This window comes from Pseudarthrobacter sp. J1738, from assembly GCF_050490315.1.
Lineage (GTDB): Bacteria > Actinomycetota > Actinomycetes > Actinomycetales > Micrococcaceae > JBNPEO01.
This window is the reverse complement of record NZ_JBNPEO010000009.1, coordinates 57,672-104,188: the sequence shown is the minus strand read 5'-3', so window position 1 is coordinate 104,188 and position 46,517 is coordinate 57,672. Positions and strand designations below refer to the sequence as shown.

At 57.7% G+C, this 46,517-nt stretch carries 38 protein-coding genes and 1 pseudogene (1 of these 39 only partly in view); 20 read left to right on the top strand and 19 right to left on the bottom strand.

Annotated features, from left to right (window positions below):
* A pseudogene (locus tag ACQR35_RS11855) lies at nucleotides 1-215 on the top strand (hypothetical protein); the annotation flags it as partial.
* Nucleotides 216-257: 42 nt separating this feature from the next.
* Here the strand turns inward: ACQR35_RS11855 and ACQR35_RS11850 are convergent.
* From ACQR35_RS11850 to glnA, 4 genes are all read right to left on the bottom strand, one after another.
* Nucleotides 258-539 (bottom strand): integrase core domain-containing protein, encoded by a 282-nt coding sequence (locus ACQR35_RS11850; protein ID WP_430270138.1) that lies wholly within the window; start codon nucleotides 537-539, stop codon nucleotides 258-260.
* Nucleotides 540-1,142: an IS3 family transposase gene (locus ACQR35_RS11845; RefSeq protein ID WP_430270137.1), complete on the bottom strand. Its 603-nt coding sequence runs from the start codon at nucleotides 1,140-1,142 to the stop codon at nucleotides 540-542.
* Nucleotides 1,143-1,147: 5 nt separating this feature from the next.
* Complete coding sequence (locus ACQR35_RS11840; RefSeq protein WP_430270136.1) at nucleotides 1,148-1,438, bottom strand: transposase; 291 nt, start codon at nucleotides 1,436-1,438, stop codon at nucleotides 1,148-1,150.
* A 290-nt stretch (nucleotides 1,439-1,728) separates the two neighbouring features.
* A complete protein-coding gene (gene glnA, locus ACQR35_RS11835) occupies nucleotides 1,729-3,153 on the bottom strand; it encodes a type I glutamate--ammonia ligase (protein WP_430268246.1) in 1,425 nt (474 codons plus the stop codon).
* Nucleotides 3,154-3,409: 256 nt separating this feature from the next.
* On the opposite strand from glnA, the gene ACQR35_RS11830 reads away from it, so the two are divergent.
* Entirely contained in the window at nucleotides 3,410-3,847 is a 438-nt protein-coding gene (locus tag ACQR35_RS11830) for an RDD family protein (protein ID WP_430268247.1), read from the top strand.
* A gap of 84 nt (nucleotides 3,848-3,931) precedes the next feature.
* Here ACQR35_RS11830 and ACQR35_RS11825 read toward each other — a convergent pair whose 3' ends face one another.
* The 3 genes from ACQR35_RS11825 to lipB form a co-directional block, all read right to left on the bottom strand.
* A complete protein-coding gene (locus tag ACQR35_RS11825; protein WP_430268248.1) occupies nucleotides 3,932-4,684 on the bottom strand; it encodes a DUF4191 domain-containing protein in 753 nt (250 codons plus the stop codon).
* Nucleotides 4,685-4,803: 119 nt separating this feature from the next.
* Entirely contained in the window at nucleotides 4,804-5,811 is a 1,008-nt protein-coding gene (gene lipA / locus ACQR35_RS11820) for a lipoyl synthase (protein WP_430270135.1), read from the bottom strand.
* Nucleotides 5,808-6,476, bottom strand: a complete 669-nt coding sequence (gene lipB, locus ACQR35_RS11815) for a lipoyl(octanoyl) transferase LipB (protein ID WP_430268250.1) — start codon at nucleotides 6,474-6,476, stop codon at nucleotides 5,808-5,810. Before lipB ends, lipA begins: the two co-directional genes overlap by 4 nt.
* A gap of 124 nt (nucleotides 6,477-6,600) precedes the next feature.
* Between lipB and ACQR35_RS11810 the strand changes: the two genes are divergently transcribed.
* Nucleotides 6,601-8,352: a serine/threonine protein kinase gene (locus ACQR35_RS11810; RefSeq protein ID WP_430270134.1), complete on the top strand. Its 1,752-nt coding sequence runs from the start codon at nucleotides 6,601-6,603 to the stop codon at nucleotides 8,350-8,352.
* A 77-nt stretch (nucleotides 8,353-8,429) separates the two neighbouring features.
* Nucleotides 8,430-12,059, top strand: coding sequence for a S41 family peptidase (locus ACQR35_RS11805; protein WP_430270133.1), 3,630 nt, complete (start codon nucleotides 8,430-8,432; stop codon nucleotides 12,057-12,059).
* A gap of 77 nt (nucleotides 12,060-12,136) precedes the next feature.
* On the opposite strand, the gene ACQR35_RS11800 is transcribed toward ACQR35_RS11805, so the two are convergent.
* The 5 genes from ACQR35_RS11800 to ACQR35_RS11780 form a co-directional block, all read right to left on the bottom strand.
* On the bottom strand, nucleotides 12,137-12,568 hold the full coding sequence (locus ACQR35_RS11800; RefSeq protein ID WP_430268253.1) for an OsmC family protein: 432 nt from the start codon (nucleotides 12,566-12,568) through the stop codon (nucleotides 12,137-12,139).
* A gap of 74 nt (nucleotides 12,569-12,642) precedes the next feature.
* A complete protein-coding gene (locus tag ACQR35_RS11795) occupies nucleotides 12,643-12,996 on the bottom strand; it encodes a hypothetical protein (protein ID WP_430268254.1) in 354 nt (117 codons plus the stop codon).
* Nucleotides 12,997-13,181: 185 nt separating this feature from the next.
* A complete protein-coding gene (gene sucB, locus ACQR35_RS11790; RefSeq protein ID WP_430270132.1) occupies nucleotides 13,182-14,933 on the bottom strand; it encodes a 2-oxoglutarate dehydrogenase, E2 component, dihydrolipoamide succinyltransferase in 1,752 nt (583 codons plus the stop codon).
* Between the two features lie 109 nt (nucleotides 14,934-15,042).
* Nucleotides 15,043-16,425, bottom strand: a complete 1,383-nt coding sequence (gene lpdA, locus ACQR35_RS11785; protein ID WP_430270131.1) for a dihydrolipoyl dehydrogenase — start codon at nucleotides 16,423-16,425, stop codon at nucleotides 15,043-15,045.
* Nucleotides 16,426-16,774: 349 nt separating this feature from the next.
* Nucleotides 16,775-18,298, bottom strand: a complete 1,524-nt coding sequence (locus ACQR35_RS11780) for a leucyl aminopeptidase (protein WP_430268257.1) — start codon at nucleotides 18,296-18,298, stop codon at nucleotides 16,775-16,777.
* A gap of 250 nt (nucleotides 18,299-18,548) precedes the next feature.
* On the opposite strand from ACQR35_RS11780, the gene ACQR35_RS11775 reads away from it, so the two are divergent.
* The 3 genes from ACQR35_RS11775 to ACQR35_RS11765 all read left to right on the top strand — a co-directional run bounded on the left by ACQR35_RS11775 (nucleotide 18,549) and on the right by ACQR35_RS11765 (nucleotide 22,334).
* A complete protein-coding gene (locus ACQR35_RS11775) occupies nucleotides 18,549-19,487 on the top strand; it encodes a proteasome assembly chaperone family protein (RefSeq protein WP_430268258.1) in 939 nt (312 codons plus the stop codon).
* 98 nt (nucleotides 19,488-19,585) lie between these two features.
* Nucleotides 19,586-20,791 (top strand): DUF4192 domain-containing protein, encoded by a 1,206-nt coding sequence (locus ACQR35_RS11770; protein ID WP_430270130.1) that lies wholly within the window; start codon nucleotides 19,586-19,588, stop codon nucleotides 20,789-20,791.
* 235 nt (nucleotides 20,792-21,026) lie between these two features.
* Entirely contained in the window at nucleotides 21,027-22,334 is a 1,308-nt protein-coding gene (locus ACQR35_RS11765; RefSeq protein ID WP_430268260.1) for an RNA polymerase sigma factor, read from the top strand.
* 167 nt (nucleotides 22,335-22,501) lie between these two features.
* Here ACQR35_RS11765 and ACQR35_RS11760 read toward each other — a convergent pair whose 3' ends face one another.
* Nucleotides 22,502-22,723 (bottom strand): DUF7455 domain-containing protein, encoded by a 222-nt coding sequence (locus ACQR35_RS11760; protein ID WP_430268261.1) that lies wholly within the window; start codon nucleotides 22,721-22,723, stop codon nucleotides 22,502-22,504.
* A gap of 244 nt (nucleotides 22,724-22,967) precedes the next feature.
* On the opposite strand from ACQR35_RS11760, the gene ACQR35_RS11755 reads away from it, so the two are divergent.
* Entirely contained in the window at nucleotides 22,968-25,076 is a 2,109-nt protein-coding gene (locus ACQR35_RS11755; protein WP_430268262.1) for a DNA gyrase/topoisomerase IV subunit B, read from the top strand.
* Between the two features lie 10 nt (nucleotides 25,077-25,086).
* On the opposite strand, the gene ACQR35_RS11750 is transcribed toward ACQR35_RS11755, so the two are convergent.
* Together ACQR35_RS11750 and ACQR35_RS11745 are read right to left on the bottom strand one after the other, a co-directional pair.
* The gene (locus ACQR35_RS11750; protein WP_430268263.1) at nucleotides 25,087-26,085 is read right to left on the bottom strand and encodes a M56 family metallopeptidase; all 999 of its coding nucleotides are present in this window, start codon (nucleotides 26,083-26,085) and stop codon (nucleotides 25,087-25,089) included.
* 6 nt (nucleotides 26,086-26,091) lie between these two features.
* Nucleotides 26,092-26,472, bottom strand: a complete 381-nt coding sequence (locus tag ACQR35_RS11745; protein WP_430268264.1) for a BlaI/MecI/CopY family transcriptional regulator — start codon at nucleotides 26,470-26,472, stop codon at nucleotides 26,092-26,094.
* Between the two features lie 244 nt (nucleotides 26,473-26,716).
* On the opposite strand from ACQR35_RS11745, the gene ACQR35_RS11740 reads away from it, so the two are divergent.
* Genes ACQR35_RS11740 through ACQR35_RS11725 form a run of 4 tightly spaced genes read left to right on the top strand, consistent with a single transcriptional unit; the run spans nucleotide 26,717 to nucleotide 34,092 of the window.
* The gene (locus ACQR35_RS11740; RefSeq protein WP_430270129.1) at nucleotides 26,717-28,318 is read left to right on the top strand and encodes a cytochrome ubiquinol oxidase subunit I; all 1,602 of its coding nucleotides are present in this window, start codon (nucleotides 26,717-26,719) and stop codon (nucleotides 28,316-28,318) included.
* Nucleotides 28,319-28,327: 9 nt separating this feature from the next.
* Complete coding sequence (cydB, locus tag ACQR35_RS11735) at nucleotides 28,328-29,377, top strand: cytochrome d ubiquinol oxidase subunit II (RefSeq protein ID WP_430270128.1); 1,050 nt, start codon at nucleotides 28,328-28,330, stop codon at nucleotides 29,375-29,377.
* A gap of 38 nt (nucleotides 29,378-29,415) precedes the next feature.
* Nucleotides 29,416-33,036, top strand: a complete 3,621-nt coding sequence (gene cydD, locus ACQR35_RS11730) for a thiol reductant ABC exporter subunit CydD (protein ID WP_430270127.1) — start codon at nucleotides 29,416-29,418, stop codon at nucleotides 33,034-33,036.
* A gap of 9 nt (nucleotides 33,037-33,045) precedes the next feature.
* The gene (locus ACQR35_RS11725; protein ID WP_430268268.1) at nucleotides 33,046-34,092 is read left to right on the top strand and encodes a GNAT family N-acetyltransferase; all 1,047 of its coding nucleotides are present in this window, start codon (nucleotides 33,046-33,048) and stop codon (nucleotides 34,090-34,092) included.
* A 38-nt stretch (nucleotides 34,093-34,130) separates the two neighbouring features.
* Here the strand turns inward: ACQR35_RS11725 and ACQR35_RS11720 are convergent, their stop codons facing one another.
* Nucleotides 34,131-34,649, bottom strand: a complete 519-nt coding sequence (locus tag ACQR35_RS11720) for a DinB family protein (RefSeq protein WP_430270126.1) — start codon at nucleotides 34,647-34,649, stop codon at nucleotides 34,131-34,133.
* Nucleotides 34,650-34,652: 3 nt separating this feature from the next.
* Nucleotides 34,653-37,199, bottom strand: coding sequence for a DNA gyrase/topoisomerase IV subunit A (locus ACQR35_RS11715; protein ID WP_430270125.1), 2,547 nt, complete (start codon nucleotides 37,197-37,199; stop codon nucleotides 34,653-34,655).
* A 62-nt stretch (nucleotides 37,200-37,261) separates the two neighbouring features.
* Between ACQR35_RS11715 and ACQR35_RS11710 the strand changes: the two genes are divergently transcribed.
* The 3 genes from ACQR35_RS11710 to ACQR35_RS11700 are packed head-to-tail and all read left to right on the top strand — an operon-like array spanning nucleotide 37,262 to nucleotide 42,021.
* On the top strand, nucleotides 37,262-39,964 hold the full coding sequence (locus ACQR35_RS11710; RefSeq protein WP_430270124.1) for a GNAT family N-acetyltransferase: 2,703 nt from the start codon (nucleotides 37,262-37,264) through the stop codon (nucleotides 39,962-39,964).
* 49 nt (nucleotides 39,965-40,013) lie between these two features.
* Nucleotides 40,014-40,799 (top strand): DUF5998 family protein, encoded by a 786-nt coding sequence (locus ACQR35_RS11705; protein WP_430268272.1) that lies wholly within the window; start codon nucleotides 40,014-40,016, stop codon nucleotides 40,797-40,799.
* Between the two features lies 1 nt (nucleotide 40,800).
* Nucleotides 40,801-42,021: an alkaline phosphatase family protein gene (locus tag ACQR35_RS11700; protein ID WP_430270123.1), complete on the top strand. Its 1,221-nt coding sequence runs from the start codon at nucleotides 40,801-40,803 to the stop codon at nucleotides 42,019-42,021.
* Between the two features lie 76 nt (nucleotides 42,022-42,097).
* Here the strand turns inward: ACQR35_RS11700 and sepH are convergent, their stop codons facing one another.
* Nucleotides 42,098-43,456, bottom strand: coding sequence for a septation protein SepH (sepH, locus tag ACQR35_RS11695; protein ID WP_430270122.1), 1,359 nt, complete (start codon nucleotides 43,454-43,456; stop codon nucleotides 42,098-42,100).
* A gap of 239 nt (nucleotides 43,457-43,695) precedes the next feature.
* Between sepH and ACQR35_RS11690 the strand changes: the two genes are divergently transcribed.
* Nucleotides 43,696-43,995, top strand: a complete 300-nt coding sequence (locus tag ACQR35_RS11690; protein ID WP_430268275.1) for a DUF4193 domain-containing protein — start codon at nucleotides 43,696-43,698, stop codon at nucleotides 43,993-43,995.
* Between the two features lie 115 nt (nucleotides 43,996-44,110).
* Here ACQR35_RS11690 and ACQR35_RS11685 read toward each other — a convergent pair whose 3' ends face one another.
* The gene (locus ACQR35_RS11685) at nucleotides 44,111-44,581 is read right to left on the bottom strand and encodes a DUF3093 domain-containing protein (protein WP_430268276.1); all 471 of its coding nucleotides are present in this window, start codon (nucleotides 44,579-44,581) and stop codon (nucleotides 44,111-44,113) included.
* Nucleotides 44,582-44,663: 82 nt separating this feature from the next.
* On the opposite strand from ACQR35_RS11685, the gene dut reads away from it, so the two are divergent.
* The 4 genes from dut to ACQR35_RS11665 form a co-directional block, all read left to right on the top strand.
* On the top strand, nucleotides 44,664-45,137 hold the full coding sequence (gene dut, locus ACQR35_RS11680; RefSeq protein WP_430268277.1) for a dUTP diphosphatase: 474 nt from the start codon (nucleotides 44,664-44,666) through the stop codon (nucleotides 45,135-45,137).
* A 22-nt stretch (nucleotides 45,138-45,159) separates the two neighbouring features.
* Entirely contained in the window at nucleotides 45,160-45,894 is a 735-nt protein-coding gene (locus ACQR35_RS11675; protein WP_430268278.1) for a DUF3710 domain-containing protein, read from the top strand.
* Nucleotides 45,887-46,240 carry a hypothetical protein gene (locus ACQR35_RS11670; RefSeq protein WP_430268279.1) on the top strand — a complete coding sequence of 118 codons (354 nt, stop codon included), beginning with the start codon at nucleotides 45,887-45,889 and terminating at the stop codon, nucleotides 46,238-46,240. The genes ACQR35_RS11675 and ACQR35_RS11670 overlap by 8 nt, the downstream gene beginning before the upstream one ends.
* A gap of 93 nt (nucleotides 46,241-46,333) precedes the next feature.
* A protein-coding gene (locus ACQR35_RS11665; protein WP_430268328.1) for a DUF3159 domain-containing protein crosses the window boundary here: on the top strand, nucleotides 46,334-46,517 show its 5' portion. It continues 449 nt past the right edge of the window; only the first 184 of its 633 coding nucleotides appear in the window; the start codon lies at nucleotides 46,334-46,336; its stop codon lies beyond the right edge, outside the window.

The following is a 46,517-nucleotide window of genomic DNA, read 5'->3' as shown; positions in this document are numbered from 1 at the left end:
AAAAAAGTTTCAGCGTTCTTCGCCAAAGAGCAACGGTAGAAGACTTCTACCGCCTTGTTCAGCAGGAGGAGAACGCTGGAGAGAAGATCGCGTTCATGTGCCGGAAACTCGGTGTTCCACGGTCCTCCTATTACCGCTGGAGGGATGCTATCGATACGCCCACAACGATTCGGCACCGGGAGCTGACCGGGCAGGTAAAGACTGTGTTCGATTGAGGTGTGTCAGGGATGTGAGACAGTCGGGTAGTTTCTTTTCGGTTAGGCAGCAGTGGGAAGCGGCTGGTTTTCTGTTGTGAAGTTGGCCATTGCTGTCGCTGGCGGCAGAGCTTCGTTGTTGGTGTGGGGCCTCCAGCGGTTGTAGAACACTTCGATGTAGCGCATGGTCGCTCGTCTCGCGTCCTGCCGGGTGGCGAAGCTGTGGTGATGGTAGAACTCGTTCTTCAGGGACGAGAACAGCGATTCGGCCACGGCATTATCCCAGCACACCCCGGTGGCGCCCATCGATTGGCGGATCCTGTTCCTGGCGCACCAGGCGCCCATTTAGCGGGAGGTGTATGGCGTCCCGTGATCGCTGTGGAAAATGGCGTTGCGGGTCAGATGGCCGCGGTCCCTGGCCATGGTCAGGGCTCCGGTCACCAGGGACGCTCGCATGTGGTCAGTCATGGCCCAGCCGATGACCATGCGGGTGCACAGGTCGATGACAGTGGCCAGATACAGCCAGCCCTCGTCGGTGCGCAGGTAGGTAATATCGCCCACCAGGCGTGTTCCAGGTGCTTCTGCGGTGAAGTCCCGGCCGATGAGGTCCGCGAAGGCCTTGTCCGGATCCGAGGGGATCGTGGTGCGCTTGAAGGCGCGCATCCGCTTGGCGGCCCACTCGTTCTCGGCCATGATCCCCGCCACGGTGCCCACCGATACCTCGATGCCAGCGGCAGTGAGTTTGGTGTGCACCATGCGGTGGCCGAAGATCCCGTCGGAGGAATCGAAGACGGTCTTCACCTGATCCGTCAGTTCTCGGCGGCGGAGCGCGGGCGGGGTCTCCTTAGCGTCCAGCCACCGGTAATACGTGGCCCGCGGAAGCTGTAACTGCCGGCACATCCAGGCCACGGGAAAGTCGGCGTTCTTCTCCTGAACAACGCGGTACAAGTCCTCTACCGTTGTTCTTTGGCGAAGAACGTCGAAACTTTTTTCAGGAAGTCGTTCTCCCTCTCCAGCTCACGCAGCCGTGCTTCCAAAGCCTTGTATTTCGCAGGATCCACCGGGTCATCCGGTTTGCCGCCGCCCTCCGGTTGCCCTTCACGGGACAGACGCACCCAGCGTTTCAACGCGGTAACGGAAATGTCGAGCTCCGGGGCGACAGAGGCGGGCGAACGCCCAGATGAAACCACGAGCTCAACGGCATCAGCCTTGAACTCATCGCAATAGGTAGGTCGAGCAGACATGAGCACAATCCTTTCAAAGACTGTCTCAGATCAGTAGTACACCTCAGAGATAGAAGAACCGCTCCAGATGGTTCTGCGAAGGTTCTCCCACGAACCGCCCGAACGCGGCGGCCTGCGCATCACTCAAGAATGCAACTGGCACAACCTACAGACTACCGACAGCCACGTAGCAGAGGGCTAAACGCGCAATCCTGTTCCATCACTACTCAGAACCCAACACTACAAAAAAGAGGGCCTGTGCTCCGCACCAATGGGTGCGGAGCACAGTCCCTCTGAGTTTTAGCTACGGATTAGACGCCGTAGTAGAGCTCGAATTCATACGGGTTCGGACGCAGTGAGAGCGGCTTGATCTCGTTCTCGTACTTGTAATCGATCCAGGTGTCGATCAGGTCCTGGGTGAAGACGCCACCGGCCTGCAAGAATTCGTTGTCCTCGCGCAGAGCCTGGAGAGCTTCCTCGAGGGAACCCGGAGCCTTGGGGATGTCCTTGGCTTCTTCAGCGGGGAGCTCGTAGAGGTCCTTGTCGATCGGAGCCGGCGGTTCGATCCGGTTGCGGATACCGTCGATGCCAGCCATCAACTGGGCAGCGAATGCCAAGTATGGGTTGGAGGACGGGTCCGGTGCGCGGAATTCGATGCGCTTTGCCTTCGGGTTGGAACCGGTGATCGGGATACGGATACCAGCGGAGCGGTTGCCCTGCGAGTAGACCATGTTGACCGGAGCTTCGAAGCCCTTGACCAAGCGGCGGTATGAGTTCACCGTCGGGTTGGTGAAAGCCAAAACAGCGCTGGAGTGCTTGAGCAGACCACCGATGTACCAGCGGGCGGTGTCAGAGAGGCCGGCGTAGCCCTTCTCGTCGTAGAAGAGCGGCTCGCCGCCGGTCCACAGCGACTGGTGGCAGTGCATACCGGAACCGTTGTCACCAAAGACCGGCTTCGGCATAAAGGTAACCGACTTGCCCCAAGCATCAGCGGTGTTCTTGATGATGTACTTGAACTTCTGCAGGTCATCTGCAGCGTGAGTCAAAGTGGTGAACTTGTAGTTGATTTCGGCCTGACCAGCAGATCCAACCTCGTGGTGGCTGCGCTCAACCTCAAGGCCAGCTTCGTCCAAAGCGATGCACATGGCGTCACGGAGGTCAGCCTGCTTGTCAGTCGGGGATACCGGGAAGTAACCGCCCTTGACGGGGGTCTTGTAACCGAGGTTACCGCCCTCTTCCTTGCGGCCTGTGTTCCAGTGAGCTTCTTCAGAGTCGATCTTGTAGAAGCTGCCCTGCGGGGAGGACTCGTACTGAACGTTGTCGAAGACGAAGAACTCAGCTTCGGGCGCAAAGAATGCGGTGTCTGCAATACCGGTGGAAGCCAAGTACGCTTCAGCCTTCTCGGCTACACCACGAGGGTCACGGTGGTACGGGTCACCGGTGCGCGGGTTCACGATCGAGAAGTTCAACGCGAGGGTCTTCTCGATACGGAAAGTGTCAACGAACGCAGTGGTCACGTCCGGGATGAGCTGCATGTCAGACTCGGCGATGCCCTGGAAGCCACGGATGGAAGAACCATCAAACAACTGACCGTTGACAAAGAAGTCCTGGTCTACGCTCTTGGCGGGGACATTGAAGTGCTGCTGAACTCCCGGCAGATCCGTGAAACGGATATCGACGAACTTAATATCTTCGTCTTTGATGAACTGGAGGACTTCGTCCGCGTTCTTGAACATCTATGCTCCTTATGCATATTTACAGTCAGGCTGCTGAGCCTGGTGATCAAGCTAGGGTACGTCTCTATAACCCAACGGGTCATCGGTGCTGATCTTGGAACTGGTACTAGCCTAGGCAGGTGGCATTTCCCGGCCGTGTCCGTATTGTTTCGAGCAGGTTACAGAAGGCTCCCTCGTGTAAACGCTAGTCGAATGTCCACAGTGTGAGCCACTCGAGTCCGATCTGTGGAACGTTGAGAGGAACTAAACTTGGATAGTGGTAAACCGTAGAGACTTAGGTTCGTGGCTTGAAGGCCCGGACACATCCGCAATTTCCAAGTACCCAGGCGCGCGGTTAGGACTGCCCGAATCCGGGCCAGGTTCCATGGCTCGCGCCGGGCGACGCATCCTAGCGATCGTTATTGATTGGACACTGTGCTTGCTGATCAGCAACGTGTTTTTCGGTGGCGACTCATGGGCTACCTTGGCGATATTTGCGATTGAGCAGGCCATTCTGGTGGGAACGCTCGGTTACAGCATTGGCCACAGGATCACCGGCATTCATGTGGTGCGCCCAGGTGGTGCCCCGGCCGGTCCGCTGGCCGGTCTGGTGAGGTCTGTACTCCTATGTTTGGTCATCCCGGCAGTGATTTTTGATCCGGATCAGCGAGGCCTTCATGACAAGGCAATGAACACTGTTTTGATCCGGCGCTAAAGCCAAGAGCGTCCTTTAACGCAGAAGGTGCGGGAACAACCAATCGGTTGTCACCCGCACCTTCTGCGTTGTTACTGAATTTAGTTAGCGTCCACGCTGCGGGCGAGCCTTGTATGGATCAATGCCCTTCGGGATTGGCAAACGGTTTCCAAGGGAGTTGATGCGCTTAGAAACGGCGCTAACCTCAGTCTTGGTCAACTCGACCTTGAGCTTGCGCATCTTCTTGGCCACTTCACTGATCGGAGTCTGGTTTTCTTCGCGGCCGGTCTGGATCACGTGAATGGTCACATTGGGCAAAATACGGGACAAGCGTTTGCGCTCGGCGTCCGTGAGCTGCTTAACGCGGCTAGCGGGGCCCTCACTGACCAGTACGACGCCGGGACGTCCCACAGCGCGAAAAACGGCGTCTTGGGTACGGGGATTCACGGCAACGGGCTGTTCTTCAACGATCCATCCACGACGCAGTGTGCCCAGGGCGGCACCGGAAGCACCGGGCTGGCCTTCAATTTGCGCGAACGCGGCACGTTCGGCACGGCGCGACAAGATGAGTGTGGCTGCCAAAAGCCCCAAGGGAATACCAATAATCAGGCCGGTAACCCAGTTGTTGAACAGAAAGCCGATCCCGAGGCTCACTGCTACAACGGCCAAGAAGGCGAGCAGCATCAACCAAGTGATGAGTGGATCGTTGCGACGGGTCATGGTGAAGACGTCGGCGATCTGCTTGAGGCGGCCGGGCTTCTTCACCTTGGCTGCTTTGGGCTTGCGCGAGAAAAGGCTTCGCTTTGCCGGGGCGTCACCCATGGGTGCGCTGGACGTGGAGTCGGAGGATTTTGCCATAGTGCCCTTATTCTACGTGATCTAGCAGCAACGAACTGCGGCGGTAGCAGCGCTCAAGGCGCGGCTACCGCCGTCGTTATTTCCTAAACTCAGTTCCGCTCCCGCGGCAGCAACGGTTCTTAGTGGTGCGCCGCGATGAGAGAAGAAGCTTCCTGACGAGTGGTTCCCGAGGACTCAATGTGAGCCAAGTTGGCGGGGATCTCCCAGCCTTTTTTGCGCATTGCGGTGGCCCACAAACGGCCTGCACGGTAAGAAGAACGAACCAAGGGGCCAGACATTACGCCCAAGAAGCCGATTTCTTCGGCTTCTTGCTGCAGTTCAACGAATTCTTGGGGCTTGACCCAGCGGTCAACCGGCAAGTGACGCTCTGAGGGGCGCAAGTACTGGGTGATGGTGATCAGGTCAGTGCCAGCATCGTGAAGATCGCGAAGCGCTTCGGAAATTTCTTCGCGTGTCTCGCCCATACCCAAAATCAGGTTTGACTTGGTGACCATGCCAAGGTTCCTGCCCTGGGTAATGACGTCCAGCGAGCGGTCGTAACGGAAGGCGGGGCGGATGCGCTTGAAGATTCGCGGAACGGTTTCTACGTTGTGCGCAAAAACTTCAGGCTTTGAGTCACAGATTGCGGCGATGTTCTCGGGCTTGCCGGAGAAATCGGGGATGAGAAGTTCCACACCGGTGCCCGGGTTCAACTCATGGATCTTGCGTACCGTCTCGGCGTAGAGCCAGACGCCCTCATCTTCGAGATCATCACGGGCCACGCCAGTAACCGTTGCATAGCGCAGGTTCATTGATTTGACCGAGCGAGCCACCTTGGTCGGTTCAAATCGGTCAATCGCGGAAGGCTTGCCAGTATCGATCTGGCAGAAGTCACAACGCCGCGTGCATTCTGAGCCACCGATCAGGAACGTTGCCTCTTTATCCTCCCAGCATTCAAAGATGTTAGGACAACCGGCCTCTTCACAAACTGTGTGGAGGCCTTCTTTTTTGACCAAATTCTTCAACTGAACGAATTCCGGGCCCATCTGGACCTTGGCCTTAATCCATTCCGGTTTGCGTTCCACGGGAACGGCTGCATTGCGCTGCTCAATACGCAGCATCTTCCGGCCTTCAGGTGCCAGGGTCACAGTAGAGCTCCTTCTGATGTTGCGACTAGCTCTGTCTCATTGTTGCGTAGTTCCTCAACAACACGCGAAACGATGTCCATTGGGGTTACGTTCTGACCGATTTCTTCTGAAATCGTGGTGGTACCGGCGTCTGAAATTCCGCACGCGATGATTTGGCCATAAGGGGCCAAGGAGTTGTTGCAGTTAATCGCGAAGCCGTGCATGGTCACACCTTCGTGGACTCGAATGCCAATGGCTGCGATCTTGCGTGCCGGGCCATTGGAATCTTGATCAATCCACACACCGGCGCGGCCGTCGATGCGGACGGCGTTGATCTTGTAGTCGGCAAGAACGTTGATCAGGACCTCTTCGAGGATATACACGTACCTCCGGATTGCGGCAGGGTCTTTCAGCTTGATGATGGGGTAACCAACGAGCTGGCCCGGGCCGTGCCAGGTCAACTTGCCGCCACGGTCCACAGCAACAACCTCGGTGCCGTCCATGGGGCGTTCGTGTTCCTCAGTCCGTTTTCCTGCCGTGTACACCGGATGGTGTTCCAACAAGAGGACTGTGCTGGGGGCCGAACCGCGAACAACTTCATTGTGCAACGTCCGTTGGATTTGCAAGGCCTCGCTGTAGTCAACGAAGTCAGGGGCAAGTCCAAGCGTGGAGAACTCAAGAGCCATGCGTAACAGTTTAGACCTCATGGCCGTTTGCGAAGGATGTTGTGGGCAAGCTCTCATTGACGCTTCAACTTTGCCTGTGGATAACTTCTGCGCGTTTCAACCGCTTTGGGATAAAACAGGGGATATGGAGAATTTCTCGGAGAAGCCGAATTCGCGTTCCGTATCGGGTGGCCGGCATCGTGGTGAACTGTCCCCATGGCCATTAAGCGCGGGGGAGGCGTCACAAGAGACGTCGCTGCAACCCGAAGTGCCTGGCTATGAAGTCATTCGCCGTTTGGGAGTTGGGTCCACCGCCACCGTTTGGCTGGTTCGCAATAGCACGGGAGCTCATGCTGGCAAGCTCTTTGCGCTCAAATGTCCGCACCCTGGATCGGATATTGCTGGGGATGAGCGCTATACCGTCGTTCAACGGGAGGCGGCCATCCTAGGCAATCTTGAGCACCAGCATTTAGTAAAAATTCATGATGTTGTCCCTCTGGGCGGGCAGGATGATGGTGCTTTTGCTCTTTTGATGGATTACGCCGCCGGTGGGTCACTCACTGAGCTGATTGCCAGCCGAGGTTCATTGTCCTCGGGGGAGACAGCCACCATTTTGACGCCTCTTGCACAGGCACTTGAATACCTCCATGCCGCTGGGCTTACTCACTCTGATGTTTCTGCATCCAACGTCCTTTTTACCGCTGACGGGCGCCCGTTGCTCACAGATTTGGGCGTTGGCCGGATGCTCGGAGAACCTGGCTCGCAGCTCTGGGCTGGGACTCCGGGCTTCGCTGATCCGGCCACATACAACAGCACGGCAAACTTGCGGCCAGAGCGGGACTTGTATTCACTAGCGGCAGTGGGCTGGTATTGCCTTGCTGCCCAAGTACCGGAGCCAAATAACAGCCGGCCGCCGTTGGGGCTTCTGGTCCCTGACGTTGCGCCAGGGCTGGTAGCCGCGATTGAGGCCGGCTTGAATCTTGATCCCAAACAACGGCCAGCGGCAGGGGAGTTCGCCCACGCGATTTATCGCAGTGCGCGCTGTGAACCGGTAGACCTTTCGGCGTCCGTCCATGCCAGCGTGGTACCTGATTTGATGACGAGAATTGAGCCAAACGCTAATGGACGACGGCGTTGGGCGGCGTTGTATCCAGGTGCCCGCTTTGCGGCTGGCAAAGTTCGCAAGAGGAGTCTTCGCAGGGGTTTTGCAGGTCTGGATCTTGCACACGGGGGACTTGCGCGCCGGGGACTTGCGGGCGTGGGGCACGCTGGCAATGGCAGAGTTGTGGCCACAGTGGTCACAGCTGCGTTGGTACTGGGCGGGGGAGGAGCCACTGTCTGGGCTATTTCCACTTCCCGTCATACTGCGGAGCTTCAGACTGGCAAGGTAACCGGAGGTAGCAATGCTGAAGCTGTTGAATCGGCAAAGTTGGCCAGTGGAATTTCTGCTGAGACCGGCACACAACTTGGCCTGGAAGCCGGGGCCGTGCAACAGCTGAATGCGCGTTTAGCCGCTGTAGATCCGGTGCAGGCAGCTAAAGGCATTACGGAGCTACGCGATCTGGCGTTGAGTTACGGCAAGGTGGACCTCTTGGCCAGAGTGAACAGTCCTAACTCCAGTGCTGCCAAGTCCGATGCTCAACTTGCGGCGCAATTGCGCAACCGGGGACATGCTCTTAAAGGTTTTAGTACGGAACTGAAAACTTCTGCGCTTGAACAGGGCAGTAACGAGCACCAAGCCAAGGTCAAAATCTTGGCAGTCACCAGTGCCTATCAAGAGGTTGACGCTGCTGGCAAAGTAGTGGCTCAAACTGAGCACGGAGTGGATCAGTCGTTGGTTTTGGCACTGACACGTAAGAGTGGCACTTGGCTGATCGAAGAAGTTCAGAGCCCGTAGGCAAGCTATTAACCTCGCTTGCTAGACTCCCCGGAGAGGTTTCAACAAGGCATGCCGAGCGTGACTAAGATCGATGGATGACCTCTTCGAGCTACTTCCGCTTCCCACACATTCATGGCGATCTCATCACCTTTGTGGCCGAGGACGATGTTTGGCTGGCCCCTTTGACCGGCGGCCGTGCGTGGCGTGTGTCCTCCCTGCAAATGCCGGCCCGCAATCCACGATTTAGTCCAGATGGTAAGAACCTCGTGTGGACTGTGGTGCAGGGCAGCTCACCGGAAGCTGTCACTGCGAAGGTTGACGGCGGCGAATTCCGTCAATTGACGTACTTTGGCCACGCAAGCACACGCGTACGCGGCTTCACTCCCGAGGGTGAGGTGGTAGTCACCAGCGCCTTTGAACAGGGCGATTTCCGTTTGACCCATGCCTATGCGCTGGGCCTGAACGGCGGTTGGGCGCGCCGGCTCGAGTTGGGACCCGTGGATTCTGTGGTCTACGGTCCTGTCAACGGTGACGAACGCCCCGTTGTGGTCTCCAGCGTGCTCTCTCGAGAGCCTGCATGGTGGAAGCGCTACAAGGGCGGCACCGCCGGAAAACTGTGGATTGACCGTGACGGTAATGGTGAATTTGTTCGCCTTCTGAGCGAAATCACCTCTAACCTTGCTGACCCAATGTGGATCGAAGGACGCATCGCATTTCTCTCCGATCATGAGGGATATGGAAATATCTACTCGGTTGCTCCAGATGGTAGCGATTTGAGCAGACACACCGACTTCGAAGAGCACTACGTGCGTCACGCCGCAACGGACGGAACACGAATTGTTTTCGAGTCCGCAGGGCAGCTCTTTGTGATGCACCACTTAGCGGCTGCACCGATTCCCCTAGATATTTCATTAGGTTCGGCGTCAATGCAGCGTCGCAAAACTGGCCTGAAGGTTCAGAAGCATCTTGGTGAAGTGGTGCCAGGCCATAATGGCAGCGCGAGCGCGGTTGAATCGCATGGCACCATTCACTGGCTCACCCACAAAGACGGTCCAGCCCGGGCCATCGAAGTTACACCTGGTGTTCGAGCCAGGCTTCCGCGCCCGGTGGGCGAAGACAAAATTGCTTACATCGCTGATCATGGCGGCGAGGAAGCACTCTACATTCGCGAACTCGCCTTAAGTTTGCCGGGGCTAGCCAACACCGGGAACCACACAAAAGTTACCGGGGCAGTGCCGCCGGGGGCCCAGCATTCAACGCAGCATTCAACCCAGCCAACAACGCAGCTAACAACCCAGCCAAACCTCCCGGTTGCCGCTCCAGCGGAGAAAGGGGAGCCTGCGGCTGCAGAGGATTCAGACGCGCTTCCAGCACCGGTCTCAGCCCTCTCCGGTAGTTCAGTTCTTTCGGCTACGCCCGCTGCACCCAGTGTCACCGCGGCACTTGGAAACGCTGCCGAAGTTTCCAATGACGAATCACCAGCAAACAACACTCAGCTGGCTGAGAACACGGCAGGGGAGAATGGTCTAAATACGGCTTCGGTTGGCATTCGCTTCCCCTCGGTGACCCGGGCTAGCTCTATGTCCGTGAGCCCCAACGGAGAATGGATCGCGATCGGTGGAGCCTTCGGTGACTTGTACCTTGTGGAAGTAGCGGCACGCCGAATGTCGCTGCTGACCAGTGTGGGCGAGGGAAGCATTGGCGACCTAGCATGGTCCTCTGATTCAAAGTGGTTGGCCTTCGCTGAACCGCTAACAGCCTTTGGATCCCGGACACGCCTGCGGTTGGTTGAGGTCGCCTCCCAAGACTCACAGATCATCAACGTCACTGACGGTCGCTTTGCCGACGAATCACCGGCCTTCACCCCCGATGGCAAGTTCTTGGCTTTCCTATCCAGCCGCAGTTTTGACCCGGTCTACGACGGTCACTCCTTCGATCTGTCCTTCCCTAGCCCCATCAAACCGTACCTTGTGGCACTTTCTGCTAACACGCCGTCGCCCTTTGGACCTGCTGTGGCCAGCTTCGGTGAGAATACCGCCGAAACTGCGGCAGTCAGGGCCTTGAGGGACGGAAGCTTGAAGGAAGTTGAAGAAACACCGAAGCTAGTAGTTGATGCCAACGGTATTGAGCAACGAATACTGCCACTGCCTGTGGCGCAGGGAAACTACAGTGACCTGAGCGCCGGCGATGGCTGCTTGTACTGGCTGGAAAACCCCATCAGCGGCGTTCTGGGCGATGGCCGCGCTTCCACGGAAGACAAAGCAGCGAGCCCCAAGCTGGTCCGTTTTGATCTCGCTAAGCGCAAGTCCGTTACCCTCAACGAATCAGTGGACAGTTACCGCCTCTCCGGAGACGGCAAACGGATTGTGTTTATCAAGGACAAACAAGTCAGCGCCACCATTTCCTCCGCTAAGGCCGATGAAGAATCAGGGGATCTCGTCAAGGTGGACCTCGGCCGGATCCGGGTACAGCTTGAACCCGTGGCTGTATGGGAACAAGCCTTCAACGAAGCATGGCGTTTGCAGCGGGACTTCTTCTGGGCTGCGGACATGGGCGGTCTTGACTGGGACGGCGTGAAGGCAAAATTCGCTCCGATCATTCAGCGCCTTGGAAGCCATGATGATTTGGTTGACCTGCTGTGGGAAATGCACGGCGAATTGGGTACCTCCCATGCCTATGTCCGTCCGTTCGCAGTCTCCGAGCCGGGCAGCAGCGGGCAAGGCCGTTTAGGCGCGGAGTTTGTCCATAACGGCACAGCATGGGAGATCACAAAGATTCTTGCCGGCGACTCCTCAGATCCGCTAGCGAACTCTCCGTTGGCCCGAGCTGGTGTGAATGCCAAGGTGGGCGACTTGCTGATGGCGATTGACGGCGTCGACCTTTCTGCAACTCTCTCCCCGGCCATGCTCCTCACATCTTCGGCCGGCAAGGCCGTTGAATTGACCGTGCAAAACGGACAAGGCCACGGCGAGCAGGCTGGTGTGCAGCGGCGCGTTGCAGTGGTTCCGGTGCGTGATGAGGAGCGTCTGCGCTACCAAGAATGGGTCCAGAGCAACAGGCGGATGGTGCGGCAAGCGTCAGGGGATGCGTTCGGTTACTTGCACATTCCGGACATGATGGCAGCGGGCTGGGCACAGTTGCACCGCGATTTGGACACCGAAGCGTCCAAGGATGCCTTGATTGTTGATGTGCGCCGCAACCGTGGTGGGCACACGTCCCAATTGGTTGCTGAGATCATTGGCCGCAAGGTCACTGGCTGGTCGGTGCCACGTGGGGAGAAGCCGCGGACCTATCCGGAGAGCTCACCGCGTGGCCCAGTGGTCATTGTGACCGACGAGTTTGCTGGCTCCGACGGCGACATCATCACCCAAGTGTCAAAGCTGCGGGGGATTGGACCGATCGTGGGAACGCGCACGTGGGGCGGTGTTGTGGGAATCGATAACCGTTTCTCCCTCGCCGACGGTACCGGGGTGACTCAGCCTCGCTACGCGACGTGGTTTAGCGGTGGAGTGGGCTGGTCCGTGGAGAATTACGGTGTTGACCCGGACATTGAGGTGCCGTTCCCTCCGCACGCCTACAGCGCTGGAAGTGACCCACAGTTGGAACAGTCCATCAGCGTTTTGCGGGAGATGCTCCAGGAGCTGCCCACTGATCAGGCGCCAGAGCGTGCCGGGTACAAGACGCTCAAGCCAGCTCCACTGCCGCCGCGCAAGCGCACCCCTTAAACGAAACTAGCTCGCAATTGTGGCTGTTCCCATTCCTGGGAGGCGCCACAATTGCGAGCTGGTTCGGTAATGCGGGACTACGCGGAGATCAGCGTGGCATCCAAGGTGATGCTGATGCCAGCCAACGCAGCCGAGACTGGGCAACCCGACTTGGCTGCTTCGGCGATCTTCTGGAATTCTTCTTCAGAAATACCTGGGATCTTGGCGCTCAGCGTCAAGTGGCTACCGGTGATGCCGGTGCCGGGCTGGAAGCCAACGTCAGACTTTGTGGAAACTTCCTCTGGAGTGTATCCAGCCTCGCCCAAGGCATGGCTGAAAGCCATCGAGAAGCAAGCAGAGTGAGCTGCAGCAATGAGTTCCTCGGGGCTGGTTTTGCCCGCTGCAGCCTCAGTGCGAGCCTTCCAAGTGACGTCGAACGTGCCCAAACCGGAGCTATCCAGTGTGGTGTTGCCGGATCCTTCAGCCAAGCTGCCGTTCCAGACGGTGTGTGCGCTACGTGTTGTTGCCATGTCAGCTCCTCAAGATCGATATTCTTCGATTACTCACAAAGTGTTGTAACCGCTCACTTCATCCTAGGCGTTTATTACTGCCAAAGGGTGGCCAGCGCCACGTTGATCAGCGCCAGGCCGCCAACGCCGTGTGCCAAGCCGGTGGATACCGTCTCTCCGTTCTTGACCTTGCGGCTGCCAATGACGGCCAGAACTGCAACGACAATGGCGATGACCAATTTGATGCCGAGTTTGGGATAGTTCAGAGTCTCATCCGGCATCATGGGGAGGATTCCCATCATGGCAATGCCCGTAAGAAGTTGCAGGAAAGCGCCATCACGCTGACGCGGGTGGACCGTGGGAGTCTTCATCGTGGCGATCCAGTAACCAACGATCATGGCAGCGCCAACAACGTGCAGGAAAATCAGAATGTTCAGGACAATAGTCATGGTCCCAGCTTAGCCACAGACTGTCCTCAAGTATGACTTTCGCAGACTGTGACCTGCATAAATACCTTCGGCCAAATTGCAGCGGCTACATACCGCCGGTTAAAGAACGACGGCGGTACCCGGCTCCCAGAGCCGCGTACCGCCGTCGTTGTCTAGTGGTTGTCCGTTAGGCAAACGTTCCGGACTTAGAGTCCGAGGTCAGCCTCGAAGGCACCTTCCTCAAGGCGAGCCTTGAGGGTCTGCAGGAAGCGGCCTGCATCGGCGCCGTCAACCAGACGGTGATCGTAGGTCAAGGACAGGTACATCATGTGGCGGATAGCAATGGTGTCATCACCATCGGGGCCAGTGATAACCGTTGCACGCTTGACGATCGCGCCGGTTCCCAAAATGGCAACTTGCGGCTGGTTGATGATCGGGGTGTCGAAGAGAGCGCCCACGGAACCAATGTTTGTGATCGAGAACGTGCCACCGGACAGCTCATCCGGGCCAATCTTGTTATCGCGCGTACGCTTTGCAACGTCTGCGATCTTGGCGGCAACACCGGCGAGGTTGAGGTCACCCGCGTTGGAAATGACAGGAACCAACAGACCCTTGTCCGTGTCCACCGCAATAGCGATGTGTTCGGCGTTGTGGTACGTGATCTCTTGCTTTTCTTCGTTGTATTCTGCGTTGAGCTTGGGGTGCTGCTTGAGCGCCTCGGCTACGGCCTTTGCAATGAAGGGCAAAAAGGTCAGCTTGGTGCCGTTGACTGCCTGGAACTGATCTTTGGCTGCTGTACGCAGTTTGGCCACACGCGTCATGTCCACTTCGTGAACCTGAGTCAGCTGGGTGGAGGTATCCAAGGACTCGCGCATACGGCGAGCGATAACCTGGCGGATGCGAGGTGCCTTCTCAGTCTTGCCACGCAAGGAGGAAGGAACGACGGCGGCCGGAGCCTTCACTGCGCTGGCAACCGGAGCCGCGGCTGCCGGGGCAGCTGCGCTTGCCTTTTTGGCTTCGGCAGCGGCAAGTACATCCTGCTTGCGGATGCGTCCACCAACACCGGTACCGGTGAGTGAGGAGATGTCTACGCCCTGCTCGTTGGCCAGCTTGCGGACCAAGGGGGTCAGGTAGTTGGACTCGTTGCCGGTTGATGCTGCTGCGGCTGGTGCTGCAGGAGCCGGTGTTGATTCCTGAGGCGCTGCCGGAGCTGCAGGTGCAGCCACTGGTTCTTCGCGCTGTTCAGCGGGAGCTGCGGCAACGGGCTCAGCCTTGGCAGGCTCTGCCGGTGCTGCGGCAGGAGCCGAAGCCGGAGCTGCGGAACCCGAACCGATGATCGCCAAAACGGAGCCAACTTCAGCAGTCTCGTCCTCGCCAACACGGATTTCCTGCAGAGTACCGGCCACGGGGGACGGGATCTCGGTGTCAACCTTGTCGGTAGAAACCTCCAGCAACGGCTCATCAACCTCAACGGTTTCGCCAACTGCCTTCAGCCAGCGCGTGACGGTGCCCTCGGTTACACTCTCGCCCAAAGCCGGGAGCGTTACTTCGTGAGTCTCACCTGAAGCAGCCTCAGTGGAAGCGGGGGCTTCCTGAGCTGGTGCTTCCTGAGCTGGTGCTGCAGGCGCGGGCTCAGTAGCAGGCGCTTCTTCAGCGGCGGCAGGTGCCGGTGCTGATTCGGCTGCGGGAGCCTCTTCTGCAGGGGCTTCGCTGGACCCGGAACCGTCGCCAATGCGCACAAGCGGCGCTCCAACGTCGGCCGTCTCATCCTCGGCAACGAGGATTTCCTCGATTACACCGGCAATCGGAGAGGGGATTTCAGTGTCTACTTTGTCGGTCGAAACTTCGAGCAGCGGCTCGTCGACCTCTACCCGGTCACCCACAGCCTTTAGCCAGCGAGTAACAGTACCTTCGGTGACGCTCTCCCCGAGGGCGGGCAAGTTAACGGTTTCAGACATATCGTCCCCGTTCTCCTTATTGATCTTTAGTGCGGTTGGATGCTGCTGATTTTGAGCTTAGTGCACCCGGCGTGTGTGCCGGGTGCACTTGCTCGAGAACTACTTAGTGCTAGCCGTGCAGAGGACGACCGGCCAAGGCCATTGCAGCCTCGCCCAATGCCTCGTTCTGCGTGGGGTGCGCGTGGATGAGTGAAGCTACATCCTCCGGGTAGGCTTCCCAGTTGACAATTAACTGAGCTTCACCGATCTGCTCACCAACGCGGGTGCCGATCATGTGAACACCCACCACGGGGCCGTTCTTCTCACGGACAAACTTGATGATTCCGCCGGTGCCCAAGATGGCGCTCTTGCCGTTTCCGGCGAGGTTGTACTCGGTGCTTTCGACGTTCTCGTCGCCGAACTTTTCCTTGGCGGCCTTCTCGGAGTAACCCACCGAAGCGATCTCAGGGTCGCAGAAGGTGACCTTGGGGACGTTGATGTCCTCAACAACCACGGGGTTCTGGCCGGCAATTTCTTCGGCAACGAAGATGCCCTGTTGGAATCCGCGGTGTGCCAACTGAACGCCAGGAACAATGTCACCTACCGCGTAAATGTTGCCAACACCGGTGTGCAGACGCTCGTTAGTAATAACAAAACCGCGATCGATGGTGACGCCAGCTTCCTCGAAACCGAGGCCTGCAGTGGACGGGCCACGACCAACAGCAACGAGCATCAAGTCAGCCTCGAAGGTTTTACCGTCTACAAGAGTTGCCTTGACGCAGTTTTCGTTCTGCTCAACGCCCTGGAAGAAGGTACCTGTGTTGAACTTGATGCCGCGCTTTTTGAAGGTGCGCTCGAGGACCTTGATGATGGAGGCGTCCTCGTTGGGAACCAAGGAGGGGAGGCCTTCAATGATGGTGACGTCTACGCCGAAGGACTTCCAGACGGAAGCAAATTCCACACCAATAACGCCGCCGCCCAGAACGATAACGCTCTTGGGGACGTAGTCCATGGTGAGTGCCTGATCGGAGGTGATGACCTTACCGCCGATTTCGAGGCCGGGGAGGCTGCGCGAGTAGGAACCGGTGGCTAGAACAATGTTCTTGCCTTTGTACTCGGTGCCGTTCACGGTGATGGTGTCTTGGCTGGTCAGTCGGCCTTCACCTTCAATAACGGTGATGCCTTTGCCCTTGATAAGACCCTGCAGGCCCTTGTATTTGCCAGCAATGATGCCGTCCTTGTACGCGTTCACTGCAGTCATGTCGATGGACTGCAGCTCAACGTTGACGCCGTACTTGGCGCCGTCGCGTGCGTGGTCAGCCACTTCAGCAGAGTGCAGGAGTGCCTTGGTGGGGATACAGCCGTTGTGTAGGCAGGTTCCGCCGAGCTTGGACTTCTCGATGAGACCGACGGTTAGTCCTAGCTGCACCCCACGAAGTGCTGCCGCGTAACCGCCGCTGCCTCCACCGAGTACCAGCATGTCGAATTCTTGCGCAGTTGCCTGATCGGCCACTTAGACGCTCCCTCGCGTAAATGATGACGCTTGGTAAGCATCATCTGTCCTGGATCTGTTCCTGCGGCGATTATGCCAGCAGTAGCGATTCTCTTGCAGTTCTCTAGCTTTTGTGACTACCGGGTGAGGTAATCAAAATCTTCCACAATTCACCTTAGCGCCACGAATATCTATGCTCCACCTTCTGAGCGTCTTTGTACCGCTCATGTGGCGCGATTCATACAAACTTGTGGCGGGAGAATCCTAGAAGCGGTCCTGCGGAGGGTGGCCAGCGCAATTGTCCCCAGCCACCCTCAGCACAACGTGTCACCGTCAGTGGAACACTGGGGACGATAATTTCGGCAACTTATTACGCTGCGTTGGTGAAGGACTCGAGGTAGCTCACCAGTGAACGAACCGTACAGCCGGTGCCTTGTTTGGGGGTATAGCCGTACGGTGCACCGTTGTTGAAGGACGGGCCAGCGATGTCGATGTGAGCCCAAGGAATAGTGCTTCCGTCCTTGGCCTTTCCAACGAACTCGCGCAAGAACGCGGCCGCCGTCATCATGCCACCGTGGCGGGCTCCAATGTTGGCTAGGTCAGCCACATCAGAATCCAAAGTGGGGCGCAATTCTTCCGGAATCGGCATGGGCCAAACCAGCTCGCCGGCACGGTCTGCGGCAGCCTTGAGTTCAGCGGTGAGCGATTCTTCGCCCATAACACCAGCGGTACGGTCACCCAGGGCGATCAATTGCGCGCCGGTCAACGTGGCGACGTCGATGATTGCATCCGGGAATTCCAAGCTAGCGGCAGCGATGCCGTCACCCATCACCAAACGGCCTTCGGCGTCGGTGTTAAGAACCTCAACCGTCTTACCGCCGAACATAGTGATGACATCGGCGGGGCGCTGAGCAGCGCCGCCGGGCATGTTCTCGGCGATACAAAGCCAAGCAGTCACCTTCACAGGCAAAGCCAGTTCGGCTGCTGCCAGCGCGGTGTTTAGTACGACGGCGGCACCAGCCATATCGCTCTTCATCTCACCCATGCCGAGAGCTGGCTTGATGGAGATTCCGCCGGTGTCGAAGGTGATGCCCTTACCTACCAGGGCAACGTGGCGCACAGCTTTGGCGGGGGAGTATTCGACCTTAACCAGACGTGGCAATCGGGTTGAACCCTTACCAACGCCCAAGATGCCGCCGAAGCCTTCTTTCTCAAGGCGCTTCTCATCCCAGATGGTGATCTTTACGGGCAGTGAGCGGGAGAGCTCCTTGGCAGCTGCCGCAAAAGACTCTGGGTAGAGGTGGCTCGGTGGCTGGTTGACTAAGGTGCGGGTTGCGTTCACGGAACGTCCCAAAACTGCAGCACGGGTCAGAACTTTGTTGATGGCCGGGTCTGTGGCAAACGGTGTAGAGAGGGTGACGTTGGCTACCGGGGTCTTGAGCCCAACAGTGCTTGAACGGTGTTCGGTGTACGCGTAGGAACCCAGAGCCGCGCCTTCGGCGACGGCTGAAACAGCGGCCAGATCCGCCGTCGGAAGTGCCAGCACAACTGAGTTAAAACCGGCCAGCTGACGAACCGCAGAACCGGCAGCACGGCGAAGAGCTTCTTCACCCACAGTCCGTCCTGGCGCTACGGCACCAACACCGGCGAGTACAAGTACTCCGCTGGCCAACTCCGGCAAGCCGGGCAGACGCACGATTTGATCGGCGGCTCCACTGACACCCAATGACTCAAGGGTGGAGGAGAGAGCCTCGGCAGCTTTGGCGCTGAGCGGGTTCTCCAGGAGAACCGGACCTTCAGGCGTGCTGGCAACGCCGATGACCAAGGCATCGCTCGGTGACTTCTTGAGGTCCTTGGCAACGGCGTTGAGCTTAAATTCACTGACTTTGGCCACGGGGTATTTGCCTCACTTCCATTGTGATTGACGGGATGCAACGGCACCGGATCTTGCGGGCCGCACTACTTACCCACCAACGATCGTAGTCCGAGGACCCGGAAGGGCGCGGATTTCCGCTCTGGGTGTAATCCCGGGTGAAAGTTTTGGATCGATGGAATGACTAGCGGCCCTCAGGCGTTGTGCAAGCGTGGCATGGAAAATCCGACTGCGCGGGAACAAACGCAGAAGACAGACACAGGAGGACGTTGTGTTCGAGCAGAGCTACGGCTCGCAGCTGGATCCGGCGAGCCTCTATACCCTTAACCCGGAGGTTGCGGGCGACGCCGAACTGACGGGCTTGAACATGGTGATGACGTTCAGCGGCTTTGCTGATGCCGGTCAAATGGTGAGCCAAATAAACGGCGAGCTCTTGGACTATTCCGAGAACGAAGTTGTGGCCGTTTTTGATGCAGACCAGCTCATCGACTACCGCTCGCGCCGGCCGCAAATTAGTTTTGTTGAGGACCACCTCCAAGACTTTCATTCACCTCGGCTCGCTCTGTACAGGCTCAAAGACGGTTTGGGAAAGCCGTACCTTCTACTGGCCGGGTTTGAACCGGATTTGCAGTGGGAGCGCTTCAGCCGTGCAGTGCTTCAGCTGGTGGAAAAATTCGACGTCAAACTCGTTACGTGGATCCACTCGATCCCTATGCCCGTGCCACACACGCGGCCAGCTGGCGTTACGGTCCACGGGAACCGGCCAGACCTCATCGAGGGAATCTCGCTGTGGAAGCCAACCGTGGAAATCCCGGCAGCAGTGGGACACGTACTCGAATTGCGCTTGAGCGAGGCTAATCGTGAGGTTGCCGGTTACGTCATTCACGTCCCGCACTACTTGGCGGAGGCAGAGTATCCTCAAGCCGCAGTAGCTGGCCTGGAATACCTTGGCGCTGCCACGTCACTGATGCTCCCCACAGACCGACTGCGTGAAGCAGGCCGGACAGTGGGCCGCCAGATTTCCGAACAGGTTGCAGCCTCGGAGGAAATTGTTGAAGTGGTCAAAAACCTTGAGGAGCGTTACGACCAAAAGGTTGAAGGCACGGTGCGGCGGTCTTTGTTGGCTGATGAGAATGATCGATTGCCCAACGCCGAGGACCTCGGTGCCGCAGTGGAGGCGTACTTGGCACAGGAAGATTTCAACAAATAGAGGATTTTGGGGGCTCGTCGAGTCCTAATTTTCTGAAGTTTTCCACATAGGACGTTTGCGCCATTTCACCTCGCGGCTCAGTGCATGAGTGTGGATCCATGAATCCTACTGAAACCCTCAAAGCTAGCCGCGCCGAAGACGTTCTAGGGTACGTTCCGCACACGCTCGGTTATTGGCCCACTAATTCGCTGGTGTGCGTCACTATGTCCAAAGGCAGACTTGGCGCCACGCTGCGTGTGGATCTGCCGCCAGCGGACATAAGCTCCTTTCAAGCACACTCGTTCTCCGCACGAGTGGTGGACTACTTGCTCAGTGACGAAAGAGCTGACGGTGTGTTGATTGCCATCTACCCGCCAGCACTGTTGGGCCCCTCATGGCAGCCGTGTATGGAGTTGCTCGAGTCACTCGAATGCGCAGTAGAAGGCGAGGGCCTGGTACTGCGCGATGCATGGGTGATCGGGACAGACCTATGGCGAAACTGCTACTGCCAGAACCATGAGTGCTGCCCACCCCAAGGACGCAGTCTGGAAGATATACGTAATAGTCCACTCAGTGCCGAGCTTATTTACCGGGGCAGCGCGCTCGGGGCTGCGCCTGGGATCAACGGTCAGTCTGCTGATGAGCTGTCCATCCAAACGGGACCATTTGGCAGACTGAGTCCTCAGCAGGCTGCCGCAGTGCTGCCTGAAGAAAATCGCTTGCGCGAGCAGCTGCTCCACGGGCCGCGCGGTGGAGCCTCGGCGGAAGCCCTTTTGGCGCAGTGGGAACCATTCTTAAGTGGTGAAAACCGTTGTGAAGTTTCGGCTAGCGATGCAGCCGCACTGCGGGCAGGTCTTTCCGTCCCATTATTTCGAGACACCATCATGGTTCAAGCTGCAGGTGGGTTGGCGCTCGCGCTAGATGGAGTTCAAGAAATTACGCGCTGTGAGCCACTGGACGTTGCAGCCGCTGATCAGAGAGACTCAGCGCAAGAGACCGTTGACCACTACGCAGAGTTTCTGATGGGGCAGTCACCGGCTGGACCGAACTGGAAGCGTATGGATACTTTTGCTGAGCTGTTGGGCGCTCTGCTCTTTGATGGCCCAGGCGGGCATAAGGCTCCGGTGTTGGCTGTTCTTGGCTGGATCGAATGGTGCCGGGGGCGAGGTTCAATGGCAGGAGCGCACCTAGATGCGGCACTTGGCCATAACCCGGACTATCGCCTCGCTGAGCTACTGAGCGAGCTTATTGCCCGAGGTCATTTGAGCAATTGGGCAAGAAATAGAGCCACTGCATGGCACGGCATTCAAGAGGACTCGGCCTAGTAGTGAACGGCAGCGGTGGGCAAAACGTGAGACAATGGAGGTCGAGACCCGGTTGGGTCCGTGTTTTACAAGCGAAAATTAGTGCTCCATTTGGGGAACTTTTCACGATGTTTTGTGGTTGTAGTCTTTGACCCTGCACCGTGAAGTCGCCTGTAAGAACCTTCACGGACTTGACAGGGTCATAGTGGTGTTGCCCTTATGGTGATTCCACAGACCGCCGCTAGAAAGGTTTTCTGTGACCCCGTCTTCCGTGAAGAAGGATTCTGCCGAACAGGTAGAGCTCAGCCCTGAAGAGAAGAAGGCTGCTGCCAACGCCAAGCGCGCCGCCACTCGGGCCGCCAATAAGGCACTCAAGGACGCTGCTGGTGAGACTGCAGGAGCCGAGACTGATGGCGCCGAAGCTAAGTCGGCACCCAAGAAGCGTGGCCCCAAGGCTGGCGCTAAAAAGGCTGCTGAAGCTGAGGCAGATGCCGCGAGCGAGGATGACATCGATCCTGAGGACCTTGTTGAGGTTGACGACGCCGACGAGAGCGATGAAGCGCCTGCCAAGGCTGCAAGCACCGGAAGCGGTTTTGTCTACTCGGACGCCGACGATGATGATGCTCCGGTTCAGCAGGTTATGTCCGCCGGTGCTACGGCTGACCCGGTCAAGGACTACCTCAAGCAAATCGGTAAGGTCGCGTTGCTCAATGCTGAGCAAGAGGTTGATCTTGCCTTGCGTATTGAAGCTGGACTTTTTGCTGACGAAAAGCTCCACGCCGATCAAGGCACCATGGATCCCAAGCTCAAGCGTGAGCTTGAGTTTGTTGTCCACGACGGCAAGCGCGCCAAGAATCACCTCTTGGAAGCAAACCTTCGTTTGGTGGTCTCCTTGGCCAAGCGTTACACCGGCCGCGGCATGCTCTTTTTGGACTTGATCCAAGAAGGTAACCTGGGCCTGATCCGCGCCGTTGAGAAGTTTGACTACACCAAGGGCTTTAAGTTCTCCACCTATGCAACGTGGTGGATCCGGCAGGCCATCACCCGCGCCATGGCCGACCAAGCTCGCACTATTCGTATTCCGGTGCACATGGTGGAAGTTATTAACAAGCTTGCACGCGTACAGCGCCAGATGCTGCAGGACTTGGGCCGCGAACCCACGCCTGAAGAATTGGCACTCGAGCTGGACATGACGCCTGAGAAGGTTGTTGAAGTCCAGAAGTATGGTCGTGAGCCGATCTCCTTGCACACCCCCTTGGGTGAAGACGGAGATTCCGAGTTCGGTGACTTGATCGAGGACTCTGAAGCTGTGGTTCCGGCGGATGCCGTGAGCTTCACCTTGCTTCAGGAGCAGCTGCACTCCGTGCTGGACACACTCTCCGAGCGAGAAGCTGGCGTGGTTGCCATGCGCTTTGGTTTGACTGATGGCCAGCCGAAGACTTTAGACGAAATCGGAAAGGTTTACGGAGTCACGCGAGAGCGTATCCGCCAAATCGAATCGAAGACCATGTCGAAGCTGCGGCACCCGTCACGCTCACAGGTTTTGCGCGACTATCTGGACTAAGGACAGCGACTAGTTCTGACGAGTGCTGCCTGATTTTCAGCGCAAATCAACCAAATGGACCCCCGGATTTCCGGGGGTCCATTTGTATTAGGCCAGATATTCGTAGGGAGAGAAAAACAGCGGCCCCCACCATCAGGTGAGGGCCGCTGGGCTAATGCATGGTTTTGCTAGTCGACTTCGACTGCCGGCTTCTCGTGAAGGCGTGCTGTCTCGTCATGCCACTCGGAACTCAGGGGCTTCAGTGTGGCTTCAAGTGCGCGGGAGTGGTGTCCGCAAAACAGGAGTTCGCCACCGGAAGACTCAAGAACTACCCGTACGTATGCTTGTGCACCGCAACGGTCACAGCGGTCTAGGGCATCTAGCTTGCGGGCTGCTACAGCTGTAGTCATGGGGGCCTCCTTAGTAGATCTGTACATCTATATAACCAGCAGTGGAGGCAAAACCATGGCAAGAGTTGGCATCTTTCGCTGTACGCGTATCACGACCGCGTAACGTAGCCCGGTAAACCAAGCAGTTTGGCTGAAGCGTGGTGTGGCAACCAGCTTGGTGCGCTGAGCGGCACTAGCCTAGATAGAGGCCGTGCCGTAGTGGACGCCAGCAATACAACCCATATGCATGTTGAGGAGCGCCCGCGTGGCACTTAATTCTGAATACAACGCCCGCCATCTTTCGGTGCTTGAAGGTCTTGAGGCCGTCCGCAAGCGCCCGGGTATGTATATCGGCTCAACAGACTCACGCGGTCTGATGCATTGCTTGTGGGAGATCATCGACAATGCTGTGGATGAGGCTCTCGCAGGGTATGGCCATGACATCAAGGTGATCTTGCACGCTGATAATTCGGTTGAGGTTCACGATGACGGCCGCGGCATCCCGGTGGATTTGGAACCGAAAACTGGACTGACCGGCGTCGAGGTTGTTTTCACCAAACTGCACGCCGGTGGAAAGTTCGGTGGTGGCTCTTACACCGCTTCGGGTGGTCTCCACGGTGTGGGTGCATCGGTGGTTAACGCTTTGTCTTCACGGCTAGATGTGCAGGTTGACCGTGGCTCCAAAACGTACCAAATGTCCTTCCGCCGTGGTGAGCCCGGACGTTTTGTGGACACTGGTAGCAAACCAAACCCGAACTCCGAATTTGTTCCGTTTGTTGATGGCTCCATTCTGGACGTTGTGGGCAAAGCAAAGCGCGGTATTACGGGAACCCGCATTCGCTATTGGGCTGACCGGCAGATTTTCACCCCGGACTCAAAGTTCTCCTATGAGGAACTTGCCGCACGAGCACGCCAGACTTCTTTTTTGGTCCCGGGCCTGAAGATCACCGTTCGCGACGAGCGCCGCCTACCCGGAACACCGGGCGAGATCGGTGCCCATGAAGAGGTCTTCCACCACGACGGCGGCATCTCAGAGTTCGTAGAATTCCTTGCCGCAGATTCCCCCGTGACAGATGTTTGGCGGCTGCAAGGCTCCGGCAAGTTTAAAGAAACGGTCCCCGTTCTGGACGAAAAGGGCCACAGTCAGCTCGCCGAAGTGGAACGTGACTGCGAGGTAGACATTTCTCTGCGCTGGGGTGTTGGTTATGACTCCACGGTGCGTAGTTTTGTTAACATCATTGCCACGCCCAAGGGCGGAACTCACCAAACTGGTTTTGAGCAGGCACTCCTGAAGACTTTCCGCAAAGCCGTTGAGTCCAATGCGCGGAAGCTCAAAGCAGGCAATGACAAGATTGAAAAAGACGATGTTTTTGCCGGTATGACCGCTGTGCTGACCGTTCGTCTGGCAGAACCGCAATTCGAGGGACAGACCAAGGAAATCTTGGGGACCTCCGCGGTGCGAGCCATCGTGGCGCGGGTCGTTGAAAAGGAAGTCACCGCAAAGCTGAACTCCGCTAACCGCGGAGACAAGGCACAGAGCGCGTTGTTGCTCGAGAAGATCGTCGCTGAAATGAAGTCGCGAATCTCGGCTCGTGTTCACAAAGAAACTCAACGCCGAAAAAACGCGCTTGAAACGTCCTCGTTGCCTTCCAAACTGGCAGATTGCCGCACCGACGACGTGAACCGCTCTGAACTTTTTATTGTTGAGGGTGACTCAGCTCTTGGTACGGCAAAGTTGGCGCGGTCCTCGGACTTCCAGGCCCTGTTGCCGATCCGCGGCAAGATTTTGAATGTGCAAAAAGCCTCGGTGGGGGACATGCTCTCCAATGCTGAATGTGCTGCACTCATCCAGGTAGTTGGTGCAGGTTCAGGCCGTAGCTTTGCCGCCGAGATGGCACGGTACGGCAAGGTCATTTTGATGACCGATGCCGATGTTGACGGTGCACACATTCGTACCCTTTTGTTGACACTATTCTTCCGCTACATGCGCCCGATGGTTGAGCAGGGGCGCGTATTCGCGGCAGTGCCTCCGCTGCATCGTGTAGAGGTGGTCAACGCCGGCCAAAAGGCGAACGAGATGATCTACACGTATTCGGAGAATGAGCTGCATGAATTGCTCGCAAAACTCTCCAAGCAGGGCAAGCGTTACAAAGAACCCATTCAGCGTTACAAGGGTCTGGGTGAAATGGATGCCCAGCAGCTCGCGGAGACAACCATGGATCCTCGGCACAGGACGCTGCGCCGAGTAACGATTGATAGTGCCGAGCGTGCTGAGAAGACGTTCGATCTTTTGATGGGCTCCGACGTGGCGCCCCGCAAGGACTTTATTGTGGCCGGAGCAGCGCATCTGGACAGAGACAAAATCGACGCATAGCCGTGGCGCTTTAGCCTACAAGTCCCGGCACCAAGATCAGCGCAGTGGGTGCTGCAAGTAGAAGGACCGCAGCGCAGATGACAGTGCGCCGGGCTAAAGCTGACAGCGGACCAAGAGGCTGAATCAACCGCTGAATCCTGGACAGCGTCACAGAGGCTTCTTCGCCGTTATTGGACCCGGCCACAAGCTGATTAAGCTCGGAAGGTGTTGGCAAACTGAGCGGCGGGCGCTTCCCATGGTCGGAGGGAGCAACGCGGGAAGATCCGCTCGAGACCATGGCGATCGCCCGCACCAAAACCGGTGGCTGTACACGTTTGAGGGCCGCATCGTCGGCGAGCATTTCGATCAGAACATTCACACTTTGCTGGGCCAAACGACTAGTCGGCAGCCAAGGGAGCGCGAATTTCCAAGCAGCGAAGGCCCACAACAAAAGATCGTGCCGTTGACTCAGATGCGTCTTTTCGTGTTCCAGAACGGCCTGGAGCTCGTTTTCGCTGAGCAATTCCAGCAGCCCATCTGACAGTACAGTTACGGAGCGGGCACCTCCTGGTAGGCAGTAGGCAACTGGTGCTGGGTGGTTAATGACCAGCGTTCGGGCCGTACTGGCACCGGGAGAGCTGAGGAGCGCGAGCAATTCGCGGTGCCGGCGGCGCCTGCTGACGATGCGCACGTAGGTCAGCAAAAGGGTAAACAGTAAGTGAGTTAGTAACAGCGCTGCCGCGGACAGTGCGAAGAGGTGCCAAATGCCGACGTCGTCTGCTGAACGGTTGTTGAGTGCAACGTTCGCTAGGGCGTGAAGCCCGGCCAAAAACGTTGGACCCAAGGGGTCTAAACCGTAGGCCAACATGGCCCCGATCATGGACAGGCCACCGGCGAGTGCTATTGCTTGCCACAGGACCATGGCTGCAAAAGGGGAGCGGGACGGCCACTTGGCATGGGAGAGCACGATAGGTACCGGCCATGCCAGTGCTATCGCGAGGACCGCAAGAATCCAAGAGGTCCAGAACAAGTGTGCCTAGGAGGCGCCAAGCATTTTGCGCAAGGCTGCGGCTTCAGTTTCGGAGACAGAGCCGATGAACCGTGCCAAAACAGCCTCACGGTCAGGTGCGGAGCCCAGTACTTCGTGCATGAGTTCTGCTGTGTGGTCTTCGCGGCTGGAAATTGCTTGGTAGCGATGTGGCCGGGTCCCGCGTTCGCGCTCAACGAGCCCCTTTTTCTCAAGCCTTGAGAGCACTGTCAATACAGTGGTGACGGCCAGATCTTTCCCGCTGGGCGCGCTGCCACTGCGGGAGTATTCCAAGGCGAGTTGATCCCGCAGCGTGTTGGCCGTTGCGGCTTCGGGCTCGGCCCACAACAAGTCCATAACGGCACGCTCTAGATCCCCCAAACTTGCCATGATTTACTGATCTTCTCCTTGGTGCAAAAGGTTGCTGGTGCGGTGCCGGGTCTCTCGGTGCCACTGAACCTGAAATAAAAGTGTTTCCGTGACTAATTTACCCGCTTTTGTAGACGCTTTCTACATGAGGTAGAAACGTGCCGGGGCCGCGTGGACTGAACCGTCACGGTTGTTCTACACTTTGTAGAAGACAGAGTTCTACGACTTGTAGAACTTGAGGGGTCATTGGAACGGATGAAGCGCAATGGATGCACTCGAAATTGCCCGTTGGCAATTCGGAATCACAACTGTCTATCACTTTATGATGGTGCCACTCACGATCGGTTTGGGTCTGGTGGTCGCGGTCATCCAGACCATGTGGCACCGGACCGGCAAGGTGGAATACCTTCGAATGACGAAGTTCTGGGGCAAGCTGTTCCTCATCAACTTCATCATGGGTGTTGCCACCGGAATCGTCCAAGAGTTCCAGTTTGGAATGGCATGGAGCGAATACAGCCGCTTTGTGGGTGACGTCTTCGGGGCACCTCTTGCCATGGAAGCGCTGCTCGCCTTTTTTGTTGAGTCGACCTTCTTGGGCCTCTGGATCTTCGGTTGGAAGCAACTAAAGCCTGCCATCCACTTGGCCTGCCTGTGGATAGCAGTGATCGGTTCTGCTATTTCCGCTTACTTCATCATCGTCGCCAATAGCTGGATGCAGCACCCGGTTGGCGTGGAAATGATCGACGGCCGGCCAGTGATGACTGACGCGTGGGCCGTCTTTACAAACAACACCGCGCTCGTGGCGGTTCCGCACACGCTCTTTGGTGCCCTCGCCGTTGCTGGCGGATTCTTGTTGGGTATCGCGTGGTATCACTTGTGGCGGCGTCGCAAGGACGGCATCGACGCCGTTGGCCCTGATGGCAGTGTTATCCCAGGCTCCGCCAAGATTCCCGGCCGTGACGTCACCGATCACAAAGTTTGGATTCGCTCCCTCCGCATTGGCGCTGTGGTAGCCATGATCTCCTTCGCTGGCACAGCCGTTACCGGTGACCTCCAGGGAAAGCTGATGTTTGAACAGCAGCCCATGAAGATGGCAGCGGCTGAGGCTGCGTGCCACGACGGCACAGGTTTCTCGGTCCTCAGCATAGGCAACGTGGGCTCTAAAGACTGCTCAGACGTTGTGGCAGTGATTGAACTTCCAGGTCTCCTTTCCTTCCTCGCCAAGGGCGACTTCACTACCGAAATCAAGGGCGTGAACAGCCTCCAGCAGAGCTATAAGGAAACGTACGGCACGCAACTGCCCAACGACCCGAAATACGGTGACCGCGCCGGTCAGGAAATCCAATACGTTCCGGTGATGGAAGTGACCTACTGGGGCTTCCGCATGATGATCGGCTTCGGTGGTCTGGCTGCATTTGCAGCCGCTGTGGCACTGTGGATCACCCGCAAGGGCACCGTCCCTCAGAGCCGTTGGCTGATGCGCCTAGCTGTTTTGGGAATCTTTGCACCGTTCGGCGCCAACGCGGCCGGATGGATCTTTACGGAAATGGGCCGGCAGCCCTTTGTTGTGGCTCCTAACCCGGACATGAACGGCATCGACCAAGTCTTTATGTTCACAGCTGCAGCAGTTTCGCCTGGCGTCACGGCTGGCGAACTGCTCACCTCCCTGATTGTGCTGACTTTGGTCTACGCGCTGCTGATGGTCGTCGAGGTCAAACTGCTCAGGACCTACATTCGTGGTGGTGTGGCATCCGCCATGCCTGAACTCGCCCACGCGGACGAGGACGGAACGGGCCCCACCAGCGGTGATAAGCCCGGGGACGGCAGCAATAAGTCCGACGACGACGTTCTAGCGTTCGCTTACTAAGGGAAAAAGATGGAACTCCTGCCCACAATCTGGTTTATTGCTATCGCCGTCCTCTGGATCGGCTACCTCTTCCTCGAGGGCTTCGATCTCGGCGTCGGAATGTTGATGAAGATCTTTGCCCGTAACAACACCGAACGCCGAGTCTTGCTCAACACCATCGGCCCGGTCTGGGACGGCAACGAAGTATGGCTCCTCACAGCCGGTGGCGCTACGTTCGCCGCATTCCCGCTCTGGTACGCCTCGCTGTTCTCCGGGCTGTACTTGCCGCTTTTGGTGGTTCTGGTCGCGCTGATTTTCCGCGCGGTAGCGTTCGAGTACCGTGGCAAGATCAACACCGAGCAGTGGCGGAACCGGTGGGACTGGGCCATTGCGCTTGGCTCCACAGTTGCCGCATTTGGTGTTGGCGCAGCGTTGGCTCTCACCACAACGGGACTGCCGTTGAACGCCAACGGTGACAGAGTGGGCGGCCCTTTTGCATGGTTCAGTGGTTACGCGCTTCTGGGCGGATTGGCCGTGGTTGGTTTTGCACTAGTGCATGCACTGGCATTCCTGGCGCTCAAGACTGACGGTGAAATTCGCGTCAGGGCCCGTCGCTGGGTGGTCAGGATCTTGCCAATAGCTCTGGCTCCCATGGCACTATGGGCCATCTTGATCCAGATCCGAACCGGCAATCTCTTCTCCTGGGCGCTTGTGCTGGTGGCAGCAGCCGCTGCTATTGCCGCTTGGTTCCTGGCCCGTTCCGGATCTGAAGGACGGACGTTTATCGCCTTGGGATCCTTCCTGCTCGCAGGGGCTGCATCGATTTTCTCCGCCGTGTTCCCGGTGGTGTTGCCGTCCACGATTGACCCGGCGTTCAACCTGACCGTCACCAACGCGTCCTCAAGCGACTACACCTTGGGCCTGATGACAACCGTGGCGTGCATCGGACTACCCTTGGTGCTGGCCTACCAGGCTTGGACCTATTGGGTGTTCCGCCGTCGGATCAGTGCAGCTCATATCCCCGAAGGCCACTCGGTGGTACCCGCCGTTGCCGAGTTCTTCCTCAAAACCAAGCCATAAAGCCCAAGTCACCAAAAAACTAAGCGCTAGGACCTATGGTGCCCACCAGCTCCGAACAGCATTCACCAGCCACGTTCATCAAAAAGTTGAGCCAAAAAGGGGAGCCACGCTCGCGGGGACCCGTCTTCCCACGAAGCCCAGCGAGTACCCAAACGCTGTACCTTTTGGGAACGCTGGCAGCCCTCAAAGCACTGGGGCTGGTACTGGTGGCGCAAGCGATCAGTACAGGTATTGCCCAAGCGGTTGCTGGGAACTTTGACCTCAGTCACGTGGTGGTGGAAGGCGTCCTTGGTGCCTTCCTGCGTTCCCTCACCGCCTGGGGACAGCAAGTGGCATCGCGGCGCGGCGTAGTGGGAGTCAAAGAAGAACTACGCCCGGTAGTGCTGACTAAGGCTCTGGCTGGTGGAAACGGAGGGCGAGGGCTGGGTCACCTAGCGCTTCTGGCCACACGCAAGCTCGACGATCTGGACAACTACTACACGCAGTACCTGCCGTCTCTGGTTAATATTGCTGCGATTCCCTTGTTAGTGGGAGCGCGGATCCTCTTTGCGGACTGGGTCAGCGCTCTGATCATTGTGCTCACCTTGCCGCTGGTACCGGTGTTTATGGTGCTTATTGGCCGCTACACCCAGGACAAGGCTGAACAAGCACAACGCGCATTGGCAAGGCTATCCAGCCATGTCCTTGAGCTAGCTAAGGGACTTCCGGTGCTTTTGGGCTTGGGGCGAGCCAACGCCCAGCACAAAGCACTCGATGACATTTCGGCCCAATACCGGAAACGGACCATGGAAACGCTGAAGGTCGCGTTCCTTTCCGCGTTGGCCTTGGAACTCATCGCCACCATCTCTGTAGCTGTGGTGGCCGTATTTATTGGTGTCCGGTTGGTCCACGGCCAAATGAGCCTCGAAGTAGGATTGCTGGCACTCATTTTGGCACCAGAATGTTTTGCTCCGCTGCGGGAACTTGGCAGTGCCCATCACGCGAGCGACGACGGGCGCGTTGCCTTGGAAGAAATTCAGGACGTACACAAGGCTCCGCTACCGGCCCAGCTTGAAGCATCGTCAAAAAAACCTGCACCCAGGCCAGCCCCATCTTCGAAGTGCCAGCCACTGTCCATCCAAGATCTGACGGTCAGTTACGAGGGACGGACCAAAGCAGGAGTTGGTCCGCTGAGTTTTACAGCGCCAGCCGGGTCAATTACTGCCTTGGATGGGCCCAGCGGAAGCGGCAAGTCCAGCATTCTGGCAGCCCTTGCCGGCGTCTTGAGTGATGGTGCGTCAGTTGGTGGCACGGCGAGCGGAATCAGTGCCGGGGACGTTGCCTATGTTCCGCAACATCCCGTTTTCTTCCGCGACACCCCGGCGGAAGAGTTGGAGTTTTTTGTGACCACCCGCGGTATCAGCGCGGACGCCAGCAAGGCACTGATTAGGCAAGCCCTTGATGCCGCAGCTGCAGGTCACCTGAGCGAACGGCGAGTCTCAGAGCTCAGCCCGGGGGAGATGCGTCGTGTTGCGGTTGCGCGTGGGTTCGCTTTGGTGGCCGCGGGGGCTTCCGTTGTGCTCCTTGACGAACCCACCGCTCACTTGGATGGGATCTCAGCCCACACCATCCGGAAGTCCATCGTTGCGCTGCGTGGCCAGACCACTGTGTTGTTGGTTTCCCACGAACCGCTCACCAGGGCGCTCGCAGATGTTACAGTTCCGGTGCCGCTCTCGGTAGCAAACGACGACGGCGTTACTCACCAAGGTGACGCCCCGGCGTCGAACCTGGTATTGGACCCGGTGCTTAACTTGCCGTTGAACGCGGAACTGAAGGTAAACGCGGAGCTGAAGGTAAACGCGGAGCTTGGCCGGATAACGGCTGCGGTCAACGCCAGTGGTGACACCAAAAAGGCTGCCAAAAATCTCACGTGGCGGTCCGTGAAATGGCATGGCGTGAGTGCAGCACTGCTGGGGATTGCGGCTGCAGCCTTTGCCGTAGCGCTCACTGCACTTTCAGGCTGGCTGATTGTCCGTGCGAGCGAGATGCCCCCGATCCTTTACCTGCTGGCAGCGATTGTTGGTGTGCGGTTCTTTGGTATTGGTAGAGCTGTCCTGAAGTACACCGAGCGGCTGGTACTTCACAACACAGTTTTTGCCGCCATCGGATTGCTCCGATCAGCGCTATGGCTTTCACTCTTGCGCCGAGCACCATCACTACGCCGACTCCTGGAAGGCGGCTCAGTACTCGAGTCAGTCATCGGCGACGTGGACGAACTGCGAGACCTGGCACCCCGTGTGTTGCTCCCGCCGCTCGCCGGGCTGGGAGTAGCCGTCTTGTCGATTGGTGTTACGGCATGGATTCTCCCGGCGGGGTTGCCCGTGGTGATTGCTGTGGTTGTTGTAGGCATGGTGGGTGCCCCGCTGATTGCCCTAGCGGCGGACCGTTGGGCCACTACGGCCCATGTACGTCACCGAGCACTCCTTTTGCGGGACACCACCTCCTTTCTCGAAGCACGCGCGGACCTGGCCGGAAACGGGGCAGGAGCAGCAGCTCTTGCGGATGTTGAAGCACTAGCGAAGGCAGCCGCTTCGGCCCAACAACGTACGGCTTGGGCCGAAGGTGTGGGGCAAGCCATCGTGGTGCTTGGCGCCTGCCTCGGTGCTGTGTTTGTCCTCCCCGCCGCGGCAGAGGCAGTCCACACTGGGCAATCCCAAGCCGCCATGATTGCCGTGGTGGTCCTGACGCAGTTGGCGCTTATTGAACACTTTGTAGCCGCCATCTCTGCCGTTCAACTGGCTCCAGCACTCAAAGCCACCTTGAGAAAAGTGCGCTCGCAGATTGATGCCGTTGACTTTGCCATGAGTGATCAGGCGGTGAGCGATGCAGCTGCCAGCGGTTCAGCCTTGGATGATCGGTTGGTGGATAAGGCTTCGCAAAAATTTGGAGACCGCCAGTTTGGTCACTCGCAACCGCAGGTTCTGGCCGGGGTGGGTGTTCGGCTTGAAAGGCTCTCTGCCGGGTGGCCTCTGACCGCGGAGGGCTCAGCGCGAGCCTCCCATCAACACGCGCCGGCCGTTTTCTCCGGGGTCACTGCTCACGCGGAACCGGGTTCTTGGTTGTGCGTTTCTGGGCCCTCTGGTAGCGGTAAATCAACACTGCTAGCGGTACTGATGGGTTTCCTTCCACCACTATCTGGAAGCGTTAGCGTTTCCGGCAGGGTGGTTTGGTGCCCGCAAGAGGCGCACCTCTTTGACTCGACTCTGCGCGGGAACCTGTCCATTGCCCGACCCACGGATGCTGCGCCCTCAGACGCTGAAATGCTGATGGTTCTCGAGGAAGTAGGACTGAGCGACGTTTTGGCCACTATGAAGAACGGCCTCGACGCCCGGATCGGTCCTGGCGGAGCATTCCTTTCCGGTGGACAGCGGCAACGCCTAGCTGTAGCGAGGACATTGCTCAGTGGCGGAGAAGTGATCTTGCTGGATGAACCCACCGCTCACCTTGATCGCGAGGCCGCTACAGCACTGATCAAGGACCTCCGTCACGCCTTGCGGGCGAAAACTGTTGTTCTGGTCAGTCACCATCAGGACGACTTCGCGGCTGAGGACGTGGAACTTCGTTTAGAGAACGGCTTTCAATTTCAGGAGCCTCTTGCCGTTCAGGGACAGCACGCCTAGGTTCTTTATATGCCTGTTAGCGAAGTCCCAGTGCCCAACGGTGAGCTGTTCGGTCTAGATTTCCGCAGAATCGTTCGTGAAGACATCCCTGGCTGGGCTGCCTTGATTAAGCGGATTGCCGCAGCAGAAAAACCCACGTGGTTTGAGAAAGAAGCGGATTTAGAGCACGCGCTCGATTCAAAGAAGAATGACCTCAGCGTGGACAGTGTGATCGGAGTGGATACCTCAGGGATGCCCCGAGTTTTCGCCCGAGTTGCTCTGAACCCCGAGTCCACCACCGTCTACGGTATGGGTGGCGTTGACCCCGAGTATCAGGGACGGGGGATTGGCAGGGGCGTCCTTGAATGGCAACGGGCACGTGCAGCGGAACGCATCAACGTCCGTGGACGCACATCCTCAGATTCAGGCACACCAGAGAATCAGAGTCCTCGTTTACGTTTGTATTCGGAGACTGCCAATACCGCAGAGCAGCGTCTGTTCAGCCGTGCCGGTTGGAAAGTGGTTCGGTACTTCAACGAGATGAATCGGCCAATCTCCACACGAAATGACGCGGAGGAAAACTCCGCAGCTATCCCTAGGCTAGTTCTGGCCGAGGGGTATGAGATTCGTCCGTGGACCGCCGAGTACGACCACGAGATGCGGCATGTGCATAACGCCGCCTTTGCCGATCACTGGGGGAGCGAAGAACGCGACGAACAATCGTGGAAGTTTACGGTTGAGCATCCGCTGAACCGCCGTGATCTCAGTGCCGTAGTGGTGGAAAAGTCCAATGGGAAAGTTGTTGGATACCAGCTTGCTAGCTACGATCCTGACGTTCTTGAAGATTTTGGCCGGGAAGAGGGCTACACGGAGTTACTGGGCGTGGTTCGTGACCATCGAGGCCGTGGGCTCGCTAAGGCGCTATTGGTTGATGCGATGCAGCGTTTTGCGGCTGCTGGAATGACAACGGCCGCCCTCGACGTGGACTCAGAAAATCCTAGCGGAGCCTTGGCCATTTACACGTCCATGGGCTATTCGCCCGTCAAGCAAAGTATGGCCTGGGATCTAGAACTTTAAATCGCGCTGGCATCTCACAGCGCCGCCTCACAGGCCTTCTAGCCGTCGACGTCTTTAAGGTGATGGACGACGTCGTGCCCAAAGTATCGGGCGAGTGTCACCACGGTGAACGCGGAGCCATTGCTGCGCAGGCCTGTACGCTCAAATTGGTCCGGGCGCACAGCCTCAAAAGCATCGGCCGCTGAGCTGCCTGTAGCCCGCAATTGGTTGGCAACCCTCGCCGGATCCTCGTGTGCGTAGTCCTTTTCAATAGCTGTAGCGTCCTGATCCCAGTTGGCAAAGTGGGCATCGTCATCGTTGAGCATCAAGGACAGTCGTTGTTCAAAGAGTTCAAAAACGTCCCGAACGTGAGCCGCATACTCGAGAGGAGACCACGTTGACTCATTCGGCCGGACAGCGACCGTGGGGCGTTGCAAAACTGCTTCCCAGCGCGGAATCATGTCCCGAACAGTTGCGGCCAGGGACTGCGGTGTGAGGTCTTGGGCCACAAACCCGCACTCATCGCAGGGCTCATTCAGAACCCAAGTCCAGTCCTTGGTATCAGGTGTAATTCCCATTGCTTAGGCTTCTTCGATAGATGTTTCAGGCTCGGTGGCGACTTCGCGCTCCGTCATGGAGTGCCCAACCCGTTCAACAGCTTGGGATAGTGGAATGCCGGAACCGTCTCGGCGGCCGTGCTCCAGCGGCAGCGCACGAGCCACACCAGCCTGGCTTGATCCCTTCGCGGGGCCATGGCCAGCCCAAGCAAGAAGCAATTGGTCTTCGCCCTTGAGGAAGCGGTGAGCCCGGACACCAGCCGTTGCACGGCCCTTAGCAGGGTACTCAGCGAAAGCACTGACTTTCGCAGCGCCTGGGTTAGTGCCAGGCAGTGCACCTTCCAGACCCGAAATCGTTACAACGACGGCGTCCTCGTCTTCGGCGCGAACGGAACCAAAGAAGATCACCGAGTCGTTTGCGGCAAGTTTGATTCCTGCCATTCCTGCTGCCGTGCGGCCTTGCGGACGTACGGCAGTTGCCGGGAACCTCAGAAGCTGGGCTCCGCGGGTCACAAACACCAGATCGTGATCGTCAGGAGCCGGGGACACTGCAACAATTTTGTCCCGGTCCTTTAGCGCAATGATTTCCCAGTCTTCGCGGTTGAGCGGGTAGTCGGGCTGGACACGCTTGACCACACCTTGCTCAGTGCCAACGGCCAAAACAGTGTCCAAAGGTACAAGGGCCAGCAGGGTTTCACCCTTGTTGAGGGTAATGAAATCCTTGGCGGCAACACCACCAGCCAGGTTGGGCAGCCCGGAACTAGGTGGAAGCGCCGGCATGTCCATCACTTGAACACGCAGCATCCGGCCCAAGGACGTGACGGCCGCGATCTCACCGCGTGCCGAGGTTTTTACCACCGAGCTAAAAACATCATGCCGGTTCCTAGGACCAGCCTCCGCGAGGGGTTCTTGGTTGGCGGTGCGCGCAATTTGTCCAGAGGTGGTCAAGATGGCCCAGCACGGGTCATCAGGGATTTCTAGGGAGAGAGCATTTTTGCCCGCCGCAGCCCCAGTTTTACCGGTGCTTGCGGCCAGTGCACCTGCAACCGTGGGGGAGACCGCCTCGGATTCGAGAAGTACTGTTCGCCGCGGAGTGGCGTACTTGTTGGCAACCTCTTGAAGTTCGTTTGAGACGAGTTCACGCAGGAGTACGTCTGAAGCCAGAATTGCTTCGAGCTCTGCGATTTCTTTGCGCAATTCGTCTTGTTCTTTTTCTAGCTCAATCCGAGAGTATTTGGTGAGCTGGCGCAGGCGCAGTTCAAGAATGTAGTTCGCCTGAATTTCGCTGAGGTCGTAGATCGACATCAAACGGTCGCGTGCTGCTGAGGCTTCGTCGGAACTACGAATGATCTGGATTACTTCGTCAATATCGACGATAGCAATCAGCAAACCCTCCACTAAGTGCAGGCGTGCTTGCTTTTTAGCTAGCCGGAATGCGGTTCGCCGCCGAACTACCGAGAGGCGGTGCTTCACGTACACTCGCAGCAGATCCAGCAGTCCTAGGGTTTGCGGCTGTCCGTCAACCAAGGTCACGTTGTTGATTCCAAAGGAATCTTCCATGGGTGAGTAGCGGTACAACTGTTGCAGAACAGCGTTCGGGTTAAAACCGTTTTTGATTTCAATGACCAAGCGCAGACCGTGCTGCCGGTCCGTGAGGTCAACAACATCGCTGATGCCTTGAAGCTTTTTGCTCGAGACAGCATCTTTGATTTTCTCGATGACCTTTTCCGGTCCCACCATGTGCGGCAGTTCAGTGACTACCAGTCCTGTGCGCCGTGCGGACAGCTGTTCAATCTCAACCTTGGCGCGGGTCTTGAAGGAGCCACGGCCATTGGCGTAGGCGTCACGGATGCCGTCCAAGCCAACAATGCGTCCTCCGGTGGGCAGATCCGGACCCGGGATAAAACGCATAATGGCGTCGAGGTCCGCCTCGGGGTTGGCGATTAGATGCAGCGCTGCAGCAATTACCTCGCCCAAGTTGTGCGGGGCCATATTAGTTGCCATACCTACGGCGATACCCGTGGCGCCGTTGACCAGAAGGTTTGGGAAAGCGGAAGGTAGTACTTCCGGCTGGGTGAGCTGGTTGTCATAGTTGGGGACAAAGTCCACAACGTCTTCATCTAGGTGGTCAGTCAAAGTTAGCGCTGCCGCGGCAAGGCGAGCTTCGGTATAACGCGGTGCTGCCGGTCCGTCGTCGAGCGAGCCAAAGTTTCCGTGACCGTCAATCAATGGCAAGCGCAAAGAAAAGTCTTGGGCCATACGAACCATGGCGTCGTAGATGGCAGTGTCCCCGTGAGGGTGAAGCTTTCCCATCACCTCGCCCACCACACGCGCGCTCTTGACGTGACCACGATCGGGGCGTAGGCCCATCTCGCTCATCATGTACAAGATGCGTCGCTGTACTGGTTTGAGCCCGTCACGCGCATCCGGAAGTGCCCGCGAATAGATCACCGAGTAGGCGTACTCCAAGAAGGAGCCTTCCATTTCGGAAGTTACGTCGATGTCGATGATGTTTTCGGTAAAGGGCTCCGAGTCCGCACTTTGCGGAGCCGGACTCTGGCGGCGGGCCATGGGCGGCAAATATTCCTTTGGGTCACGGCGGTATGCCGAGGATTGTTCGTTACGCTAAGCCTATGGTGGAACCGTCCTTGGGCAGTGGATATCCGGAATATTGGGAAGCAGATGTCGTACTCCGTGACGGCGCAACGGCACATTTACGCCCCATTGCGCCCAGCGATGCAGACGCTGTGCAGGCTTTTCACGCGCAACAGTCCCAAGCATCAATTTACCTACGGTTCTTCTCTTTCAAGGCCAAACTCAGTGCCAAGGAAATCAAACGCTTCACGGAGGTTGATCACAAGGACCGAGTGGCCTTGGTCATGACTTTCGCTGGTGAAATTATTGGGATTTCTCGCTACGACAGGCTCGAGAACCCGGACGAAGCCGAAGTGGCATTCAACATCTCTGACCGCCATCAGGGCCGCGGAATTGGCTCCATCTTGTTGGAACACTTGGCAGCCGCTGCGCGGGAGAACGGAATCAAGCGGTTTACAGCAGAGGTTCTGCCAGAAAACCGGAAAATGTTGATGGTGTTCGCCGATGCCGGCTATGAAGTACAACGCCACTTTGACGACGGTGTGGTGAGCGTTGGCTTCAACATCTCACTCACCCAAAAATCGCGTGCCGTCATGGAATCACGCGAACACCGTGCGGAAGCTAAAAGCGTCCAGGGCCTCCTCGCCCCGCAAAGCATTGCCGTCATCGGGGCCAGTAGGACCTGGGGCAAGCTCGGATACCAGTTGCTCCAAAACATCGTTGAAGGCGGATATACCGGTTCCTTTTTTGCCGTAAACCCTGAAGCAATCGAGCTTGCTGGGATGCTCAGTTACGGCAAAGTGTCCGAGATCCCTACAGCGATTGATCTAGCAGTGATTGCTGTGCCGTACAGCGAAGTCCCTGCGGTGGTCCAAGAGTGTGCTGAAGCAGGCGTTAAGGGCGTCTTGATTGCCACGGCTGGCTTCGCCGACGACGGCGATGTAGGACTTGCTCGTCAACGTGCCATCGTGCGCCACGCTAGGGCCAACGGAATGCGTGTGATTGGACCAGCTTCGGTGGGGCTAATCAATACAGATCCCGCAATTTCCCTCAACGCCTCAGCGGCACCAGCCCTACCCGTGGCCGGAGGGCTGGGTCTCTTTTCACAATCAGCCGCTATTGGAGTGGCACTCTTTGCTGCCGCCAGCAGGCGCTCCTTGGGTATTTCTAGTTTCTTATCCGCGGGAAACCGGGCAGACGTTTCAGGTAACGACCTCATGCAATTCTGGGAAGACGATCCGGACACCAACGCCGTGGGTATGTACCTTGAGTCAATTGGTAACCCCCGCAAATTCTCGCGCATTGCCCGCCGTATTTCCCGCACCAAACCGGTGATTGTGGCAAGGTCCCTTGTGACCGGTGCCGAACTGCCCCCGGGGCACGTGGTTCGAACCACTCGAGCCCCGCAAGGCGCCGTGGACGCCATGTTCCGCCAGTCCGGTGTGATTAGCGTTGAAACGGTAGAAGAGTTGTGCGATGTCTCCCAAGTGATCTCTACGCAGCCCTTGCCACGAGGTGGTTCCATCGCAGTGATTAGCAATTCGCTAGCCTTGGGCAAGGTGGTGGGGGACAGCGCTCGTGCTCATGGATTGACCGTTCAACGAACCGTTGCTGAGCTGGATCTGGACACTGGAATGTCTCTTGCGCTGCCAGCTCTGCGGGAAAGTCTGAGCGAGGCATTAGAGCACGACGGCGTGGATGCGGCAGTGGTGACACTCTTGCCTTCACGGGGACTCACGGTTGAACACATTGCTGAAGTGCTTCAAGAGTGTGGAGCTCAGGCGGGAAAACCAGTGGTGGCCGCGTTCACCGGCATTTTAGACGTTTCAATCCACGTAGAAGGACTCCTACGCATCAGCAAAGACTTCCCAGCATTGCCGTGCTACTCCAATCCAGGGGCAGCCGTAGCAGCGCTCGCGGCCGTGGTTGGCTATGCGCGGTGGCGCGAGCAAGAACTCTCGCAAGAAGCAGTCCTAGCAACAGTTCCTGAAGGGCTCCAGCCGGCCAAGGCTGAATCACTTCTTGAACGGCTTCTCCGAGGCCAAAACGACGCAACCCTGATGAGCCTTGAAGGCACGGCTGCTCAAGAATTCTTGGATTGTTATGGCATCAAAGTTTTGGAATCTAGGACTTTTGAAACTCCGCTCGAGGCAGTCGCCGCCGCCGACGAGCTCGGTTGGCCAGTTGTTCTCAAAACCACCAACCCGGCACTAAAACACCGCATCGATTTGGGTGGTGTGCGGCTAGATATCCGTGATGGGGCCTCATTGCGGCGCAACATCGTGGCCATGGAACGCGCTTTGGCCGCGTACGGTAAGTCGGGAATGGAAGTCCAGTCTATGGCAGGGCTGGGGCAGGCCTGTGTTGTCCGGGCAATTGAGGATCCGCTGCTGGGCCCGGTAATCTCCTTTGGGATGTCCGGTGACGCGGTGAAATTGCTTGATGATTGGGCACACCGCATCCCGCCCCTCTCAGACCAAGACATCAACGAGCTAGTGCGCGCGCCCAGGGCCAGCGTCAAGCTCTTTGGCTACGAGGGGCTCCCCGCCGTCAACGTGCAGGCTCTAGAAGATTTAGTGGCCCGCGTTGCGGTGCTCAAAGACAATCATCCGGAAGTGGCGCTTCTGGATTTCGCGGCTGTACTTGTCAGCCAGAACGGAGTCAGCGTTCTGAGCGTTGACCTCAAAATTGCGAACCCGGAGCAACGAACGGACAGTGCACGCCGCGCCATGCGTGCATAGAGTGAACGGAATTTAGCACCACTGGCGCTCTCAATGCGAAAATGGCTAGATGACATCCAAGACGCCGTCCCATTCCGGGCCATCAAACGTTCGCGGAAGCAAAGTGCGCGGAAGCTCGGAGGGGCTCAAAGAGGCTCTCAACCGGGCAGCCTTTTATCCACTTCTGGTCGCTGATGTTGTTGATGACGCACTGGACGGACGAGCCTCCTTAGCTCACCTAGTCCACCTCGAAACACACTTTGATCGGGCCGAGGTTCGCCGGCATATCACCGTGCTGGTTTTGACCGAGGACATGCTGGTTGTCACCCACGTCGACGACCAGCAGCTCGATGAAAGTGGTGAACAGGTACTGGCACAAGTTTCCACCGAATCGGTACCCGTAACGCAGATCCGCTCCGTCATTCTCAGCTACCTGTACGCTCAGCCACAAAACTACAAGCCCAGCGATCAAGCACGAGAGCTTACCTTGGCGATTGCATGGTCAGGCGGACAACGTCTTGATGTGGGACCGGCAAATTGTGGGGACCCACAATGCGAGGCCGACCACGGCTTCACCGGAACAGTAGCCCAAGAGGACATCGTTTTGAGGATCAGCTCCGAGGCCGATGGCGCTCAGGCAGTCCAGTCAGCCAAGACTTTTGCCCGGGCACTCCGGGCTGTGAACACGGCAGGGCAAACAATTGCCGTCCCACTCTCGGCAACGTCCCCCGTTGAACACCGTTCAGGCGAGACCACGCTGCGGCCAAACGTCCATCCAAGTGGCCCGAGCCGTCTGGGCGGTCTGAACGGCATTTCAGCCTTGGCAAGTAGCCTGAGCCGCAGGCTGCGGCGCTAGCATGGCGGATCCAACGGCTCACTACGAACTACCTAAGCCCCCTGCCTACGGGAAACAATCGATCGCCGAGGTACTCGAGTCTGGGGCCGCCAGTATAGGGCTTCCGGGTTTCTCAAATAAGCTCAATCTGCCTCCGGCCCAGCGTGTATGTGTGGTGCTCGCAGATGGTTTAGGACGGTCCATGCTCAAAGCAAAAGGTGCACACACGCCGTTTATTCGAGCGGCGTTGGCGGCAGGACAAGGTTCAGTTCCCACATGGTTAGACGCCGCTTTCCCCACTACCACCGCTGCCTCTTTGGCCAGCCTTGGCACTGCTAAAGAACCTGGCAAACACGGAATGGTGGGCTACGACGTTCTGGACCCTCAGTTGGGCCGAGTAGTGAACATGCTGGGCAATTGGGATGCTGACGTTGACCCCACCACATGGCAGCCAGAAGCTACAGTCTTTGAACGGGCGAGCCAGCACACCGAGGTGGTGACGGTGAGCCTGCCCCAGTTTGCGGACTCAGCAATGACCAAAGCAGCATTGCGCGGCAGTAAGTTCATCGGCAGAGGAAACTCGCACGCGCGGACACAAGCAGCTGCTGAAGCCATGGCTAGTTCACCGAACATGCTGATGTACTTCTACACCAACGAGTTAGATAAAGCAGGCCACCGGCACGGTTGGCGATCGGAACAATGGGAAGTCCAACTTGAAGAGTTAGACCACACCATCAAACGCCTTGCCACAACACTTCCCAGCGGAACCACCATCTTGCTCACTGGAGACCACGGCATGGTGGACGTGCCGGAGAGTCAGCGCATTGACTTCTCAGCTGAACCTGAACTGATCAGGGGAGTCCGATACACCGCGGGCGAGCCGCGGATGGTCCACCTCTACCTCGAACCTGAGCTCGATCCAGCCGCAGCTGAAGCACTTTTAGGAACTTGGCGGACCCGGTTCGGTGAAAAAATTTGGGCCTTTACTCGTCAACAAGCCATTACGGCTGGGCTGTTTGGCCTGGTTCAGCCACGCGTCATTCCACGCATAGGTGACATAATGATCGCCGCCCGCGAAGAGCTAGCGCTCTATGACACCCGCCGGGTGCGGCCCAGTGCTATGGACGTTGTGGGCCAGCACGGCTCTCTAACCAAAGCCGAACGGGAAGTACCCCTGGTGATGTTCACGGCAACCGGTAACCCCAAAACCAGCCCAAAACGCTCACACACGTCCAAACGTTAACAGCTCACACATTTGAAGGAGCTCACACAGCGCAAGATCCTTCGCGCCGGATTGAAGCTTTGCGTCTTACAGCTAGCTAGTCGCCCTTGGTGCCAAAAACTATCTCATCCCAGCTCGGTACGCTCGAACGGCGCTGTTTGGCAGGCCGACGTTCCGGATGTTGGTCCTTACGCGTTGGCTTGGATTCCTGGGTGGAATCCTTAGGAGATTTTCCGTGGCTTAAAGCGGAATCTTCGCTGGGGACTTCCTCGGAAAAGTCCTGATCCTCGGCTGTCGCTGAGCTGTCCTGATCTGCGGATTGTCCCGAACCGTTTCGAGCACCGCCAAGGAGCTCATCCGCCAGCGTGGGGGTGGTCCGGGCCGGGGAGGCGACCACTCGGATCTCACGGGTGTCGGTACTTACGCCGTCGTGCAAACGCAAGGACTCGTCGTCGTTCATCCGTGGCGCAAGGGAAAGCTTGCCAAAGCGCGATGCGGCAGGTGATACCGGCTGAGATTCCTCAGCAGCCGGCTCGTAGTCATCATGCTCTGCAGCGTTCCAATCAACGGAATCATCAGACTCGGCGTCGTCTTCATATTCGGCAGGACGGGGATGCGCGGCAGGAATACCGTTAGTAAGGATCAGCGCTAAAGCATCATCTGATTCTTCGTCCACACCCAAGCGCTGGCCGCGGCGCGAACGCAGCATGTCCAACAGTGAATCCGAATCGGAGACACCAGCAGGAACGTCATCGGCGTCGGTCTCAAAATCAAAGGGTCGATCAGAAACGGCTGAAAGCCTGCGGGCGGGAAGCGGCCCATCGAGCGGTTCTAGCTCGCTCAATTGTTGTGCCCAGCGGTTGTTATTCTGAATCGATTTGTGAGCTGGGTTGTAACTCCACTGTGCTGGAGGCTCTTCGCCAACTCCGCTGCGGGCGGCGTCCGGGACAGTAAATTGGGCCACCACTGTCCAGATACCGTCTTCGCGGCGCCAAGAATCCCACTCAACAGTGTTGGGCTTGATTCCGTGAGCCGTGAGGCGGTGCGAAACCATCTCACCCAAAGACGCCGGCTCATCACCAAAAGCTGAGCGGTACACGTCATGGCCGGGGCTGGGAGTGGCTACTTCCACCTTCCGCGCGAGCTGGGTGATGTACTCACGCTCGGCCAAAACTGGGCCCTCATAGCGCTGAACGTGGGCAAGATCCAAGCCAGATTCTTCAGCAACTTCAGCGGCTGTGGCACCGGCCCGGATCCGAGCCTGGATATCCCTAGGGGTTAACGACTTCTTAGCCGGGTCGCCTGCGGCGGCCTCGGCTGCAATTCTTGACGGTGTCCGGCTTGCGGCTACTCGCAATGCTTCATTGATGGGCAGCAAGAACACCTCACCACCATTTCCGCTGAGCAAGAGATGCTCGCCGTCTTCATGGACACCTACAAGTCGTAGATCCTGCATAGAAATCCTCCACCCTTGCCTGGCCATCTAAGCAATGACTCTGCCACCACATACCCGGAATTCCTACTATCCGGGAGGGCGTGCCGCGATTTTTGCACCTATAGATGGCATGATGAGTTGCCGCTAGGGCACAAAAGCCGGTGTCCGAACGTTGACATACACGGATTCGTAGTTTTTGTAGTCGTAGTGCGAATCAGCTCTAGACGAGTAACACCGAAGGGAAGCGTGAGCAGTACACCATGGCGACAGATTATGACGCCCCACGTAAGACTGCGGAAGAGCCCGCCGCGGAATCAATAGAAGAGCTCAAAGCACACCGCTCGGACGCCCAATCAGCAGTAGTTGATGAGGATGAAGCCGAGCTGGCCAACTCTTATGAGCTGCCTGGTGCGGACCTCTCCGGTGAAGAACTGCAGGTTACGGTGCTCCCAGCACAAGCAGACGAGTTCACGTGCGCCTCCTGCTTTTTGGTGCGTCACCGCTCGCAGATTGCGCTCGAAAAGAACGGCTTAACGTACTGCAAGGACTGCGAAGGCTAGCTCGCAGCAGGCTGAACGAGGCACGCTGAACGAGGCACGCTGAACGGGGTGCGCTCAACGCAGAACCGTAGTATCGGCGCGATGAGGGGAACGGCTGGGATTGGTGCAGTGTTGCTTAGGAGAGCGCCTTGACCAAAGCTGCCGGATGGCGGGTCGAGGCTAGCCAATACGGGGTTTTGTCCTGAGGGTCCAAGATTTGAATCTTCACCACAGAGGAAATCCACCCGCGGATGCACAAGTAGGTCAGGCCATTGAGCCGAACACCGCGCTCGGCTGTGGCCTCGGCCCCCTCAAACGCTTCAACCGTGCCGAGCAGGGAACGCTCAATGGTGGCTCGTCCAACTCGGAGAGTGGCAGGTGTGACCTCGATGGTGGGTGTTGAGGTGTAGAGCATCACTGCCTGGATAAGAAACAAAACGATCGCGGCAATGTACCCAGAGGTCATGTTGATAGGCGCGAATACTAGGATTCCTGCACCGGAAATCCCCAAAACCACAATCCAAATCCACACCGCTGGCCACAAACGTTCGGTGTACAGCACCGTTGAGGAAGTGGCAGGGGGAATCTGGGCGGAAGTCTCAGGCATGTACTTAGCTTTCCACTCTTGGCGCCAGTTCTCCCAATTGGTCAGTGCAGTGCCCCGTCTTCAACCGCTAGAGTGGGGCACTGTGAACCAAGAGATACAGCCTGGACTACGGATTCAACTCAAAATGCTCGACGCCGGACTGGAAGCGCCTAGTTATGCCCACCCAGGTGACGCTGGGGCGGACCTGCGGGCCAGGGAAGACGTAACGCTTGCTCCTGGCGAGCGGAAACTTGTGCCCACCGGCGTCGCGATTGCGCTTCCTTTTGGGTACGTTGGGTTGATCCACCCGCGCTCTGGACTTGCTACTCGGCACGGGCTCACGGTGGTGAATGCGCCCGGTACCGTGGACGCTGGGTACCGTGGCGAAATTGCGGTGACGCTGCTCAACACCGATCGCAGCGAAACTATAGAACTCAAGCGCGGCGATAGAATTGCCCAGATGGTCATTCAGCGAGTGGAGTACGCGCAGTTTGAACACGTGGACGAGTTGCCCGATTCGGTTCGGGGCGACGCTGGCTTCGGCTCAACCGGTGGCTTTGGTCAAGTCCAAAACTGAAACAATAGAGGAGCAGTTCCCCATGGCTTTTGGGCGTTCAAAAAAGGCGAAGAATGAACTCGTGAACGACGAGCAGATTGACGTTCTTCAAACGCCTGCAGTTAGTACCGAGAAGGCCCCTTTCCCGCGCGCCGAAACAGGTCCCTTTGACGTCTCCGAGGTTGACGACAACGAAGACTTGATTGACATGGGTTCGCTACGCCTCGTTGCAGCCCAGGGTCTCGAACTCCGGCTCGAGGTGGAAGAGTCCACCCAGCGGGTTATCGCAGTGACCATGGACTTAAAAGGTTCCACTGTGCAGTTGCAGCCATTTGCGGCTCCGCGCTCGGAAGGGCTGTGGGACGAGATTCGCGAGCAGATCAGCCAATCGGTGGCTAGCCAAGGCGGGCACGTCGAAGAAATTCAAGGTTCCTTTGGCACAGAGCTCATCGCCAAACTTCCTGCCCAGACAGCTGATGGTGGTCCCGGCCAGCGAGTAGCCCGCTTTGTTGGCGTAGACGGGCCTCGATGGTTCTTGCGTGCCGTCTTCGGTGGCGATGCGGCACTTGAACGGGAAGCGGCAGCTGAGTTGGAAGATTTGTTCCGCAAGGTTGTTGTGGTCCGGGGCGAAAGCCCCATGCCGCCCCGGGATCTATTGCCGTTGAACCTCCCCAAGGACGCGATTGGTCAAGCCCCTGAGCCGGCTCCGTATTCACCTGACGAGGCTCCTACGTTGACCGCGCCTGAACGCGGCCCGGAGACAACACACATTGGCTAATCACGCTGCGTATGCCTTTGGCGGAGCCGATTTCTCTACTGTGGCCCAATTGCCGGAGCGGGGACGGGCGAGGTGCCGTGGGTACATCGAATCGGTCACATTCGCCCCATGGACGGCAACGCCAGTTTTTACCGCCATTGTGGTTGACCTCGATGAAGGAAAAACAGCCAACGAACTCAAGACCAAGCGGACAAACCGGGTGAAACTTGTGTGGCTCGGACGGCGCAGGGTGCGAGGGATTGACCCGGGCACTCAGATTCGTTTTGAGGGTATGGTCTCTCACAATGATTCGATCCCAACAATTTTCAACCCGCGGTACGAGATTTTGGCCCACCAGGAGCACTAAGTGAATGCCCACAACGATCCGCAAACTACCGCGCCCAACGAACCTGAATCCGCATTTGCCCAGACCGCTAGTGGATATGCCCAAAAGGCAGGAATAAAGCGTAAGGCCGATGGCCAAATCGACATGATGCATGCCGCCGGTGGTGTGCAGGGTATCGCTGAAAGCATTGTGCCGGGTTTGGTGTTTTTGGTGGCTTTTACTATCAGCCATGCTTTGCCGGTCTCGTTGATCGCCGCTCTTGCTGTCTCCGCCGTGTTCACAGTGATCCGGCTGGTCC

Coding starts and splice junctions, on each gene's coding strand:
- ACQR35_RS11800 (WP_430268253.1), bottom strand. CDS start 12,568: ATGGCAACAACACGTAGCGCACACACCGTCTGGAACGGCAGCTTGGCT.
- ACQR35_RS11715 (WP_430270125.1), bottom strand. CDS start 37,199: ATGGCCCGCCGCCAGAGTCCGGCTCCGCAAAGTGCGGACTCGGAGCCC.
- ACQR35_RS11720 (WP_430270126.1), bottom strand. CDS start 34,649: ATGGGAATTACACCTGATACCAAGGACTGGACTTGGGTTCTGAATGAG.
- ACQR35_RS11710 (WP_430270124.1), top strand. CDS start 37,262: ATGGTGGAACCGTCCTTGGGCAGTGGATATCCGGAATATTGGGAAGCA.
- ACQR35_RS11725 (WP_430268268.1), top strand. CDS start 33,046: ATGCCTGTTAGCGAAGTCCCAGTGCCCAACGGTGAGCTGTTCGGTCTA.
- sucB (WP_430270132.1), bottom strand. CDS start 14,933: ATGTCTGAAACCGTTAACTTGCCCGCCCTCGGGGAGAGCGTCACCGAA.
- ACQR35_RS11810 (WP_430270134.1), top strand. CDS start 6,601: ATGGAGAATTTCTCGGAGAAGCCGAATTCGCGTTCCGTATCGGGTGGC.
- ACQR35_RS11760 (WP_430268261.1), bottom strand. CDS start 22,723: ATGACTACAGCTGTAGCAGCCCGCAAGCTAGATGCCCTAGACCGCTGT.
- ACQR35_RS11770 (WP_430270130.1), top strand. CDS start 19,586: ATGAATCCTACTGAAACCCTCAAAGCTAGCCGCGCCGAAGACGTTCTA.
- ACQR35_RS11740 (WP_430270129.1), top strand. CDS start 26,717: ATGGATGCACTCGAAATTGCCCGTTGGCAATTCGGAATCACAACTGTC.
- ACQR35_RS11840 (WP_430270136.1), bottom strand. CDS start 1,438: ATGTCTGCTCGACCTACCTATTGCGATGAGTTCAAGGCTGATGCCGTT.
- cydB (WP_430270128.1), top strand. CDS start 28,328: ATGGAACTCCTGCCCACAATCTGGTTTATTGCTATCGCCGTCCTCTGG.
- ACQR35_RS11700 (WP_430270123.1), top strand. CDS start 40,801: ATGGCGGATCCAACGGCTCACTACGAACTACCTAAGCCCCCTGCCTAC.
- ACQR35_RS11850 (WP_430270138.1), bottom strand. CDS start 539: ATGGGCGCCTGGTGCGCCAGGAACAGGATCCGCCAATCGATGGGCGCC.
- ACQR35_RS11675 (WP_430268278.1), top strand. CDS start 45,160: ATGGCTTTTGGGCGTTCAAAAAAGGCGAAGAATGAACTCGTGAACGAC.
- glnA (WP_430268246.1), bottom strand. CDS start 3,153: ATGTTCAAGAACGCGGACGAAGTCCTCCAGTTCATCAAAGACGAAGAT.
- ACQR35_RS11805 (WP_430270133.1), top strand. CDS start 8,430: ATGACCTCTTCGAGCTACTTCCGCTTCCCACACATTCATGGCGATCTC.
- ACQR35_RS11705 (WP_430268272.1), top strand. CDS start 40,014: ATGACATCCAAGACGCCGTCCCATTCCGGGCCATCAAACGTTCGCGGA.
- ACQR35_RS11690 (WP_430268275.1), top strand. CDS start 43,696: ATGGCGACAGATTATGACGCCCCACGTAAGACTGCGGAAGAGCCCGCC.
- ACQR35_RS11795 (WP_430268254.1), bottom strand. CDS start 12,996: ATGACTATTGTCCTGAACATTCTGATTTTCCTGCACGTTGTTGGCGCT.
- ACQR35_RS11685 (WP_430268276.1), bottom strand. CDS start 44,581: ATGCCTGAGACTTCCGCCCAGATTCCCCCTGCCACTTCCTCAACGGTG.
- lipB (WP_430268250.1), bottom strand. CDS start 6,476: ATGGCTCTTGAGTTCTCCACGCTTGGACTTGCCCCTGACTTCGTTGAC.
- ACQR35_RS11825 (WP_430268248.1), bottom strand. CDS start 4,684: ATGGCAAAATCCTCCGACTCCACGTCCAGCGCACCCATGGGTGACGCC.
- sepH (WP_430270122.1), bottom strand. CDS start 43,456: ATGCAGGATCTACGACTTGTAGGTGTCCATGAAGACGGCGAGCATCTC.
- ACQR35_RS11745 (WP_430268264.1), bottom strand. CDS start 26,472: ATGGCAAGTTTGGGGGATCTAGAGCGTGCCGTTATGGACTTGTTGTGG.